Source organism: Corynebacterium sp. HMSC066C02, assembly GCF_001814945.1.
GTDB lineage: Bacteria > Actinomycetota > Actinomycetes > Mycobacteriales > Mycobacteriaceae > Corynebacterium > Corynebacterium aurimucosum.
In genome coordinates this window covers 1-57,671 of sequence record NZ_KV818452.1, presented here as the reverse complement: position 1 = coordinate 57,671, position 57,671 = coordinate 1, and the positions used below count along the sequence as shown (strand labels likewise).

Below are 57,671 nucleotides of genomic sequence, written 5' to 3'. Positions count from 1 at the left end.
GTGGCCAAGCGGGGTTTCCGGGTTGATTGGTAGGCGCGGGCGACCTCACCTTGGGAGTAGATCTTGAGCTCGCTGCTGGCCTTGGTGGGGATATCCATGAAGACATCTGCTAGTTCGCGGCGGGTCGTTGCCTGCATCACCGCGTCGGTGCGCTCCTCAAACTCATCCATGGTGAGGCGACCTTCACCCAGTGCTTGGGCGAGGTCGTTGACGGCGTCGGTCCGTTCGGCGTCGGAAAGCCGCATGCTGAAAGGATTAGTCACATTGGCTATTTTAACAGCCTTAATCCTCTGCCTTTGCGGGTTCCTTTTCGCGCACAAGGCTGGAGAGGAACGGGAAGATTGCAACGGTGAGCGCGCCGCCGGCGATGAAGATCGAGGCGATCTCAGAATCGACGATGCCCGAATCCACCGCTAGCGTCATCACCGCCACGATAATGGGCAGGCCGGTCGCCGCGTAGAGGGCAACCTGGATGCGTTCGCGGGTGGTTTCGACGTTGGAGCCGGTTTGGTGAAGGTTTTCGCGTAGGAACACCGGCAGGCCACGGGTTACCAGGATGAGCAGCGGGATGCCGAGGACCTTGATGGGCTCGTCCATGATGACGTTCCAGTCAATCGCCATGCCGGAGACCACGAAGAAGACGGGAATGAGCATGGAATAAAAAACCACGTCGAGGCGGTTTTCCAAGCCTTTATGGAACTCATCGGGAATGATGCGGTTGAGGATGATGCCCGTTGCAAAGGCGCCCAGGACGATGTCGAGTTCGAATACCGCCGTCACTGCCATGAGGATGGCCAACATCAGGATGATGAGACGCATGATGGTTTGGTTGGTGGAGCCCGCCCCGGAGATGAAGGCGTCCTTGAACCACGGCATGAGGGTGGTAATGGCGAAGGGCATGACGGCCACGGTGACCGCGATTGCGATGAAGGCGAGAAGAATCAGCATCGTTGTCCACGTGGAGCGCGTTCCCAAGAGGAGCGCCATTGCAGTAATTGGCGCGACCTCACCGATCGCGCCGTGGATGACCACGGAATCGCCCACTCGAGTGCCCAGGAGTTTGTCCTGTTTGAGCATCGGTGTGATGGTGCCCAGAGCAGTCGAGGTCAAAGCGATGGCCATGACGATGGCGCTGGGGATGTCATCCATGAGGAAGTAGGCGCCGACGCCACACGCCACCACGCAGATGAGCCACGTGGATAGCCCTGTGGCGGCTTCCCTCGATTTCAGGGCGGCGAGGTCAATTTCGAAACCCGCAAGGAGGAACAGCGCGCCCACGCCGAGCTCCTTGAGCATGCCAATGCCGGGGTCTTCGTGCGCCAAGCCCAACATCGAAGGGCCGATGAGCATGCCGAAGAAAATAAGCAGCGCCACGGCCGGCATCTTCTTGCCTAGGGCATGGGATACCAACGGTGCTAGCAGCGCTACCACCATGATCCATGCGAAGGACACCAGCGAGTCGGTGTAATTGCTTTCGCCCGAGGCGAGGACGTAGGTCACGTCAGTGTGCATGGAGTAGAGCGTACCTGTGGGGTATCAGGCACGCCTACCTTGCGCGGCGTTGATGTGGCCGACGTCGCACTAGTCCTTGCTTTCCGACGCCCCTTCCTCCGGAGCCTGCGGCGCAGCCGGAGCCTTCGGCGGGGGAATCGGCGCGGACGGAGCGGCGGGTGCTGCTGGCGCAGTCGGAGCTTTCGGCACCGAAGGAGTATCCGCAGGTGCTTGCGGTGCCGCGGGCGCCGCCGGAGCTGCGGGTGCTTGCGGTGTGTTTGGCGTTGTTGCAGCCTTGGGCGCCGCCGGGGGAATTGCTGGCGCTGCCGGAGCGCCGGGAACGTTTGGTGTTGTCGTAGCTTTGGGCGCCGCCGGGGCAGTCGGTACAGCGGCCGCGTTTGGCGTCGATGGTGCACCGGGTGCCTGGGGTGCGGCAGGTGCTGCGGGGGCGTTCGCTGGTGCCTGGGGCGCGGCGGGTGTGTTCACTGGTGCCTGCGGTACAGCGGTTGCGTTCGGTGCCGGAGTGTTTGCAGATGGAGCCCCGGGCGCGTTCGGTGCGGGCGGTGCTGCAGGTGCTTTGGTAGCACTTGGTGCCGTAGGAGCAGTTGGAGCTCCTGCCACCTGAGGCGTAGTTGGGGCCTGCGGGGCACTGGGAGCCGTTGGCGAAGCCGCGCTGGGTGCAGTCGGCGTTGATGGCGCCTGCGGTGCGCTCGGCGCGGCGGGTGCTTGCGGTGCGCTCGGCACGGCGGGTGCTTGCGGTGCGCTCGGCGCGGCGGGTGCTTGCGGTGCGCTCGGCGTGCTGGGGGCAGATGGCGCTGCGGGCGTGCTCGGCGCGTTGGGCGCGGATGATGACGCGGGCGTGCTTGGCGCTGCGGGTGCTTGCGGCGCGGTGGACGGGATGCTGGAAGCCTCCTCCGAGGCGGGCTTTTCTGGGACGGGTTCGCGGCGGGGAGTATCGAGGAAGGCCTTCTCGCGCGCGGCGGGAAGTTCGCCAGTGGGGGCAATGGCGTCGCGCAGCATGAGCGCCACATCGCTGACCTGTGTCTGCGGCGCGATGGACTTCACGCCACCGGTGAGCATGACATTGCAGAACGGGCAGCCCGTCGCAATCTGCTCCGCGCCCGTCGCCACGGCCTGCTCCGAGCGGAACTCATTAACCCGATTTCCCAAGTTTTCTTCCATGAACATGCGCGCGCCACCGGCACCGCAGCAGAAGGCCGCATCGCGGTTGTGGTCCATCTCCGCAAGCGATGCACCGGTCGCCTCCACGAGCTCACGCGGCGGGTCGAAGACCTTGTTGTGGCGGCCCAGGAAGCACGGGTCGTGATACGTGACGGGTCGGCGGTTCTCCGGCGACCGCGGCACGGGCACGAGCAGCTTCTCCCGCACCAAACGGTTGAGCAGCTGCGTGTGGTGCAGCACATCGAAATGGCCGTCGAAGTCCGGGTACTCGTTGCGAATCGTGTTGAAGCAGTGCGGGCACGTCGTGATGATTTTGCGCTGGCCCTTCGGGACGCCGGCGAAGGCGTCGTTAAGCGTGGCAACGTTCTGCTCCGCCATCACCTGGAACAGGAACTCATTGCCGGCACGGCGCGCCGGGTCACCGGTACAGGCCTCGCCCGTGGCCAGCACACCGAACTTCACGCCGGCGGTGTGCAGCATGTCCACCACCGCGCGCGTCGTGGCGCGGCCCTTGTCGTCGTAAGCACCCGCGCAACCGACCCAGAACAGGTACTCCAGGTCCGAAAAGTCGGCGGCGTCCTCGCCGATGATCGGCACCTCGATGCCGTCGGCACGCGCCTCATCAATCCACGCGCGGCGCTCCGAAGCGTTGCGGCCCCACGGGTTGCCCTTCGTCTCCATGTTCTTAAACAGCCCGGTCAGCTCCGACGGGAAGTCGGATTCCGCCAGCACCTTGAAGCGACGCAGGTCCGCCACGTGGTCGATGTGCTCGATATCCACCGGGCACTGGTCCACGCACGCACCGCAGTTGGTACAGGACCACAGGACGTCATCATCAATCGTGCCCGCCATCGCCAGCACGTTGAGCCCCTCGTGTGGGTTGTAGTTATCCAGCGCGCTCTGGCGCAGGTCCATCATGAGCTTCTTCGGGCTCAGCGGTTTGTCGGTGTTCCATGCGGGGCACAGGTCCTGGCAGCGGCCGCATTCGGTGCAGGAGGAGGCGTCGAGAAGCATCTTCCAGCTCCCTGGCTCGAGGTCCTCCAAGTCCGGCGTGGGGAGAGCGCCCAGCGCCTTCTCGCCGTCGGCGTTGCGTTGGAAGAAGATGTTGAAGAACGCCATGAAGCGGTGCCACATCACGCCCCATTGGAAGTAGTGGGCGATGCACGCGATGAACACCAGGCCCGTCAGCAGCTTCACCAGGGCAAAGAATTGCACCATGCTTGGCGACGCCTGCATAACCCCCGCCACACGCATCGTCAAGAAATCAGCCCACGGGGAGCCACCGCCGTACGTGGCGATGGCGGCGGCCTTGACGGCGAGCATGCCGAGGCCTTCGAGGAAGACGATGGCCTCCACCAGGCGTGCGGGGAAGACTTGCGAGTTGTAGAAGCGGCTGCCGCGATCGGTGTGGCCGAGCTTTAGGCGCACGCCGATGAGGAAACAGATACCGAGCACGGTGCCGATGGCGAGGACCTCTTCGATGAAGTGGTACACCGGCCAGTCGCTGAGCCACGGCCAGCCTTTATCGGGCGCGAAGGTTTGGATATAGGCCTCGAACCACACGATGGCGCCGAAGAGGAATCCCACCATCACGAGCCAGTGCGCGGCGTTGACCAGCGGCCGGCCTTTGAAGTGGGTATGGCCGAAGACTTCGATGAGCACGCGGCCGAGGCGCGCCATGGGGCGGTCGGTACGGTTCAGCTGTGTGGGCCCGCCGGAGCGGATGAACCGAAACAGCACCGTGAGGCGGTAGAAAAAGTACAGCCACACCGGGACCGATGCGGCGATGGCAATCCAGCCGAACATGAGCGCTCCTTTGATTGCTGCTGTGCGTGCCTCCTACCTTAAATCCTCGCCGTCTAAATCAGTGAGTCAGGATTCAGCTATCATCTTGAGGGCTAAGAATTCAGGAGGCGTTGTGGGCAGAATCAATGTTCCGAAGGCCGCAGTGGGCCTCGTTGCGGGCTTCGCAGCATTCGGAGTGGCCGGAGTTGCGGTTGCGCAGGGCGGTCTGACGGCGAATCTGGCGCTCTCGGGTACGTTCTTCAACGTCAACATTCGTCACTTGGAAGGCGATGGCTTTTCCTTGTTTGTGGATAGCGACAAGAAGGGCGAGGAGGATGTTCCCACCGCGCGGCTAAAGATGGAACACGCCGTGGCCTCGGATTTGTGTCTTTATGTCACCACTGACCTGCCTGCGGTGGGGGAGTCCACGCTCGCGCTCAAGGCGAAGGGCGATAACAGTGTGGAGGCCACTGGTCTCCTCGTTGGTGCGTCGAATATCGAGGGCTCGCTGGTCATGCAGGACGCGAACGTGGGCATCGACGCCAGCCAGCTGTCCCAGTCCGCCGACCCGGGGACGTGGGGCCTCTATGCCAAGCAGGTTTCGCTGACTGCCGACGACGTCCGTGCCACCTCCCTCGGCGCGAAGACGCTATCCGCAAAGAACGTGGGCGTCTCTGTGGAGCGGGGCCGCGACAATGTCTGCTGATCACGCTAGGGATTCCGACGCAGCACTGCATGGAGCAGAAGCGCCGGATTCTCTCGATGTCGACCAGGCTGTAGCTCCCGCGGCAGCCACAGGCGGGGTGTGGGCGCGGTTTAAGGCGTGGCGTGGCCGGCGGCCGTTCTTTCCGGGGTTGCTGCTCATTCTTTCTGGCGTTGTCATTGCCTTTCCCGCCTATTTCACGGTGCAGATTTCAGACCTGCTCGTCATGATTTCTACCGTGTCGGGTGTGTCCACGCTGCTCATCGGGGCGCTGTTGGCCATGTTTGGCCTCGGCGCGTGGTTCCGCCCGGCCACCTCAACGTACCTGGGAGTGCTCGGCATCATCGTGGCGGTCATCGCGCTGCCCACCTCTAACCTGGGTGGCTTCCTTATCGGCTCAGTACTCGGCATCGTTGGCGGCGCGCTGACCTTGGCCTGGGAGTCTAGCGATGGTTAATTGCCGTCGTTTGCGTTGGCATCAGAGCGTGGTTCGCCTTACGCGCGTGAAGGCCGGGGTAGCCGTGCTCAGCGCGCTAATCCTGGGGAGTAGTGCGGGACTAGTTGGGGCGCAAGTTGCGCCCGCACAACCTTATTTCTCCACCGTGACGGCTGATGAGGTGACGCTGACGGGGAACGTGAAAGCCTCGCTGGGCACGATGCCCACCCGCGACGGGGAGGTGCGCGTCCTCGAGCTCACCGGGGACCGCCTCGTTGTGCGCGATTTGGCTATCACGCTGCCGGGCAACGCCGGCGATGGCCTGCTCACTACGGACGACGCCTTGACCGAAGTGGAGGGTTCAGTGCGTATCGTGGCGACGTCCCTGACCTCCACGCCCACCGTCGAAGGCGTGCGCACCGTGCCCGTCACGGCGGATCTCACCAGCGACGATATCAATGCCGTCCTCGATCAGCTCGGGATTCCGCAACGGAATCCCGTCCCTGATACTGAGCTTCCCGACGCCCTCATGGAGCACCTTTCCTTAAGCGACGTCACCCTTGAGCTGGCGAACCTCACGGGTGACACGTTCTCGGCCCCGACGATGTCTGTGACCGTCGACTAGCGCTAGTCCTCGCGGAACTGGGACTGGTGGAGGCGCCAGTAGGCGCCGTGGGCGTCGAGAAGCTCGGCGTGGGTGCCCTGTTCGACGATGCGGCCTTCTTCCATGACGATGATGAGGTTGGCGTCGCGAATCGTGGAGAGGCGGTGCGCGATGATGAAGGAGGTGCGGTCCGCGCGCAGCGCGTTCATGGCTTGCTGAACGAGCACCTCGGTGCGGGTATCCACGGATGAGGTGGCCTCATCGAGGATGAGCAGCGCCGGCTGCGCCAGGAAGGCGCGGGCGATGGTGATGAGCTGACGTTCGCCGGCGGAAATCGCGCCGCCATCCTGGTCAATCTTGGTGTCATAGCCGTCGGGGAGGGAGTGGACGAAGCGGTCCACGTAGGTGGCCTTCGCGGCGGCGATGACCTCCTCGTCGGTGGCGTCGAGGCGGCCGTAGCGGATGTTGTCCATGATGGTGCCCTCGAAAACCACGGCGTCCTGCAGCACCATGCCCACCTGGGAGCGCAGCTCGTGGCGGGATATCTGCGCGGTGTCGACGCCGTCGAGGCGGATGGTGCCCGAATCGATGTCGTAGAAACGCATGATGAGGTTGACCAGCGTGGTCTTGCCAGCACCCGTGGGGCCGACGATCGCCGCGGTCTGTCCCGGCTCCACGCGCAGGCTGAGGTCCTGGATCAGCGGCTTGTCGGGGTCATAAGCGAAGTCGACGTCTTCGAATTCCACGAGCCCCTTCGCACGCCCACCCAAGCGGGAGGTGGGCTCCTCGGCGGGCTCTTCTTCGGCGTCGAGGAACTCGAAGACGCGCTCCGCCGACGCTACGCCCGATTGCACCTGCTGCATCATGCCGCCGAGCTGGCCCAGCGGCTGGTTGAACTCGCGGGAGTACTGGATGAAGGCCTGCGCGCCACCCAATGTCAGCGAGCCGGAGGCCACCTTGAGCGCGCCCAGCACCGCGATGACCACGTACGACAGGTAGGAGATGAACTGCATGATCGGCATCATCATTCCGGCCAGGAACTGCGCCAGCGACGCGGAGCGGAACAGCTCCTCGTTGCGCTTATCAAACTCCTTCGTCATAGAATCGATGCGCCCGAAGACAGTCGCTAGGTCGTGGCCGGAGAAGGCTTCCTCGACCTGTCCGTTGAGGTCACCGGTGGCCTTCCACTGCGCCTTGAATTGCTTCTGCGCGCGCGAGCCAATGACCGCAATCACCACCGCGGTCAGCGGCAGCGCCAGCAGCGCGACGAGGGCTAGCTGCCAAGACACGGTGAACATCATGACCGTGATGCCCACGACCATGAGCAGGTTGTAGAACAGCTGCGAGATGGCCTGTTGGAGGGCGGACTGGATGTTATCGGTGTCGTTGGTGGTGCGCGAGAGAAGGTCACCGCGCGACTGCGTGTCGAAGTAATTGAGCGGCAAGCGGTTGAGCTTGGCCTCGATGTTCTCGCGTAGGTCGAAGACCACCTTCATCACCAGAGAGTTGAGCAAAAAGCCCTGCCACCACTGGAAGAGAGAGGACACCACGTACATCGCAATCACGATGCCAATAATCGTGCCCAGCTTGGAAAAATCAATGCCGAAGCCGGGGTGCAAGTCCATTGCTGAGGCCATGTCGGCGAACTTATCCTGCCCACCCGCGCGCAGCGCCGCGATCGCCTGGTCCTTGGTTACACCAGCGGGCAGCTGGCGGGAAATGACGCCGGAAAAAATAACGTCGGTGGCCATGCCCATGACCTTCGGCGCGGCCACGGCGAGGAACACGCAGATGATATTCATCGCCGCAATTGCCCAAAGCTGCGCCTTGAACGGCGCGAGGAGACCAAAGAGGCGCTTGGCGGAGGGCCAGAAGTTCTTGGCTTTGCGCGGGGCGTTCTCGCCGGTCTTCTCCTCGATCTCGGCAGTGGTGTCTTCACTCAACGTAGCGTTGTCCTGCTCAGTCATTTATGCCACCTCCGAGGTCTTCTGGGATTCCACAATTTCGCGGTACGTCTCGGAGGACTCGAGCAACTCCCCGTGCGTGCCGCGGGCGACGACGCGTCCGGCGTCCATGACCAGAATCTGATCTGCATCCACAATCGAGCTCACGCGCTGCGCCACGATGATGGTTGTGGCTTCGGCGGTGTACTCGCGCATTCCGGAGCGCACGGCGGCATCCGTGAGCACGTCCAGCGCGGAGAAGGAATCATCAAAGAGATACACCAACGGGCGGGCGACGAGCATGCGGGCGATGGACAGGCGTTGGCGCTGGCCGCCGGAGACGTTGGTGCCGCCCTGGGAGATGTGCATGTCGAGGTCCTCAACAAAGTCCGCTTGGGCCACGCGCAGCGCGTTCCACAGCTCCTCATCGGTGGCCTCCGGCGCACCCAGGCGCAGGTTGGAGGCCACGGTGCCGCTGAACAGGTAAGGCTTCTGCGGCACGAGGCCCACACGCTTGACGACGTCTTTACGAGCCATCTCGGCGATATCGGTGCCGTCGAGAAGCACGCGGCCCTTCGTCGGGAGATAGAGGCGCGGGATGAGGGAGAGCGCGGTGGTCTTGCCGGAACCGGTTGCGCCGATGAGCGCGGTGGTGGTGCCGGGGGTGGCGGTGAAGGAGACGTCGTGAAGCACGGGCGTTTCGGCGCCGGCGTATTGGAAGGAGACGTTGTCGAATTCGACGACGCCCTCGGAGTGCTCCGGGGTACGGGGCTGAGCCGGCTCGGTGATGGAGGGTTCGTGTTCGAGGACATCGGTGATGCGGCGCGCGCAAATGATGGCGCGGGGGAGGATCATCGCCATGAAGGTGCCCATCATGACCGCGGCGAGGATCTGCAGCAGGTACTGCAGGAAAGCGGTCAGCGAGCCGACCTCCACGAGGCCTTCGTCCACGCGGTGGCCGCCGAACCACAGGACCGCGCCGGTGGCCACGTTGAGGATGACGGTGATGATGGGGAACATGAGAATGAACAGTTGGCCGACCTTGAGGGAGAGGTTGGTCAGGTCGCGGTTGGCGGTGCGGAAGCGCTCGGCTTCGTGCTCCTCGCGAGTGAAGGCGCGGACGACGCGGATGCCGGCGATTTGCTCGCGCAGGGTGCCGTTCATGACGTCGAGCTTGCCCTGCCAGGCGCGAAAGAGCGGCATGAGGCGGACGATGATGAGGGAGATGGCGGCCAGCAGCACGATGACGGAGACCGCGACGAGCCAGGACATTCCAGCGTCTTCGCGGATGGCCATGATGATGCCGCCGATGGACATGATGGGGGCGGTGACCATGAAGTTGAGGATCATCATGTAGACCATCTGGATCTGTTGGACATCATTGGTGCCGCGGGTGATGAGGGTGGCGGTGCCGAAGTTGCTCATGTCTTCGGCGGAATAACGGGTGACGCGGCGGAAGATATCGGAGCGCAGGTCGCGGCCGAGGCCCATGGCGGTGCGGGAACCAAACCAGATGGCGGCGATGGCGGCGAGAACTTGGACGAAGGCCACGATGAGCATGATGCCGCCGGTGTGCCAGATGTAGTCGATGTCTACTTGGGCCACGCCTCTGTCGATGATCTTCGCGTTGAGCGAAGGAAGGTAAAGCGTTGCTGCGGTGGATAGCGCCTGGAGGAGCAGCACCGCGATGACGTAGCCGGTATACGGCTTCGAACGGGATAGGAGGATACGTAGGAGTTCCATGTGCCAGCGTTTCGTGCATGTTGGCGGCCGCGCGGTTGCTGCGCTGGGCCGCTGAAGGGCATTGACCGCAAAAGTCTATCCGTTATGGTTGCGCGGGCGCTAGCCCGCGCGTCTAGCGAGTGCGGTGGTGCGAGGACTGGCGGCAGGCTTCCCCGTATCAACGCGCGAGCGCCTAGCTCGCGCGCTCGCGCGCTAGAAGCACACCGGTGCGCGCTGGGCCTGTTCCGTGACGGTGGCCCAATCTTCTACGTCGGCGGTGGGGTGGCAGAGGCCCTCCCATGTCGTGATGGCCACGCCGCGGGCCATGAGTTCCAGTAAAACCAAGTGGCGGTCGCCGGAGGCGGAAAGCTGGTTGAGATCCGAATGGTTGATGTCCGCGTCCGGGCCATTACCCACGCGCACGTTGCCGATAAGCCGCAGGCGCGGCGTGGTCCCCTTCGGGCATGGCGCGGCGATAGATTCTGCGCCGGAGAGCCCAGCGAAGCGTCGCAGCAAACCGAAGGGCGCAGGGCGCTGGCAGTACAGGTCCACGCACAGCCCGGCCCCGATGAGTCGCTCGGCGGTGGAGAGCGCTGCGGGGCCGTCCCCGACGATGGCTACACGCTGCATAAGAACCCCTTCAGTTCGGTAAAAATAGACTGTCTAGTCTGTAAATCTAGTCCGCTCGGTTCAGTCTGGCTAATTTTTATTCTCCCTACTACCCAAGCTCACAGCCCTCGCGCCCCTTAGTGGGGCTGCACACAAGCACAGCTGCCTTTAATGTGAGGAGTCATGACCGAACCGATTAACCTGCTGGACCGCGGCGACTACCGCGACCCCAGCATTAGCCCCGAAGGCACCCGCGACACCGCGCCGCTCGAGCCTGCCGTGGCCCAGCGCAACCAGGATCTCGTCGACAAGTGGGCCGATAAGCTCCACGATGCCTCCGCCGAAACGATTACCGCGTGGGCCGCCGAACACGCGCCGGGCCGGCTCGCCGTCACGATGTCCATGGAAAACACCGTGCTGGCCGAGCTCGCGCACCGCGCCCACTTAGACGCCGACCTGCTCTTCATCGACACCGGCTGGCACTTTCCGGAGACGCTCAAGGTAGCGGGGGACGTCGCCAAGCGCTATGCGGACCTGCCGCTGGTGACCGTGCGCCCACTGTTGAGCCCAGAGGAACAGGACAAGATTTATGGCCCGCGTCTCTATGCGCGCGACGTTGCGGCCTATAACCGCATGCGCAAGGTGGAGCCGCTCAACATGGCCATGGACCCCTACGTCGGGTGGGTCACCGGCCTGCGCCGCGCCGATTCCGAGCACCGCGCCACCGCCCCGGCGCTGAGCCTGGACCGCACGGGACGGCTGAAGATTTCTCCGATTATTACCTGGGACCTCGATAACACCGACGCCTACATCAAGGAACACGATCTCATCATTCACCCCCTCACCCTGCAGGGCTACCGTTCCATCGGCTGCGCGCCGTTGACCTTCCCGGTAGGCGAGGGCGAGGATGCACGCTCCGGGCGTATTTTCGCTGACGGCAAGACAGAATGCGGGTTACACGAATAATGACTCTTTCACCACACCTTAAAGATTTAGAGAACGAATCCCTCCACATCCTGCGCGAAGTCGCCGGGCAATTCGACAAGGTAGGCCTGCTCTTTTCCGGCGGCAAGGATTCCGTCGTCGTCTTCGAGCTCGCCCGCCGCGCCTTTGCGCCGGCCACAGTGCCCTTCGAGCTCATCCACGTGGATACCGGCCACAACTTCCCGGAGGTCATTGACTTCCGCGATCAGCTCGTCGCCGAGACCGGCGCCCGCCTGCACGTGGCGCTGGTCCAAGACTGGATCGACCGCGGCGACCTCCAGGAGCGCCCCGACGGTACCCGCAACCCGCTGCAGTCCGTGCCGCTGGTGGAGACCATCGCGGAGCGCGGCTATGACGCTGTCCTGGGTGGTGCGCGCCGCGACGAAGAACGCGCCCGCGCCAAAGAGCGCATCTTCTCCATCCGCGATTCCTTCGGTGGCTGGGACCCGCGCCGCCAGCGCCCGGAGCTGTGGGACCTGTACAACGGCGGCAAGATGGCCGGCGAAAACGTCCGCGTCTTCCCCATTTCCAACTGGACTGAGTCCGATATTTGGGAATACATCGGCGCGCGCAACCTGCAGCTTCCCTCCATCTATTATTCGCACCAGCGTGAGGTGTTTAACCGCAACGGCATGTGGCTGACACCAGGCGAGTGGGGCGGACCGCGCGAGGATGAACCGTTGGAGACCCGCACCGTGCGCTACCGCACCGTGGGGGATATGTCCTGCACCGGTGCCGTGGAATCCACCGCCGCCTCGCCGGATGAAGTGCTCGCGGAAATCTCCATTTCCACCCTGTCCGAGCGCGGAGCCACCCGCGCCGATGACAAATTGTCCGAGTCCGCCATGGAGGACCGCAAGAAGGAAGGCTACTTCTGATGACGACTACCCTCGCGCCGAATGTCGGCGCCCTCAAACAGCGCGATACTCTGCGTCTGTGCACCGCCGGCTCCGTCGATGACGGCAAGTCCACCTTCGTGGGCCGTCTGCTTTATGACACCAAGTCCGTGCTCGCGGACCAGGTGGAGTCCATGGAGCGTTCCTCCGCCGACCGCGGTTTTGACGGCATGGATCTCTCTTTGCTGGTGGACGGCCTGCGTGCCGAGCGCGAGCAGGGCATCACCATCGACGTGGCCTACCGTTACTTCGCCACCGAGAAGCGCACCTTCATTCTCGCCGATACCCCGGGCCACGTGCAGTACACGCGCAATACGGTGACCGGCATGTCCACGTCCCAGGTGGTGGTGCTGCTTGTCGACGCCCGCAATGGCGTCGTCGAACAAACCCGCCGCCACCTCAACGTCGCAGCACTCTTGGGCGTGCGCCACGTCATCCTGGGCGTGAACAAGATCGATCTGGTGGACTATGACGAAGCAACCTTCCGCGATATCGAGTCCGAGTTCAACGAGGTTGCAGCGCGCTTGGGTATCACCGATTCGGTGGCCATCCCGATTTCTGCGCTCAAGGGCGATAACGTGGTGGAGCGCTCCACCACCATGGATTGGTACGAGGGGCCGACGGTCCTTGAAACGCTAGAGACCGTCCCCGTGGCCACCGGCCGCGCCGATGACCTGGACTTCCGTTTCCCTATCCAGTACGTCATTCGCGAACACGCCTCTGACTACCGCGGATATGCCGGCCGCGTGAAGGCCGGGCACGTGGCGGTGGGGGATGAGGTAACGCTCCCGGGCGGGCGCACCTCGACCGTCACCGCGATTGACACCACCGATGGCTCGCTTGCTGAAGACGAGGCGGCGCGCGCCGGCGACTCCGTGGTTCTGCGGCTGGCCGATGACATCGATTTGGCTCGCGGCGACCTCATCGCCGGCACGCAGCGCCCGGAGGAGGTGCGCGAATTCGCCGCCACCGCGGTGGTCCTCACGGACAAGGAGCTGCGCGCGGGACAGATGGTGAAGCTGCGCTATGGTGCGGCGCTGGTCAAGGCCCGCGTGGCGTCGGTGGAGCGCATCCTCGACCTCGATGGCGTGGCCGATGTTGAGGCGCCGGAATCAGCAGCCCTCAATGACATTGCGTTCATCACCGTCCAAACCCAGGCGGAGCTTCCCGTGGAGGATTATGCCGCTCGCGGCGCGGTGGGCAATTTCTTGCTCATTGATCAGTCCAGCGGCAACACCCTTGCCGCCGGCTTTGTAGGCCAGCGCCTGCGCTAGTCCCCCCTTAACCCGCGGCTTTATGGCCGCGGGTTTCGGCGTTTTAGGCGGTCTTTTCGGCCTGCTTGCGGCCCAAGGTCTTGCGCAGGGACCAGATGAATTCCGCAATCATCAGGTAGACCGGGGTACCGCCGGCGACCATAAAGAAGAAGGCGCCGGCGGAGCTAGCCTCGTCGACGTAGTCATCAGCGCCGTACAGAAGCTCGATACTGCTGGCGTTGCCGACCTCCGCGAGGGCGCCGAGGCCGCGAATGGTGGAAATGATCCACATGAAGGCCAGCAGACCCCACACGATGCACCACTGAATCGACTGGGCACGCTGACGGGAGGGCTCCACGGGGAAGGAGAAATCAACGTTGAAGCTGGAGGAGCCGGAAGCCTGGGCGCTCGAAGGCTGCGGCATGAGCTGCACGCCCGAGCCGGAGTTGGCGATCTCACGGATGCGGGCGACGTCCACCTCGGGGCCAAAGGGATCCGCGAGTGCTCGGTCATACTGCTCGCGGCGGTCCTGGCGGGAAAAGATGCTGTGGGCGGTGGAGAGTTCGTCGTAAAGCGCGGCGTTGGAAGGATCCGTCGTGGCGAGGCGGTGCTCGAGTTCCGAGGCCAATGCCGCGGAATCAGCGGAAGGGTCCAAGTTGAGGGAGTTATAGAGGTTGTAGTGTGCCACGAGGCGAAAAATCCTTTCGAGGGGTTAGCAGGGATCGCTGAAATCTGCATTGTTGTTGAGCGAACGGGCGTTGCCACCGTACCGCGCCTTGAGTTTACAGACCTCATCCACGCTGTGGCCGGCGTCGTAGTAAATGGCAAAGACCTCCTTACCATCGACTTCAGAGCGCAAGGAATTGCAGGCCAGTCCCGGCATCGACTTAGCACCAGGATGCTGGGCGAGTGCCTGGTCGACGTACGGTGTTCTGAGTTCGCCGTAGGGCACAAGCACACTGTCAACAATGAGGATGTAGCTTCCGTCACAGAGGTCGCCCAAGTAGCCTGGTTTTAGCTCTTTCTCTTGGTCAGCTGCGGCCAACTCTTCAGAGGAGCAGAGGGGAACGTCATCGACATATTGCTCTGGAAGGCCATCCTCAATCAATTCCTTTCGGTCATAGCAGTCCATGTGTGAGTCTGAAAATTCGCCGTCGGCCTCGTGCGGGATCCATGAGTTGCCTGCCCAGGAATGGAGGTAATACAGCGAGCTGTTTTCTTGGGCGAGGAGCAGCCAGTCATCGTCGCAGAAGACGGTCATTGGGTTATCAATCTTGTCCCGGAAAGCGTCAGCCATTTCGCCACATTTTTGTTCTCGGGTGTATTCGGGGTCGTCGACGAACGTGTAATTCTTTTTGGTGGTTTCAGTAGTTTCCTCCGAACTCGGTATCTGTTCGCTTGGGGCAGCTTCGGGTGAAGACGCCGCGGCCGAGTCGGAGGAAGGGGTCGAGTTGGTGTTTGCGGCTATAGCCCACGTGATGCCCGCAGTCAGCGCAATGATGCCGACAATTGCGGCGATGATGACAGCGATGCGCTTCGGGGCGGTCGCCGGTGAGGGCGAGGAAGGGGGAGCGCCCCAGCTGTTGTTGTCAGTCATGTGATGGACTCCTTTGCATCTGGAAGAGAGAAAGCCTTGAGAGGAAACTGCAAGGTTACATTGAGAAACTGTGTCATACTATATCCGTACGGCTGTCAGAAATAGCTGCAGAAAGCAGGTAAGACAGGGTAGGGGTAGGGATCAATTGTCATGCTTAATCCAAACGCGGTATATAAGTTGCTACTATTTGAAGTAATTCACTGTGGATGGACCTCACGTGAGGGGTCGTGGAGGTATCGATTAGTCTTTCGGCGCCCCGCAGGCAACCAATGCAGAACCGGCTGTGCCTGGCTTAGTCCCACGCGTGACTCAGTGCGATTCCCCTGAACGGGGGAGAAGGGATAGAAGACTTGGTGCTTGATCGCCCCCTCAATGCAGCGGAACTGTATGCCACGCACAACCGAGTGAGCGTCTCACCAGATGTGGTGAGGAGGTTAGGCACTGCGTTGGGTTATGAGGCCATCGAGGCGTTTGGTGAGAACACCACCAAACGGCTCGCCACTGTCTTCGACCTCGGGGACATCATTGATCTGCTGCTATTGGGTCAGCTTCCCGATCTAGAGGTAGCCCCGGCTATGGAACAGCAAGTGGAGGCGGACGTAGCCCGGAAGTTGGTGCGCCGCATCAGCGCGGGTGACTACCTCACCCGGCAACAGGTGCATGACCTTCTCCCGCGCGAGACTGTGACGCTTTTTCGCATGGGGCATCCCCGGCTATGGGCTTTTGCAGTGCGCCAGCGCCTGCCGAGAAACGCCGAGAAAGCCATTCCAGAGTCCTTCCACCGCGACATCACAGGCCCCTACACCACTCCGGAGGAGGCCTGGTTGGGCATGTACGTGGCCGATGCCACGCACTTAGGAGAGCTGGACGCGCGAGTGGAGGGGGCAGGGCTTGACGAAGACAGGCAGCAGCGCCTCCGCCTAGGCATGAGCCTGGCTGATACCTACCGTCAAGTGTGGAGCTCCGCCCGCGGGCATTGGCGGGTCAGCCCCAGCACCACCTATATCGTGCCCTCCCGCCTCGGATATTGTCCCTACGTTTTCCGTGTGGCGGAGGGCGGTTGGCGCTGCGATTCCTTCGACGGCGGACAGGATAGGTACATGGCCACCGAGGGCTATTGGATCGATGTGGAGCGCGAGCGCCTCATTCACCTCGGTGCGCCGGACCCGGAGGATAGTTGGCTACCCACGGTGAGCGTTGCCGCAGAGCCGCCCAGTGAGACCGACCTGCAAGTAGCCCGGGCGTTGTCCGGGAAGCTGATCGCCCTCGGGGCGGCGCAAAAGAACATTACGATCCGGCTGCGGCAGAAGAACCGGACGCTGAGTTTTGACTAGTAAGTGCTGGGAGGGACATCACCGCTCATGATCACCTTTTGCTGGCCTTCGTCCCAGCGGAAGCCTGCGTGCGTCTCGCCGGTGCGGCCAGCGGTGGTTTCGCCCTCGCGCGCCCAGTGGTAGGTTACAGCGATCTCGGCGTCATTCACGCGCTCGATGGTGGGGAAGAAACCATAAGGCTCGGCGGTCGCGGTGCCGAGATATTCGCCCTTGTGGAAGAGCATGATGTGGTGCGGTGAGGAGGCCGTAGCACCCTCGATGGCGATGATTAGCCAGCTCAAATCCGCGCAGGGTTCAAACTCTGAGGAAGAAGGCCGCCCCCAACCGAAGCCATTCCACGGTGCGATGGTGCCAATGCCTGATTGATAGGCCTCTTCAGCGTCAATATCCTCGCAGGACTCTGGTTCTTCGGTCTTCGGGGCAGGTGCCTGGTTGCTCGTTGGCTCCGGGCTTGCGGCCTCTTCCGTGGGGCTTGCGGCAGCAACACTCGCCGGGCTGTTGCGGACCGCGCTAAACATTGGGGTGTCTGAATCGGCTTGCTCGGCCTGGGAACAGGCGGCGAGAGGGAGACACATGAGTACAGCGCCCGCGAAGGCAGAAGCAGACCGGAGCATGGGGGTTCCTTCCATAGAATGTGCGCCTCACCTTGAGGCGCACGGTTTATCTTAGCTAGGCGGAACGTCGCCGCTCATGATGACTTTGTTCTGGGCTTCATCCCAGCGGAAGTTGGCCTTTGACGTACCCGTCGGTGCGGCATTGGCGTCGCCATCTTGTGGCCAGTGGTAGGTCACGGAAATCTCGTTGTGATTGACCTGCTCGACGTCGGGGAAGAAACCATAAGGCTCAGCAGTGGCGGTGCCGAGGTACTCGCCATAGTGGAAGAGCATGATGTGGTGCGGCGAGGAGGCCGTGGCTCCCTTGATAGAGATGGTCTGCCAGCTTAAGGCCGCGCAAGGATCGAAGTGGGAAGAATCAACCAGCGCCCACTCGTGGCCATGCCATTGAGGAACGTGGGCAACGTTGTCATCGAAAGCCGCCTGGGGGTTGCCGGCCTCGCAGACTACGGGGCTGGCCTGGGCTTCTTCAGGGATGGCGCAGGCGATGAGCGGCATGCACAGGAGTGCGGCGCCGGCGAAAACTCGTGGTGTGAACATGGTGTTCTCCTTTCTGAGGTCTCGGTGTGGTTCCGAACCCTACAAGCGGCCGCTCCGCTCAGAACAGAGTTGTGGAGAGCATTCCTCGAGACAGCGGGTAGTCTCGCAGGCATGGAGAATCTGTCTGGTCGTACACTGTTCGTCGCCGCCGTGGATGCTGAAGCCACACACGTTCCCGAAGGAGCGCCGCTGCTCATCACCGGTATTGGTACGGTTCCCGCCGCCATCGAGCTGACCACGGTGCTGGCCTCGGCACAGCAACTGCCGGAGCGGGTTATCAACATCGGTACTGCGGGCGCGCTTCGCGACGATCTTTCAGGCGTCTTCGAGGTCTCCCACGTGCGCAAGCACGACTTCCACCTAGAGGTGCTCAGCGATGTTTCCCGCTATCTCCTTCCCGAGGTGATCGAGCTTGAAACCTCCGGAAAGCTTCCCACCGCGGCCCTTGCGACGGGCGACTCTTTTATTTCGGATACCCCCACCCGCACGCGTCTGGCCCAGGATTCCGAGCTGTGTGACATGGAGGGCTACGCCATCGCCGCGGTCTGTCGAAAGTTCGGCGTGCCGTGCACGCTGCTCAAGCAGGTTTCGGATACCGCTAATGAGGAATCCTATGGCTCGTGGGCCACGGTGCTCGACCGCGCAGCGGAGGAGCTGGCTGTAGCCTTCGACACGGTGTCCGCGGATTAGACCCCACATACGGAAAGTGCCCTAGTTGCCAAAACCATCGCTCCCGCCGCGGGTGGTGGGGGAGAAGTTTGGCAACTAGGGCAGTTGCACGGCCAGGGCTAGAGCCATGCACCGGTTGTGTGGCTAGCGGGCGCCGCTGGCCTCTAGGTTCTCGTAGAGCTCCATGACGTCCTCATGGCCCTCCGCCGTGGAAATCTTAATGTTTTTAGCTTCGATTTCGCCGGCACGCAGGCTGGCCATCTCCTGGTGGTAGCGGAAGACCACGGCAATGGTGGCAGCCACCGGCACAGCCAGGAAGGCGCCGATGATGCCGGCCAAGGCGGAGCCGACCGTGACGGAGAGCAGCACCATGGCGGCGTGCAGGCCCATGGCCTTGGATTGCAGCATCGGCTGGAGGACGTTGCCCTCCACCTGCTGGACGATGATGATGAGAGCCAAGGCGAGCAAGGCCTTCGTCAGCCCATCGGAGACCAGCGCGATGATGACGGCCAAAGCGCCCGCAGTGACAGCGCCAATGACCGGGATGAAGCTGGCGAAGAACGTAACTACGCCGATGACAAGGGCCAGCGGTACCTGGAGAACCCAGAGGCCGAGGCCGATGAGGATGCCGTCGACGGCCGCGACGGCTGCTTGCGCCTGAATGAAGCCAGATAACGTGTTCCACACGCGAGTCAGCAGCTCGGTGGCGTGCCAGCCGGCGGAGTAGCCGGTGTAGGTGCGCAGCCACGGCAGGAACTTATCGCCGTCCTTGAGGATGAAGAAGGCTACGAAGAGCATGATGGCGAGCGCCATGGCGATGGAGCTGGCCATCGATACACCGGAAATCACCCCGGTGGCGATGTTGGAAGCTTGGCCCTTGATGAAGGTCATGGCGTCATCAAGTACTTCCTGGACTTTCGCGGCATCAATATCGAAAGGTAGGTCCTTGGCCATATCGACGAGCTTGTTCAAGCCGCCTTCAGCCTGATTGACCAAGGACGCGCCCTGAGAGGAGACGACCGGGGCCATCGCCGCGAAGACGCCGCCGATGATGGCCAAAAAGCCCAGCAGCGTGGTGATGGAGGCCAGCGCGCGGGGGAATTTGTGCGCGCGCAACCAGTTGGTCACGGGGAAGAGCACCGTGCACACCAAAATGGCCAGGATGACCGGCAGCAGGCCCACCCAGATGAACTTCAGCAGGTAGCCGGCCAGGCCGACGCCCGCCACCACGATGATGAAGATCAAGCACACCTTGGCCAAGGAGATGGCATCGCGCCCGAGGACGCGAGACTTGTCATCGGTCTTCGACACCGGGAGGGTAGCTTCTTCATTAATGGGCTCCGCGGCGGCAGAAGCCGCCGCGTCAGAGGCCGTGGAGGACGTGCCCGAGCGGGCACCGTCATCATTGTTGTTTGTCATGCGCTCCATCTTCTCATATGAGCGCAGAAAACGAACTATGCGCGGATGCTGCTTACCTGGCGGATGATGCCGAAGCGGTGCATCGTTACCGAGACTGCCTGCTCGAGGAGGAAGGGCAGCAGCTCGCGGCGGCCATCAGCCAGCACCGGCTGATCCAGGACCACGGAGTTGGATTCCACCGCCGCCTCAAAGACGCCCGGCTCGACAGAGCCCACTGCACGCACGCGGCCGGACTCTAGACGAGCGACCTCGCGGGCAAAGGTTTCTGCCTCCACGGCATCGACATCAAAGCCCAGCTCGCGCAGCTCCGCGGCCTTTTCCGGGGCGGCGCTGAAGCGCACCGGGGAGTCGGTGCGGGTGGCGGCGAGGGCGAGACGGGAGACGTCGCGAAGCTCGGCATCGGAACCAATGCGTACCTGCAGCGGCGTGAGTACCGGGCGGTAGCGGAAGACGTTGGCCTCGCTGACCAGACCTGCGCGGTCGTGCTGGCGGCCGAACTCCTGCTGCCAAGCCAACTCGTCGAGCTCTGCTGCGCGCCACAGCCAAGCGGTATCCTCCTCCGAGAAGCCCAGCTCGCCGAAGGCACGCAGCTGGGCCGCCACCGGCTGGGAGATATCCACGTCGAAGGGGCGCAGCGGCCCCTCGGACCAGGTGCCGAACTGGGCCACGTAGTTCGGGCCACCGGCCTTGGCGCCCGGGCCCATGACGGACTGCTTCCAGCCGCCGAAGGACTGCCGCTGCACAATCGCGCCGGTAATGCCGCGGTTGACGTAGGCGTTGCCCACTTCGACGCGCTCGAGCCAGTAGTCGATCTCCTCATTATCCAGCGTGTGGATGCCGCCGGTCAGGCCATAACCGGTGGAGTTCTGCCACTCGATGGCCTCCTCCAGGGTCTCCGCATGCATGATGCCGAGCACTGGGCCGAAGCACTCGTTGACGTGGAACCAGGAACCGGGGCGCACGTTATCGCGGATACCCGGCGACCACAGGGTGCCTTCCTCGTTGAGCTTCTCCGGCTTCACCAGCCACTTTTCACCCGGCTCCAGCTGGGTCAGGCCGCGCAGCAGCTTCTCGCTGGGGGCTTCGGCGAGACCGTTCATCGTTGTGGTGATGTCGTAGCCGGGGCCAGGGATGAGGGTCTTGACGGCGTCGACAAGCTGGGAGCGCAGGCGCTGCGACTCGCCGGCCGCACCGACGAAGATAACTAGGGAGGACGCCGAGCACTTCTGTCCAGAGTGGCCGAAGGCGGAGAGGTAGAGGTCCTGGATGGCCAGGTCCGGGTCCGCGGACGGGGTGATGATGAGCGCGTTCTTGCCGGAGGTCTCCGCCATGATATTGAGCTCCGGCTTCCAGGAGCGGAAGAGCTTGCCGGTATCGGAGGCACCGGTGAGGATGACGGCGTCGACGTCGGCGTGGGAGATCAGCGCGCGGCCGGCGTCGCCCTCGTCGGTGAAGACGAGCTGGACCAGATCCGGGTCGAGGCCCTGTGCCTCGAGGCCGGCGCGGAAGGCTTCCACGACGAGCTTCGCGCAGTGCACGACCTGCGGCGCGGGCTTGATGATGACGGCGGAACCCGCAGCGAGAGCCGCCGCAATGCCGCCGGTGGGGATGGCCACCGGGAAGTTCCACGGCGGGGTCACCACGGTCACGCGGTAGGGCGTGAACTCGGCGGCGTAGCTCTCCAGCAGGCGTGCGGACTGGGCATAGTAGGTGCAGAAGTCGATGGCCTCGGAGATTTCCGGGTCAGTCTGCGTGACGGTCTTGTTGGCCTCGTAGGCGGCGACGGAGATGAACTCGCCGCGGCGGTTGGCCAGCTCATCGGCCACGGCCTCGAGCGCGCGGGCGCGGTCCTCGGCAGGGCGCGCACCCCACTCGGCACCGAGCTCGGCGGCGCGGGCCACGTGCTTGTCGACGACCCCAGTCTCCGTCACTTCCTCCACCCCGTGCTCACCCGGGTCGGTGGCCAGAGCCTTAAGCGCCCACTCGCGGTTGGCTTCCAGAGCTGGGTCGGTGTCCGGCTCGTTAGCGAAGCGCCCGGTGCGCGGTGCCTGGCGGCCGGCTGCCTGCTCGGCCTCCTCCAAGCGGTTCTGGGTGCGGCGCGGGCCGGCGAAGGTATCCCAGCGCTGCTCGACGGCCTCGCGGAAGACCTCCTCTTGGTCCTTCAGCGCCTGCTCCTCCGGGGCGAAGAGAGCGTAGAGGAAGTTTTGCGGCGCAGAGTTCTCCTCCAAACGGCGCACCAGGTAGGAGACCGCGACATCGAAGTCCTCCATGTGCACCACCGGGGTGTAGAGGATTTGGCGGCCCTCGAAGGCCTTGCGTACCGCGGTCTGCTGGGCCGGGGACATGCCCTGGAGCATCTCGGAATCCATCATGCGCATGACGCCGCGCTTGGTGCCCAGCTTGTAGGCAAAGGCCGCGGTGTAGAGGTTGTGTGTGGCCACGCCGATGCGCACGCAGTCAGCGAACTCGGGGCGCAGGATGTAATCGAGCAGGCGGTAGTAGTTGGCGTCCACCTCATCCTTGGTGGCATAGGGCGCTGCCGGCCAGCCGTGGATTTCACCCTGGACGTGCTCCATGGACAGGTTCGCGCCTTTGACGATGCGAATCTTGATGTGGGAGCCGCCCTCGGCCACGCGCTGTTTGGCGAATTCGGCGAGGTGCGCCAAGGCGTCGAAGGTATCCGGCAGGTAGGCCTGCAGGACGATGCCGGCCTCGAGGTTGGTGAACTCCGGCTCGCTGAGAAGCTCGGTGAACAGGCGCACCGTGAGGTGGAGGTCGTGGTATTCCTCCATGTCGAGGTTGATGAAGACCTTATCGGGGCGGCGCGCGGCGGCATCATAGAGCGGGCGCAGGCGCTCCTTGAGGCGGACCAGGGAGCCCTCGATATCCCACGGGTTGAGCTGGGCCACCATGGAGGAGGCCTTAACGGAGACGTAGGTCACGCGCGGGTTCTTGATGAGCTTGAGGGTGCGCTCGGCGCGGGAGCGCGCTTCGTCGTCGCCCAGCACGGCCTCACCGAGGAGGTTGAGGTTGAGCTGCTCGCCGGACTCCGCCGCCTTGTCCAAGGTCTTGTCAAGGGCATCGCTTTCGGCGTCGAGGACCAGGTGGCCCACCATCTGGCGCATGCGCATGCGTGCCAGTGGCATGACCAGGTTGGGCAGGATGGGCCCGAAGAACCCACCCAGGCCTACGAGGGAACCGTTGATGAGGCCGAGGAAGGAGGCGTCATAGGTGGTGGTAACGGACTTCAGTGCGTGGGCGGCTACCTTGTCATCTTCGGGGCGCATGACGCGGTCGACGAAGTCCATGGTGAAGGCTACTCCGTCCGGGTTGCGCAATAAGTCGGCGAGTTGTTCGGTGGCTGGGTCCTGCTCGTCGGCGGTGGAGGCGAGCCAGGAGTGGGCCTGGGCCGCGGCGGCGTCGATCAGCGCGGCGTCGATGTCGGTGGATTCGGGCACGGGGGTGTGAGCATCGTTAGTCATGGATTACAACCTTTATGGGTCTTAAGGCGCACTGATGCGGCCTTGCGGAAAGCAGAAATTGCAGACTTTCTAGTCCAACACGAGCGCACACTCTGCGCCGTGCCGGTCAGTCTGTGTGAAAAAGAGGTGCTTATTTAACGCTGGCGTACACAACCGGTGGCCGGTCGGAAGAACGACGCTGCCTAATGAAGTGAGCATTCATGTGCGACCACCCTTCTTGTATGTGGGGAGCAGCCAGGCAGCGGCCTGGCCTGATTAGCGAGAAATCGGTGACCGTGATATGGCCCGCCGCACAAAAATCGTAGACGTGTAACCCATCTCGCTTACATGAAAGCTAGCCCCTTAAGTTGGGGTGAGTCAATCCCACAGGTGTTGTTTTGAGGGGAGGTCGCTACCCCCGTGTTAGTGGCTGAGATACTCCGCGAGATCAGCAGCGATCTTCTGTGCGCCCAGAGGTCCTAAGCCGAGAGCCCACGTGTCATCACTGACCTCGATGGCATGGCCATCTTTGACCGCTGGAAGCTGCTGGAAAGCTTCAGTGGCAATGGCAGTGTCTTGGCCGGTGGCGGAAGGATCGCCGTAGCTGCAGTAGAAGATGTAGTCAGCGTCCGCTTGGTCAATGTTCTCCGGTGAGATTTCCGTAGCGAGCTCTTCGATGTCTTGGTTGGCGGGGCGGGCGAGGCCGGCGTCATCAAGCACCGTTCCAATGAGCGAAAGGCGCCCGTAAAGGCGTACCTTGCCTGGCATGAAGCGCAGAATGGTGACGGTGGTGTCTTCGCTAGCCGGCCCGTCCTTAATGGCCTTCTTTACTTCTTCGATTTTCTTGTCATAGTCGGCCATGACTTGTTCGGTGCGCACTTCTTCTCCGAGGGCTTCGCCGATGAGTCGGAAGTTTTCTTTCCAGGTGTATCCAGGGCGAATCGAGAAAACGGTAGGTGCGATGGAATTGAACTGGTCATAATACTTATCCATGCGCAGCTGCGAGCCGATGATGAGGTCGGGGTTGAGTGAAGCAATCTTTTCCATATTGACTTCGTTGATCGTGCCTACCGTTTCGATGTCACTTGCTTTGTCGGCCATGTAATCGGGGACGGGGTTCTGACCCTTGGACGTGGTCATGCCGACTGGCTTCATGCCGAGTGCTAGGACGGAATCGAGTTCACCGCTTTCGAGAACGACCACCCGCTGCGGCTTTTCTTTGAGTTCGGTCGTTCCACGTGCATGCGTGACCGTGCGTGGGAATTGACCAGGGGCTGCATCGCTGCCAAAGGTTTGGCTTTTCTGTCCTGCTCCAGCAAAACCTTCGCCTCCGGTGGCCACGGAGTCATTTCCCGAGGCTGAATTGGAGTTTCCTGATTTTTTCTCTGACGGTGAGGATGCAGAGTTGGAAGCGTCAGCGTTTGAGTTGGTGTTTTCGAGGCTGGCGCAGCCGGTGAGAGCTATCGCTGCGGTAAGACCAACAGCGGTGAGTCGGAGAAGTGGGGTGCGCGGTACGATTTTCTTTCGAATATACATAAAAGGTAGCCTAACCTAAATTGGGTCGAGCTAAGGAAACGTGAGCATATGAAGGTATTTGGGTGGTGTTGGTGATTGAGCAGGGGGTGTACGCCGGCAAAGGAAGTGCCCGGCGTCTTGGTTGGCTAGTGGTTGCTGGCATTGCCATTCTCGGTATCGGTGTTGCGCTGTCGCTCGCGTTGGGGGCGCGTAGCATTCCTTTCAGTGACGTGTTGGCTGCCCTTCGAGGGCAGCCTGGTATCGCTTCCTCGATCGTGTGGGAGAGGCGGCTTCCCCGTACTCTCGTTGCCGTGTGTGCGGGCTGTGCTTTGGCTCTCGCTGGCGCAGTCCTGCAGATTATGACTCGCAATCCGTTGGCAGATACCGGAGTCTTCGGCATCAACGTTGGCGCTAGCTTGGCCGCGGCCATTGCTCTGGGCTGGTGGGGGTGGCAATCACCTTTTGCTTTTTCGCTCGCAGCCATCATCGGTGCGGCAGTGACCATGTTGGTGGTCACCGCGGTAGGGCGTGGCAGAGCGGGCGATGTTGATCCGCTGAGACTGATTCTTGCAGGTGTAGCCATCGGGGCGGTATGTGAGGGCCTGTCCTCCGCGCTGATCCTGATAGATCCTCACTCTTTCGCACGTATCCGCGCTTGGGTGACGGGCTCTGTTGACGTGGCCTCGTGGACACCGGTGGCGATTACGTCCGGTGGGTTAGCAGTTGGTGTGGTGCTGCTGATTGTCTTTGCGCGTCACTTGCCGCCCCTTGCTTTGGGGGATGAAGCCGCGGCGAGTCTTGGGATCAACCTCAAGATGACGCGCTTGGGACTTATCGCAGCGGTAACGGTCTTGGCGGCTACGGCCACAGCGGCAGCGGGGGTGATTGTATTTGTTGGCTTGGTTATTCCGCATGTGGTCAGGCTGTGCGGAATTTATGAAGAGCGGGCGCAACTCGCTGCCTCTGCCGTGGTCGGGCCTCTGTTCTTGTTGGGTGCTGACATTGTTGGTCGCTTTCTTATCGCGGCCGAGTTGCCGGCTGGCGTCGCGGTATCGCTCATTGGTGCCCCAGTATTGATTGCGTTGTCCCATCGCGCTGGAAGGAGGTTGTGATTGTGAGCGTGAGAAGTGTTTTGTCCTTTGCAGGTATTGTGATCGTCGCGCTAGCTATTGCTGCCTATTCGCTCTTCTCGCCTGGTGCCGGGCAGGATAGCGCAGCGTTGTGGTCCGTGGCTACGAATCCCAATAGCACTGACTTTGCGGCCACCGTCGTGTGGCAATGGCGTGCTCCGCGGGTGGTTGCCGCGATTGTCGTAGGAATGTGTTTGGGCATAGCGGGCGCCATCTTTCAGATCCTCACCCACAATCCTCTGGGCTCGCCCGACATCATCGGGTTTAATACCGGTGCCTATACCGGTGTCATCGCGGTATCCTTGGCGGGCTTTAGTTCCGCATTTAATATTGCGCTAGGCGCGTTGGTGGGTGGGACTGTTACTGCGTTACTCATCATGGGGCTTTCATTTGCCGGAAGGCTCACGGGAGCAAGGCTGATTGTGGTGGGGATTGGAGTGACGTTCTTTCTTTCAGCAATAAACAAGTGGCTGATTCTAAGTGGCGAGTTGGAGCAATCCTTAGGTGCGGCGACTTGGGCGGCTGGAACATTGAATGCTGTGTCCTGGGGCTACGTTATCCCCTTGGGGGTGCTGGGAGGCGTGGCGTGCGTCGCTGGGTTGCTGCTGCGTGGCTGGTGCGACGCGCTTGCCCTGGGGGATAGCACGGCGAGTTCGTTGGGGCTGAACGTGAATCGTGCACGTGTGGTGATGGTTCTGGTTGGCACAGTTCTTGTCGCTGTATCGACGGCGATAGCGGGCCCAATCTCATTTATCGCCCTCGCGGCCCCTCATATGGCTCGCCTGCTCTCGCGTCCAGGCAGGACACCGGTGTTGGCTTCAGGAGTGCTCGGCGCTCTTTTCTTGCTCGCTGCTGACTTAGCGGGGCAGCGCCTATTTTTCCCTATTACTTTGCCCGCCGGCCTTGTAACTGTCTGTGCTGGTGGCATCTACCTTGCGGGTCTGCTGTTGTGGCAATCCCGATTTGCGCGCGTGAAAGGCCGGTAAAAATGAACGAACAAAAAGTGTGTGACGGTGCGCCGGGCGTGAGGGCTGAAAGGCTGAGCATGTCCTATGGCAGAACTGCCCCGTTAATTCTCGACTCGGTGGATGTGTCTTTCCCCGCGGGCAAATTCTCAGCCATCATCGGCCCGAATGGTTGTGGAAAGTCCACCCTGGTGAAGGTGCTTGCGCGGTTAGAAACACCGAGCGCAGGTGCGGTGCATATTGGCCAAGAAGACGCAGCTTTACTCTCGCGGCGAAAATATGCCCAGCGCGTTGCTGTGATGTCGCAGCAATCCGTAGCCCCTGAGGGGATTAATGTCCGAGAATTGGTTGCGCGAGGGCGCTTCGCTCACCAAGGATTTATGGGGTGGAGGAGCCAGGAAGACGAGCGTGCTGTTAGTCGTGCGCTAGCGGAGGTAGGCCTTGAGGAATTGGAAGAGGCCGAGGTGGCGGCGTTGTCAGGTGGTCAGCGTCAACGTGCTTGGCTGGCCATGGCTCTCGCACAGGAAACGCCTGTACTTTTCTTGGATGAGCCAACGAGTGCCTTGGATATTGGGTATCAGCATTCCTTCATGAAGTTGATGAAAGAGCTGGCGGGTAGCAAGACCCTCGTTGCGGTAATTCATGACTTGGCGCATGTGTTGCGTTATGCCGATTATGTCGTGGCGATGAAAGATGGAACGGTGTGGGATGCGGGCGCGCCGCGCGATGTCATTAACCCTGCCCTGATCGAGGATCTTTACGGCTTGGCAGTCCGCGTTGTGAATGCGGACGGAGAGCCAGCAATCGTCCCAGTGGGGTGAGCCGCCAATTGAGCAGCTTCATTTCCCCAGCGTGCTGGCAATAAATAAAAAGTTGAGTCGATCGGGAACAACTTTGAGTTTGTCCGCGTTGTGTAGATTGAGTGACCGGCGCTCAGGTTTGGATGACTTTGAGTGCTGCTTCTGTTAGAGTCGCTGACTGGACGCGGCAGAAGTTGAGTCGCGCATTATCAACTTAAGAACAAACCCAACCAAGCAAGGAGAAAAGATCATGGGACGCGCAGTAGGAATTGACCTCGGTACCACCAACTCGGTCGTATCCGTACTGGAAGGTGGCGAAGCCACCGTTATCGCTAACTCCGAGGGCTCTCGCACCACCCCGTCCGTCGTGGCTTTCGCTAAGAACGGCGAAATCCTCGTCGGCCAGTCCGCGAAGAACCAGGCGGTCACCAACGTTGACCGCACCATCCGCTCCGTCAAGCGCCACATCGGCACCGACTGGACCATCGATATCGATGACAAGAAGTACACCCCGCAGGAGATTTCGGCCCGCACGCTCATGAAGCTGAAGCGCGACGCCGAGGCTTACCTGGGTGAGGACGTTACCGACGCCGTTATTACCGTCCCGGCTTACTTCGAGGACTCCCAGCGTCAGGCCACCAAGGAGGCCGGCCAGATTGCAGGCCTCAACGTCCTGCGTATCGTGAACGAGCCGACTGCCGCCGCGCTTGCTTACGGCCTGGAGAAGGGTGAGCAGGAGCAGACCATCCTGGTCTTCGACCTGGGTGGTGGTACCTTCGACGTCTCCCTGCTGGAGATCGGTGACGGCGTGGTCGAGGTTATGGCTACCGCTGGTGATAACGCGCTGGGTGGCGATGACTGGGATCAGCGCATCGTCGACTGGCTCGTAGATAAGTTCAAGGCTTCCCAGGGCGTTGACCTGACCAAGGATAAGCGCGCTGTCCAGCGTCTGCGTGAGGCTGCTGAGAAGGCCAAGATTGAGCTGTCCTCCTCCCAGTCCGCCAACATCAACCTGCCGTACATCACGGTGGACTCTGAGAAGAACCCGCTCTTCCTGGATGAGACCCTGTCTCGCACCGAGTTCCAGAAGATCACCCAGGACCTGCTGGACCGCACCAAGACCCCGTTCAACCAGGTCATCAAGGATGCTGGCCTGTCCCTGTCCGAGGTTGACCACGTGGTGCTCGTCGGTGGTTCCACCCGTATGCCGGCCGTGTCCGACCTGGTCAAGGAAATGACCGGCAAGGACCCGAACAAGGGCGTTAACCCGGATGAGGTCGTGGCAGTCGGCGCTGCTCTGCAGGCAGGTGTGCTGCGCGGTGAGGTCAAGGACGTGCTGCTTCTCGACGTCACCCCGCTCTCCCTCGGCATCGAGACCAAGGGTGGCGTGATGACCAAGCTCATCGAGCGCAACACCACCATCCCGACCAAGAAGTCGGAGACCTTCACCACGGCTGATGACAACCAGCCTTCCGTGCAGATTCAGGTCTACCAGGGCGAGCGCGAGATGGCTTCCGCCAACAAGCTGCTCGGTTCCTTCGAGCTCGGTGGCATTGCTCCGGCACCGCGCGGTGTACCGCAGATTGAGGTCACCTTCGACATCGACGCCAACGGCATCGTCTCCGTCTCCGCTAAGGACAAGGCCACCGGCAAGGAAAACACCATCAAGATTCAGGATGGTTCCGGCCTCTCCCAGGAGGAGATCGACCGCATGGTCAAGGACGCCGAGGCACACGCCGAAGAGGACAAGAAGCGCCGCGAGGAGCAGGAGACCCGCAACCAGGCGGAATCCACCTCCTACCAGACCCGCAAGTTCATGGACGAGAACTCCGACAAGCTGCCGGAGGACCTCAAGACCCGCGTGACTGAGGCCGCCGATGCCGTCGACGAGGCGCTGAAGGGCGATGACATTGAGGCAATTAAGTCGGCCGTCGAAAAGCTTGGCACCGAGTCCCAGGAGCTGGGCAAGGCCCTGTACGAGGCCCAGGCTGCTGAGGCAGGCGCCGAGGGTGCCGCTGCTGGCGAGACCGCTGGTGACCCCAACGTCGTCGACGCCGAGGTTGTCGACGAGGACGACGAGAACAAGGAGAAGTAAACCATGACCTCCCCTCAGGACCCGGGCAACCCGGCCAACACCGACCCCGAGGCAACCTCCGCTGAGGCTGCGGAGGCTGCCGCCGCAGAGGCTGCTTCGGCCGACGGCGCCGTGGATGAGGCTGCTGAGGCACAGGCTGATGCTGCCACCGCGGGCACCGCTGAGGCAGAGGCTGCGGTTGAGGATGCCGCTCGCGACATCGCTGATGACGACGCCAGCGCTGAGAACTCCCTGGAGGCTCAGCTGGCTGAGCGCACCGAGGATCTGCAGCGTCTCAACGCGGAGTACACCAACTACCGCCGTCGCACTGAGCGTGACCGTCAGGCCGTGATCGAGACCACCAAGGCCAAGGTCCTGGCAGATTTCCTGCCTATCCTTGATGACCTGGAGCTCGCACGCCAACACGGTGACCTCAACGAGGGGCCGCTCAAGGCCATTGCGGACAAGCTCACGGGCGTGCTGACTAATAACCAGCTGACCCCCTTCGGCGCCGAGGGCGATGCCTTCGACCCCGAGGTGCACGAAGCAGTCCAGGACCTCTCGACTGGTGACGAGCAGGTCATCGGCACGGTCTTGCGCCGTGGCTACACGGTGGGCGAGCGCGTCGTGCGCACCGCCATGGTGATTATCGCCGACCCTGCCGAGTCAGTCGATACCGCTGATAGTCCGGATAGCTCGGATAGCGCAGAATAGGTATCGCAGGTGGCGTCAGGGCTCAGTGTTCCTTGGCGCCACTCTTCTTTTCACTACTTAATTAGCATTTTTACTTAGCAAAAAATCTTAAAACCTAACCGTTTATCGACTCTCCTGAAAGGAGGAGATGCCCAGTGAACGCTAAGCCAGAATGGGCAGACAAGGATTATTACGCGGATCTGGGGGTCTCCTCGTCCGCAACCGCCGAAGAGATTAAGCAGGCTTATCGCAAGCTGGCCCGCCAGAACCACCCCGACGCCAACCCGGATAACCCCGCGGCGGCGGAAAAATTCAAGCAGGTGGCGGAGGCCTATGATGTGCTCTCTGATAAAGCTACCCGCAAGGACTATGACGAGTTCAAGGCCATGATGCGCGGCGGTGGCTTTGGACGGAGAGGAGGCGCCGGGTTTCCCGGCGGGTTTCGATCCACGCACATGGGTGGACCGGGTGCGCAAGAATTCGACCTCTCCGACATCTTCGGAGGATCCGCTCGAGGAGCGTCTCAAGGCGGCGGTCTTGGGGATATCTTCGGTAGCGTTTTCAACCGCGGCGGTGGTGCTGGCCACACAGCTCGGCCGTCGCGGGGGGCCGACGTCGAAACGCAAATAACCCTCGACTTCCGCGAGGCAGCGAAGGGAACCACCATTCCCTTGCAGCTCAGTGGCGAAGCTCCCTGCACCACGTGCCACGGTTCCGGCTCGAAGAGCGGAAAGCTGACGACGTGCTCGACGTGCGACGGCACCGGTTTTACCTCTGAGCAGCGCGGTACCTTCGGCTTCTCGGCGCCGTGCGCTGACTGCGATGGCACTGGTCAGCGCGCTGAGGATCCCTGCCCGGATTGCTCCGGTTCCGGAACGGTGCATCGCACCCGCTCGATTACGGTGCGTATCCCCGCTGGAGTGATTGATGGCCAGAAGGTGCGCCTCGCTGGTCAGGGTGAAGCTGGTCCGAACGGCACGCCTTCCGGTGACCTCTTTGTGGCGGTCACGGTAAAGCCTGACAAGGTATTCACCAGGGAAGGCGATGATCTGCACGTCACCGTCCCGGTGTCCTTTGCGGAGCTGGCCTTGGGAGACACCATTACGGTGCCGACCCTCGATTCGCCCGTGCGCGTGAAGGTGCCGGCGGGCACACCCGATGGCCGCACGTTGCGCGTGAAGGGCCGCGGCGTGGCCAAGCGCGGGGGCAAGGCCGGTGACCTCATGGTGACCGTGCAGGTCACCGTGCCCTCCACGTTGGATGCGGCGGCCTCCTCGGCGCTGCGCAGCTACGCGCAAGCGGAGAAGGACTCCGGCTTCGATCCGCGTGCCGGTTGGGCCGGTAATACGGTAGCGCGCTAAAGGAGGTGTGAGATGAGCAAGGACAGAACAAGCCGAAGTGATGCGGCGCAGCCCAAGGCGATGTATGTCATCTCCGTGGCTGCAGAACTGTCCGGCATGCATGCTCAAACCCTGCGCACGTATGACCGGATGGGGCTGGTTTCCCCAGCCCGCACCTCCGGGGGCGGGCGCCGTTATTCCGAAAGCGACATTGAGCTCTTGCGGAAGATTCAGGCGCTCTCGCAGGACGATGGCGTGAATCTGGCCGGTATTAAATCCATCATCGAGCTGACTGCGGAGCGTGACCGCCTCGCCGCCGAGCGCGATGAACTGCAGGCAGAAGTTGAGCGCCTGCGCAGCCAGGCCCGCCCATCGCGCGGTGAGCTGGTCCATGTGCCGCGTTCGACCTCCGTGGTGATGTGGACGCCGCGACGTAATCGACGCCGCGACAGCTAGAAGTTTCCCCCTCCTTCGCGGAGGGGGTTCTTCCGTTTTGGGCCCATCTACAGCCCGCTCAGCCGGAAACTCTGCGCTCGTTGCTTAACACGTGCCCTTGTTGCCAAAGTTCTTGTTCAAAATTGCTCTGGACCGTGAAACTTTGGCAACGAGGGCAGTTTGGGTAGCAACTCTCCTGGGGAGGATAGCTTTCGAAAACGTGAGTTTTGCAAAACTTAACACTACACTCGCACTCAACGTTGTGCGACCTATCACATTCCTAGGTGAATGTGTCTGAGACATCTTAGGTGAAGGCCCGACGGAGACCTATAAGACAACAAGAAAGGTGCGATGACCATGACTTTCTATGCGAACCCCGGAACCCCTGATGCCATCGTGAACTTCCGTGAGCGCTATGACAACTACATCGGCGGCGAGTGGGTACCACCGGTTGATGGTGAGTACATGGACAACATCACCCCGGTTACCGGAGAGGTTTTCTGCCAGGTCGCACGCGGCAAGGAAGCAGACATTAATCTGGCCATCGACGCCGCAGAGAAGGCCTTCGAAACCTTCGGTAAGAGCACCCCGGCCGAGCGTGCGCTCCTGTTGCACCGCATTGCGGATCGCATCGAGGAGAACCTGGAAAAGATCGCCGTCGCGGAAACCTGGGAGAACGGCAAGGCCGTGCGTGAGACCCTCGCTGCTGATATCCCGCTGGCCGTCGATCACTTCCGCTACTTCGCCGGCGCGATTCGTGCTCAGGAGGGCCGCCTGTCCCAGATTGACCAGGACACCGTGGCATACCACTTCCACGAGCCGCTGGGTGTGGTGGGGCAGATCATCCCGTGGAACTTCCCGCTGCTCATGGCGGCGTGGAAGATTGCCCCAGCGCTGGCCGCGGGCAACACCATTGTGATGAAGCCGGCTGAGCAAACCCCGGCCTCCATCCTGCTGCTTATTGAAATTATTGAGGACCTCCTGCCGAAGGGCGTCCTCAACATCGTCAACGGTGTCGGTGAGGAAGCGGGGGTGGCTTTGTCTACCTCGGATCGCATTGCCAAGATTGCCTTCACTGGCTCCACCCCGGTGGGCAAGATCATCAACAAGGCCGCTGCAGACAAGGTCATTCCTGTCACGCTGGAGCTCGGCGGCAAGTCGCCGTCCATCTTCTTCGCGGACATCATGGACAAGGACGATGCCTACCTGGAGAAGTGCGTCGAAGGCTTCGTCATGTTCGCGCTCAACCAGGGTGAGGTCTGCACCTGCCCATCGCGCGCGCTGATCCACGAGGACATCGCGGACAAGTTCCTGGAGCTGGCCGTGGAGCGCGTGAAGAAGATCAAGATCGGCCACCCGCTCGACACCGAAACGATGATGGGTGCGCAGGCTTCCCAGGAGCAGATGGACAAGATCATCGAATACCTCGAGATCGGCCCGAAGGAAGGTGCGGAGACCCTCATCGGTGGCCATGTGAACAAGGTGGAGGGCCTAGAGAACGGCTACTACATTGAGCCGACCGTCTTCCGTGGCACCAATGACATGCGCATCTTCCGCGAGGAAATCTTCGGCCCGGTGCTCTCCGTGGCCACGTTCAAGGACTTCGAGGAAGCCATCCAGATTGCTAACGACACCAACTTCGGCCTGGGTGCCGGCGTGTGGTCGCGCCACCAGAACACCTGTTACCGCGCCGGGCGCGAAATCCAGGCCGGCCGCGTGTGGGTCAACCACTATCACGTGTACCCCGCGCACAGCGCCTTCGGCGGATACAAGGAGTCCGGCATCGGCCGCGAGAACCACCTCATGATGCTCGCTCACTACCAGGAGACGAAGAACATGCTGGTGTCCTACTCCGAGGAGCAGGCTGGTCTCTTCTAAAAGCGTTGCGCGATGATGCCCAGACCCCGCAGAAATGCGGGGTCTTTCCAATAGGAACCATGATCCCCCGGCAGGCCGTTGGCGCCGGGCAGAGGGGCGGCGCCAAAAGCGGGGGAGGAGGGATCAGGGCCGTGGATTCCGCCGCGCGGTCCGGTGGCAATCGCGATGGGGTCCTCGGTATTCCGCGCGCTCCACACCCGGCCGTGTAGCTGCGAGGCACTAGCCACGGAAGCGCCCGGGCTGCCGACGAGCACGATGTCATCCGCAGCATAGTCCTGCTGCGCCGCCTTGCCCACCACCACAGAGCCATAGGAGTAGCCCAGGAGGATATGCTGTGCGTGCGGAAAGCGCTGCCGCAAAGCGCGCTGGAAGCGGCCCAGCTCAGCAGCTCCGCGGCGCGCCGGGTCCTCGTGTGCAGCGCGGGGCAGCGAGGCCGGGGCGGAATAACCAATCCACGCCACCGTGGGCCCATTGGTGGCGCGCGCGATGGCGCGGGCGCGCTCCACGGCGGTGGGCCAGCTCGCTGTCTTGGAAGAACCTACCCCACCCACAAAGGTGCTTACCTGGGCGGCGTGGGTCCCGATGCCTTCGGGGTCCACGAGTGCCACCAACCGCCCGGGGCCGGCCTCCAGCACGGTGATATCCGGGTTAGCCGCGGCCAGGGAACGAACCTCCTCGCTAGCCATGGTCAGCTGGACCTGGTGCAGCTCAGTGAGAGTCAGGTCGCTGAAATCCTCCAAGCGGCTCGGTGGCTGGGTCATCTCCGGAGTGCATAAGGCGTTTAATTGGCGGGCGCAGGCCCAATCGAGGACGTCGGCCAACGCATCTAACTGCCCAAGCGCCACGCTGGCGGGCTCGGCAAATGCAGGGATCGCGGCGAGCTGCAGGGCGCGTGCGCGCAGCTGTTCAATTCTCTCCTGTAGGGGCGCATAGAGGCTCAGGATCCGCGCGGCCAGGCGCATCTGTTGCGCGGGTTCTAACAGCGTATCGGTGGCGCGCTGCAATGCGCGCCGCGCGGCATCGGCAGCAGCTCCTGATATCGCTAGGCCTGCCCAACGATGGTGTGAGTCAGTGACATAAAGTTCGAGTTCAGAAGCAGAATTTACCATCCAGTCAGCCTCCGTGCGTAGTTCTTTCGCCGCGCTCATTCGCTTCCCTCCAGGCGTGCGGAAAGGTTCACATCAAGACTCTGGGTCACACCCACGAAGCGCTCCAGCTCTCCTAGGCGCGCCCGTCGATCCCCTTCGCTGGCTCTTCGCACCTCCTCCCACCGCGCGCCGAGAAGAGCTAGCGCGCGAGCCGTACGGGGAGGCTCTTTCAAAGAAGGTGTGGCGGCGGGCGAGACGTGGCCGAAGAGGGAACGGATCTGCTGAAGGACAGCATGGTCGATGTCGAGGTGGTTCATAGCATCGAGACTGCGCCAACTGTCCTATCGCCGTAAAGAGCAACAACCGCGAATCCACGAAATCTGTGGATAACTAATCCGGGCTCGTCTACCGTGGGCCGCATGAAGGTAGCAGCAGTTCAATTGACCAGTACCGGAAACGTTGAGGAGAACCTCGCAGCAGCGCTCGACAAGATCCGGGAAGCCGCGGCCAACGGCGCGCAGCTCATCGTCCTGCCGGAAGCTACCACCCAGAGCTTCGACTCCGGGCGCCTCGATACACACGCAGAAGGGCTTGATGGCCCCACCGCCACTGCCGTGCGCGCGCTGGCAGAAGAACTCGGCGTGTATGTGGTGCTGGGAATGTTTGCCCCAGCGGATACCGTCCAGCGTGGGGAGAAGACCATTAATCGTGTGGCCAACGTTGCGCTCATCGCCGGGCCTGGTGTTCTCGGCGGCTACGAAAAAATCCACACTTACGATGCTTTCAAGTACAAGGAATCCGATACCGTCCGGCCGGGCGAGTCACTCGTTGCCTTCGATGCCGGTGACCTCACCGTGGGTGTCGCCACCTGCTATGACATCCGCTTCCCTGAACAATTCAAGGAGCTCGCCCGCCAGGGTGCTCAGCTCATCGTCGTGCCCACCAGCTGGGCAGATGGCCCGGGCAAGCTGGAGCAATGGCGCCTACTCAGCGCGGCGCGCGCGCTTGATTCCACGACCTATATTTTGGCCGCAGGGCAAGCGCGCCCCGGTGGTAAGGCTAAGGCGGGGCAGACTTCCGGGCCCACCGGCATTGGGCACTCCGTTCTCGTGGCGCCGGATGGCACACGTCTTGCCGAAGCCAGCTATGAGCCGGAAATCCTCTACGGCGAGGTGGAGCCAGACTCCGTGGCGAAGGTCCGCGAATCCCTCCCCGTCCTAGACGCCTAAGCCCCGATTGCACGCCTAAGCTCCGTTTGTACGCCTAGGCGCTCAGCGCGCCTAGGCCCACTGGGATTTCTTCCACGCCGCCCAGGCTTCCCAGTCATCGCCCCAGCCGTCGAGCTCCGCGGCGGAGGCCGCCCACTCGTGGCCACGCTGCCAGCTATCCATGGTGATAGCCTTTTCCGCGACGCCACCCGCGAGCAAGGCCGCGCGCGCTAATTCCACGCGGTCGGCCGGACCGATGAGTACAAAGCGGCGGTCAGTCCCTTCGGCGAGCACCGGTTCCATCGGCTCCTTGGCCACCACAGGCTTAAACCCGTGGGCAGCCGGCTGCGCCCCCAGCAACCACGGGTCCTGTCCCTCCCGCACGATGTGGCGCAGCTTCAGCTCCGGAAGCAAGGCCTGCAGGTTAGCCTGAAATTCCGTGTCATAGTGCTCGCCCGGCGAAGGTGCTACAGCATAGACCTGGAGACCGGAGGGGAGGGTGTTCTCTAGGGCGTCGAGAAGCAGCGCCCGGGCACCCGCCCATCCCGTACCGAAGGAAATGAGGGTGGTTCCGGAATCGAGTTGCGGCGGCTCACCGGCGGGCATGCCCAACGTCCACCAATCACCCGGCTGCGCCTTGGCCAGCATGGAGGAAGCCTCACCGGCCAGCGCGAGGTGGAATATCAGTTGCCCGGAATCACCAGCAGGCGCTGCCGGGGTCAACGGACGCCAGGTTCCCGGCGTGAGCTGCGAGGTCACCGGCACGTGCTGGCCCGCGCGGTAGTCCAGCGCCATACCGGACTCCAACCGGACCACAGCGGTGTTCCGGTTGGGCTTTTCCACCGCCACCACCTGGGCGCTATGAGCGGGAGGAAGACCGGCGACATCCGCCTCCTGTGCGGCGGTACGCATGATGGAGCACACCTGGGAAATGGTGCGCGTGGCGACGTCATGCTGGTACGGCGTGAGCCCCAGAACCCCCAGCCCGTGAACAAGTGATGCCTCAAATTTCGGATAGACCTCAGGCGGGAAACCGAGGCGGCGATGATCACGGCCCATGCGTACCAGGCGCTGGGCCACATCCCCCTGTACCTCATCGCCCTCTACATTCTCCAGCACCCACGCCAGCGCCGGGGCCATGGAAGGGTGCGTTTCTTTCATCGACAGAGCAAAGACTTGGCGGGATTCAGCCACGGTGGCGAAAAAGTGCCTGTGTACTGCATCGCGATAGTCCTCCGCGTGCTTGCGTAGGTGTTCACCCAGTTCCCTCATGCCCGCCCATCCTAGCCCCTGGGGGTAGAGCCACATCACCCTCGGGTTATATGCCAGGGGTGGAAAAGCGGGAAGGGGGTTGTAGTGTAATCAACGGTTCATTTCCCGAAAGAGGGTGAGTCTCGTCTCAAGGACGCCGCCGAGTGCGGCATGGAAGGAAGTTTTCGCATGGAAGAATTCTCTGCGTTCACAATCATGACCGACGTGGGCTGGATTTCTTTGCTCATGGTTATCGGCAACGTTCTGCGCCACCAGATCAAGTTCGTGTTCCAGGACTTGCTCTTGCCTGCCCCCATCACGGCAGGCCTACTCGGCTTGCTCTTAGGCCCTAATGTCTTGGGCTGGATTGGTTTCTCCGACAACCTCGGCGATTACACCTCACTGCTCATCGCTGTGGTCTTCGCCTCCATGGCCTTCTCCATGGAGATGGGCGGCAATATGGGCAAAGGCGCCCGCAACATGTGGGGCTACTCCACCATGATGTTCACCGGCCAGTGGGGCCTGTTCATTGTTTTGGGTCTTCTCCTGTTCAAGCCAACCTTTGATACCCCAGACTGGTTCGGCATGATGCTGCCCGTTGGCTTCACGGGGGGCTTCGGTACCGCGGCGGCTGTCGGCAGTGCCTTGGAAGGTGTGGGTGCTGAGGCCGCGTCCTCCTTGGGCTTTACCTCCGCCACCGTGGGTACGCTGGCCGCCATCATTGGCGGTATCGTCGCCGGTAACTGGGGCATCCGTAAGGGCAAGGTTTCGCATGTGCCGAAGCAGCTTCCGGAGGAACTGCGCCGCGGCTACATCTCGCGCCTGGAGGATCGTCCTTCCCTGGGCCGCGCTACCACCAACCCGTCTGCCATCGAGCCCATCACCCTGCACGTTGGCTTTATCGCTTTGACCGTGATGACCGCTTATGGCATCAACAAGGGAATCTCCTCCATCTGGGAGAATGTTTCTATCCCGCTGTTCGCCATGTCCATGGTGGTGGGCCTGCTCTTCCGTGCGGTGATGAACATGGTGGGCGCCAAGGACTACCTGGATAAGGACACTGTGAGCTCGGTGTCCGGTGCGGCCACCGACTACCTCATTGCCTTCGGTGTGGCGGCCATCGTGCCGGCTGCCGTCGCGGCCTACTGGCAGGCTCTTCTCCTGCTCTTTGTCCTGGGTACCATCTACTGCATCTTCTTCCTCATGTGGTTCCCTGCCGAGTTCTTCGGCGAGCGCTGGATTGAGCGCGGCATCTTTGGCTGGGGCTGGGCGACGGCTACCGTGGCCACCGGTATTGCGATCCTCAAGATCGTCGATCCGAAGCTCAAGTCCGGCACCCTGTCGGAGTACGGCATGGCCTACATTGGCTTCGGACCCTTTGAGATTTCTTGGACCATCATCGCGCCGCTGGCCGTCATGTACGGCTTCACCGCCGGCTTCGGCTGGATCTCCCTGGGCATCGCGGTGGTCATTTACCTCGTCTTCAAGTTCACGGGAATGATGCCACCGCGCGGCACCATCTTCAAGGAAGGCATCGGACACGTCGGCTCAGAGAAGTAGACGCTGACCTTTCCCGCGTGAAACCCCCAGGCCACGGCCTGGGGGTTTCTTCGTTCACAGGGTGGCCCGCATTACGGGAGTCAGTGCCTAGTGAACACATTGCTCTTTAACCAAGAATGGGGATAAAATTCAGGAAGTTGTTAGCGTAGCGCTCTCCCATTCTTTCTTTTTATTCTTTCGTCGGCAGCGCAATCTTAGGAATCCATATGCATATTCTTTATGAAGGCTCACCTCGTGAGGTCATCCTCGAGTCTGCGCTTCATATCGGAGCAGCCGAGGGCGATGAGGCTATTACCGTGGAATCCGTGGCCAAGCTGGCGGAGCTTCCCGTCGCTGAGGTACGCGCGGAATTTCCTGATCGCGAGGCAATCGTGCACGCGCTTCCTGATTACGTAACTGAGCGGAAAGTTAAGTTCCTCGAGGAAACGCTCGACGCTGCTCCTGGTTACGCCGATCTTTTTACTAAGCTGACCACTTTTACTGAGGCCTACTACGAGTACGCCGAACGTGAGCCGGAGCTGTTCCGCTACCTCTTTGAGAAGAAGGCCTATGTCTCCGAGGGTGAATGGCGTGCTCTTTTGCAGGGAAACTTATCCCACAATCGCACCTTGGACCTGATCTATGAAAACATCTCGCTCATCGCGGCCGAGGAGAAACTTAAGGTAGGAAGCGATGTGTGCTTTCAAACGGTAGCGCGGCTGAGCGTGGCCACCTTGGCTACCGTCCACGGTATGGCGCACCTGAGTGTTTTGGGTGTGCTGCGGCACCAGCACTCGGTGGTGCGACGCTTCAACCTCCGTGAGGTATGTAAAGCACTCATTGGAACCCTGTTCAAGGCTGCAGAGTTCTTGGAGATGCCGGATGAGCGTAGCCCGATGCAGGAGTACCGCGCGTTGCTCGCCGGGTTTGTTCCGGACCGCGATATTTCGTTGGACATCTCCGCGATTAAGGACTTGCCGGAACTTTCCACAGAGCGGGCACGCATGGCTGTTAAGGAACGTGCCATCCAGCTGGCAGCGCGGGAAGGGCTGCAGTACGTGACCATTGAGAACGTGGCCGAGTATTTCGGTGTCTCCGATGTTGTCGTTGCTTCGCTGGTGGACAATGACTTCGTGTTGCGTGAATCCGTTGAGCGGGAAACCGACCGCGAGCTTGAAGCCCACAGTCTCTACCTGCTGGAGCGGCTGCCGGAGGGTGCATCGGCCGTCGACAAGCTCCTGTGCGTTGCGGTGGCCTATTTCCACTATGCGGTGACCTTCCCCGAACGCTATAGCGCCTGCATTGCTGCTGCCTCCGGCTCCGTGGTGCCGTTGAGTGAGGACGGTGAGGAGCAAACCCAGATGGGTGAGTCCTTCGCGCTGCTGATGCAGTTTGCCCGTGAGGCGCTGCGAGAGGCCGGCTATGCGCCCGAGGACCGCTTGGTCTACATCAAGAACCTCACCCTGTGGGCTGGCGCTGACGGCATGTGCCACTTGGCGTCGATGGGTGAGTTTCGAGATATCGACCTCGAACAGAAGTGGTCCCTCTATTACTTTGTCACGGCCGTGGTTCTCGCGTCCTTTTCCTACGACCTTCCAGAGGAGCAACCACAAGCCTCTCAGTCGGCTTAAGCATTTAAGGCGCCGGCCCCTCCGCACCGTTGCACCCAGCAGGGCGGTGGGGCTGGTTGTCTTATGCCTATGGCCTGCCAAGCGGGCAGAAGAAAAACTTGAGTGAAGCCCTATCAACCCGGTCGGGGGTGGTTGGTTTAAAAAACTTCTAGTTGAGTGGAACAGACTCAAGTTCTGTAGCGTTATAGACAGTGAAGCTTCCTTCCCTGCTGTAGCCGCAGGGAAGTTTGAATAAACGGTAGAAACGGAGAAACACAACAATGAGTTCTTTTAACCCCACCACTAAAACTCAGGAGGCCCTGCAGCAAGCACTGCAGACGGCTTCCGCCAACGGTAACCCGGACATCCGCCCGGCACACCTCTTAGCAGCCATCCTTGAGCAGAAGGACGGCATTGCCGCCCCAGTGCTCAAGGCCACCGGTGTGGATCCGGAGACGGTGCTCAAGGAGGCACGCCAGCTTATCGGCGCCCTCCCGAAGGCCGAGGGCGCCAACATGGCGAACCCGAACTTTAACCGCGACGCCCTCAACGTCCTCACCCGCGCCCAGGAGCTGGCCGGCGAGCTTGGTGATGAGTACGTCTCCACCGAGGTTTTGCTTGCAGCTATTGCGGGCTCGAAGACGGATGCCGCGGAGCTGCTGACCTCCCGGGGTGCCACTTACGACGCGCTCAAGGGTGCTTTCCCCTCCGTGCGTGGCGCAGCCAAGGTGACTTCGGAGAACCCCGAGGAGCAGTTCCAGGCTCTGGAGAAGTACGCCACGGACCTCACCGCCCGTGCCCGCGAAGGCAAGATTGACCCGGTCATCGGCCGTGATCAGGAGATCCGCCGCGTGGTCCAGGTTCTTAGCCGCCGCACGAAGAATAACCCGGTGCTCATCGGTGAGCCCGGCGTGGGTAAGACCGCCATCGTGGAGGGCCTGGCCCGCCGCATCGTGGCGGGTGACGTACCGGAATCCCTCAAGGGCAAGACGCTGCTGAGCCTGGATCTCGGTTCCATGGTCGCCGGCGCGAAGTACCGCGGCGAGTTCGAGGAGCGCCTCAAGGCCGTGCTCGATGAGATCAAGGCTTCCGATGGACAGATCATCACCTTCATCGATGAGCTGCACACCATCGTGGGCGCCGGTGCCACCGGTGAGGGTTCCATGGATGCCGGCAACATGATTAAGCCCATGCTGGCCCGCGGCGAGCTCCGTCTGGTGGGTGCCACCACCCTCGATGAATACCGCAAGTACATCGAGAAGGATGCCGCCCTGGAGCGCCGCTTCCAGCAGGTCTACGCCGCTGAGCCCTCCGTGGAGGACACCATCGGTATCCTCCGTGGCCTCAAGGAGCGCTACGAGGTGCACCACGGTGTGCGTATCCAGGACTCGGCCTTGGTCTCTGCCGCTGAGCTCTCGCACCGCTACATCACCAACCGCTTCCTGCCGGATAAGGCCATCGACTTGGTCGATGAGGCAGGCTCTCGCCTGCGCATGGAGATTGACTCCTCCCCACAGGAGATTGATGAGCTGGAGCGCATCGTGCGCCGCCTCGAGATTGAGGAGCTGGCTCTGAAGAAGGAATCGGACGCCGCCTCGAAGGACCGCCTGACTGCCCTTCAGCAGGAGCTGGCTGATGAGCGCGAGAAGCTCGGTGAGCTCAAGGCCCGCTGGGCCAATGAGAAGAAGGCCATCGATGATGTGCAGACCATCAAGGAACAACTGGAGGATCTGCGCCGCCAGGCAGAGATTGCGGAGCGCGATGGTGACCTAGCACTGGCCTCCGAGATCAACTACGGCAAGATGCCGCCGCTGGAGAAGGACCTGGCTGCCGCCGAGGAGAAGGCTCAGCAGCAGCACAACACCATGCTCAGCGAGGAGGTTACTCCGGATACCATCGCGGAGGTTGTCTCCGCCTGGACCGGCATCCCGGCCGGCAAGATGCTGCAGGGAGAGACCGAGAAGCTGCTCAACATGGAATCCGTGCTGGGACAGCGCGTGGTGGGCCAGAAGGAGGCCGTCACCGCGGTCTCTGATGCCGTCCGCCGCGCGCGTGCCGGTGTGGCTGACCCGAATCGCCCGACCGGTTCCTTCCTCTTCCTGGGCCCGACCGGCGTGGGTAAGACGGAGCTGGCGAAGGCTTTGGCGGACTTCCTCTTTGACGATGAATCCGCCATGGTTCGCATCGATATGTCCGAGTTCGGTGAGAAACACTCCGTCGCCCGCCTCGTCGGTGCCCCTCCGGGATACGTGGGCTATGACGCCGGTGGCCAGCTCACGGAGGCGGTGCGTCGCCGCCCCTACACGCTGGTGCTTTTCGACGAAGTCGAGAAGGCCCACCCGGATGTCTTTGACGTGCTGCTCCAGGTTCTCGATGAAGGCCGTCTGACCGATGGCCAGGGCCGCACCGTGGACTTCCGTAACACGGTCATCATCCTGACCTCGAACCTGGGTGCCGGCGGCACCAAGGAGGAGGTCATGGAGGCGGTCAAGCGCAGCTTCAAGCCGGAGTTTATCAACCGTCTTGATGATGTCGTGATGTTTGAGCCGCTGACTTCGGATCTGCTCTCCGGCATCGTGGACATCCAGCTCAAGGGCTTGGCCGAGCGCCTGTCCGGCCGCCGCCTGACGCTGCAGGTCTCCGACGCGGCCAAGCTGTGGCTGGCGGAGCGCGGTTATGACCCGGCCTATGGTGCCCGCCCGTTGCGCCGCCTGATTCAGCAGGCCATCGGTGACCAGCTGGCCAAGAAGCTCCTGGCCGGTGACATCGTGGACGGCGATACCGTGCACGTTGACGTCGCCGACGGTGGCGAGCGCCTGGAGCTAGCTGCCCGCACCGCCTAAGGCACCGACTAAACCGGTGAGCGCGATTAGCGCTCACCGCGCTCACCGCGTTCATCGGTCGCCACTCTTCGCTCATGCCCCTATGATCTAGGGACATGAGCATTTTGATCTCCCCTCACGAGTTGAGTGAGAAGATTTACCGCGGTGATAAGACGACCATCCTCGCTTCCCTCTGGGCACCAGGGGAAGGCGAGGCCTTCAATCAGTTTTCCTCCCTCCATATTCCGACTGCCCAGTACGCCGACGCCGCTTCAGCCTTCGTGGGCCTGCCCGGCTCCAAGGTAGGGCGCAACCCACTCCCGCAGACCGAGAAGATTCAAGAGTGGATCGACCTCTGGGGTCTAGAGGAGGACAGCGAAGTCGTTGTCTACGACGAAGGCCGCGGACTCTTCGCTGGCCGTGCGTGGTGGACCCTGCGCTGGGCCGGCATCCGCAACGTCCGCATCCTCGACGGCGGCCTGTCCAACTGGCGTGCCCAGTCCCTGCCCACCCTTACCGGCCCGGGTAACTTGGGCATGCCCTCGGACTTTGAAGTGACCACGGGGTCGATGCCCACGGCCACCATCGATGAGGTCAAGGAGCATAAGGGCCTGCTTCTCGACGTTCGCACGCGCAACCGCTTCGCCGGCCGCCGCGAGAACCTCGACTTGAAGGCCGGCCACATCCCGGGTGCAGTCAACCTTCCGGAGCGCCTCTTTCACACGCAGGACGTCACCGTGTGGAAGTCCAAGGAAGAAATCCTGGAGATCCTCGACGACCACGGCGTGACCAAGGACAACGTGGACGGCGCCATCATCTACTCCGGCTCCGGTAACCACTCCGCGCTTACCATCGCCGTGCTGGAACACGTGGGCTTTACCGGCTTGCGCCACTTCGTGGGTGGATGGTCGCAGTGGTCAGCCAACCCGAAGAATCCGGTGGAGCGTGGCGACCGCGAGCACGTCTAGAATCCGCGCGTGACCAGCGCGTCAGCGCAGATCGAGCGCGCCGGGCGATTAGAGTCAGGCAGTGATGCCTTTCGTACTCTTATCCCTCGCCGCCGTCGCACTCGTGGCTGGTCTCATCGTGCTCTGGCTGGACCAGCGCCAGCGCGCCGCGCTCTCCGCCGACGAAACCACCACAGCGGCCGATACCGCTGCGCCTGAACTCACCCCTGACTCCCCCTCAGAGCCCGCGCTCGCCGAGGAACCTGAGCCTGCTCCAGAGCCCGACATCATTACCGAGCCGGAGCCAGAACCCGTGGCTGAGCCAGACCCCGTGGCTGAGCCGGCAACCGAGCCAACTGCGGATGCCGCTGAAGAACCGGCCGCCGCTGAGCCCAGTGAGGAACCGGCCGCCGAACCGCAGGCTGCCGCACCCAGCTTTGCGGAGCGCGCAGAGCGCGCCAAGTACCTCGTGCCGGGCAGTGCCCGCCGTGAGCGCAAGGCCTTTGGCCAGCAGCGCGGCTGGGAATACCTCAAGCATGATTCCTACCTGGCGGATGAGTGGACCCGCGGCGCTGCCGCCCGCGGCCACGAACCCCGCGACATCGTCGCCGGAACTGTCCGGGGGCACGAGACGCTGCTCTTCGATATGGGTGCTATCCCCGTCATGGCTATGCGCACCGGCGCGGCCTCCGATATCGTGGTGGATTTCCGCCGAGCAGGCGAGGAGATCGAAAACCTCTCCGAGGATCTGTTGTACGTGCGTGAGGAGGAAGGTTTCGAGGTTTTCTCCTCCGATGCTGGCGTGGGCCAGCGCTTCATCGATACCCGAGTGAGTACGGCGTTGAATCATCTACCCGCCGCGGTGACTGCCGTGTGGCTGGAAGGGGAGTGGGTGCTGGCCCAAACTACCCGGCAGGCCCGCAGCGCTGAGTGGGAAGAGCAGCTCGAACCGCTGTCGCTGCTCGCCGATGCTGCTCGCGTTCTTCCACCGCGCTCCGAAGCCGCTCAGGTCCTGCGCGTCGATGAGCTGGACCCCAGCCGCGACATCCCGGAACCTCCGCAGCCGGAACCCACCGGGCCCACGGCGGTTCCGGACCGCGATGATTCCCTCGACGCCCCCACCATCCAGCGCCCCACCGAGCCGGTGGTCATGCCGAGCCGCACCACCAGCGAGGCCCGCGGCACCATTGACCACTCCAGCCTGGGTGCGGATGAAGTCGACGCGATTGCCGATGGCCACGAGCGCCCCACCCACGAAAACAATCAGGCCCGCCTGCCGCGCCGCTTCGATGGCGGCTCCTCCATCTTCGACTAGACCCGCCAGCCTGCCGCCGCGGCGAGGCGCCGCAGCCAGGTGTCACAGCCGAGCACCAGCACTAGTCGCGGGCAACCGTGCGGGAAGAGGGTAAACTACAGAGCGGATTTTTCACGGCCGAACAGCCACAGACTTTAAGGAGCGAGCGATGAGCCTGGATCAGCAGAAGAAGCAACGCCTAGCAGAACTGGTGAAGGAGCTGGCCGTCGTCCACGGCAAGGTCACGCTGTCCTCTGGCAAGGAGGCTGACTACTACGTGGACCTGCGCCGCGCCACCCTGCAACACGAGGCCTCGCGCCTTATCGGCTCGCTGCTGCGTGAGCTCACCGCTGACTGGGATTATGCTGCCGCCGGTGGCCTGACCATGGGCGCGGACCCGGTCGCGCTGTCCATCATGCATGCCGATGGCCGCGATATCGACGCCTTCGTTGTTCGCAAGGAAGCCAAGAAGCACGGCATGCAGCGTCAGATTGAGGGCTTCAACGTCGAGGGCCAGAAGGTGCTCGTTGTCGAGGACACCACCACGACCGGCAACTCGCCGCTGACCGCCGTGAAGGCTCTTCGTAAGGCAGGCGCCGAGGTCGTCGGAGTGGCCACCGTGGTGGACCGCAACACCGATGCCGGCGCAGCCATTGCCGCCGAGGGCCTGGAATACCGCTACCTGCTGGGCCTTGAGGATCTTGACCTTGCCTAAGCCCGAGGAAGAGGCGGCAGCCAAAGGCCCCACCGAGTGGAACGAGGGCCGCCACGGTGTTGGCCCGTGGGAAGGCCCGCTGCCCGAAGGCCCCGAAGCGGAGAAATACGATCCCGAACTGCTCGCGGAGGGGGATCGCCGCAATGTCGTCGATGCCTACCGTTACTGGACACGCGAGGCGATCCGGGAGGATATCGATAAGCGCCGGCATGCGCTGCACATCGCCATCGAGAACTTCGAAAACGATTCCAACATCGGCACCGTGGTGCGCACTGCCAACGCCTTTGCCGTCGACACCGTCCACATTGTGGGACGCCGCCGCTGGAACCGGCGCGGCGCCATGGTCACCGACAGGTACCAGCACCTCATGCACCACGCGGATGTTACTGAGCTGATGGCCTGGGCGGCGGACCAGGAACTGACCGTCGTGGCCATCGATAACACCCCCGGGTGTGTCCCCCTAGAAACCGCTGAGCTGCCTGAGCGCTGTCTGCTCCTCTTCGGACAGGAAGGCCCAGGCGTCAGCCCGGAAGCCCAGGGCGCAGCAGTAATGACCTGCTCAATCGCGCAATTTGGTTCTACTCGCTCCATCAACGCGGGCGTGGCCGCAGGCATTGCCATGCATGCATGGATTCGGCAGCACGCCGATTTATCAAAAGCTTGGTGAGATCCCGCGCACTGTGTTTACATCTAGGTAACGAATTCACATTGTGAGAATGATGAGACAAAAGTGTTAGAGAAATGGTCCCACCGCGCCGACCTTGCGGAAACAGCCATCAATGAGCGCCACGCGCAGGCCGTGTGGGGCTTGCCCCGTACCAACCTTGCCGTGGTGAGTTGGCCACCCACCACCAAGGAATCACTCTTTGTGCATTGGCATTATTGGTGGCAGGCGCATTATCTGGACTGTCTCGTTGATGCGGCCCTGCGCAAAAACACCAAAGCCCGCCGCGCGCGCATCGCTGACACCATCCGCGGCATCCATGTGCGCAATCTCCGTGCGCTGACGAAGAACCGCTACTACGACGACAAAGCATGGCTCGCCCTAGCCATCGCCCGGGCCGGTGAGCTCAAGAAGCAGCGCCCCTACAAGAAGTTGGGCACCCTGCAGCACAACATCCGCGATGGCATCGACACCCAGGTCGGCGTGCTGCCCTGGCGCGAAGGCGAGACCTTCCTCAACGTCCCCTCGAACGGGCCGGGCGCCATCATGCTGGCCCGCATGGGGCGCGTGGACGAGGCCCGCCACATCGTGGACTGGATCTACGATCACTTGATTGACGACGATGGCTTCGTCATGGACGGCATCCGCATGCGTATGGATGGGCAGGAGATCGTCCGCAACATCCACCCCTACTGCCAAGGCGTGGTGCTCGGTGCCTGCTTGGAAATCGTGCTGGCGCTGCGGGAGAAGACCGGCCTGCGCTCCGTGGAGGATATCGACTCTGTCCACGAGGCCGAACTCGCCGCGGACATGATGGACTACACCACCCGCATCCGCGGCCTGGTCCAAGCGGTGGCCACGGGCATGGCGACGTACACGGGCGTCATCGATTGGCAGACTGGCGACGGCGACGGCGGCCTCTTCAAGGGCATCCTTGCTCGCTACCTGGCGGACGTAGCGGTGCGCCTGCCGGGCGATTCCCCGGCCAACCGCGCAACCAAGAAGCTGGCCGCTCGCCTCGTGACGGCCTCGGCGGAATCCGTGTGGGAACACCGCCTAGAGGTAGACGGCTTGCCCATCTTCGGTTCCGATTGGACCGCGGATGCGAAGCTTCCCCATAACTACGGTTTCGGCCCCTCGTCATTGAGCCAGAAGATGGGCATTATCCGCGTGGCTGAGCGCGATTTGTCCGTTCAGTTGTCCGGTTGGATGTTGTTGGAGGCCTGTACCCGGATTGTGAAGTACAAGTCAGAATCCAAGAAATAGCAGCGTTTCCCCAGGTGGTCGGGGGGATTCCTGCCCATGCGGAGTGGTGTTTAAGTGAGGTCACATCGCATCTCGCGGCGGAAAACCACAATAACAGGCATACTTGGGTGTTGGAACGTGTTGTTTCGCTGGTTTGTGAGACGGCACGGCTTACTGCACAGCAACTCCAAAGGATGGAATTTCATGCCTATTGCAACCCCTGAGGTTTATAACCAGATGCTGGATACCGCCAAGAAGGGCGGCTTCGCATTCCCGGCAATCAACTGCACCTCCTCCGAAACCATCAACGCCGCTCTCCGCGGCTTCGCCGAGGCTGAGTCCGACGGCATCATCCAGTTCTCCACCGGCGGCGCGGAGTTCGGTTCCGGCCTGTCCGTGAAGAACAAGGTTGCCGGCGCTAAGGCACTGGCTGCCTTCGCTCACGAGGCTGCTCAGCACTACGGCATTAACGTTGCGCTGCACACTGACCACTGCCAGAAGGAAGTTCTGGATGAGTACGTGCGTCCGCTGATCGCCTTCTCCCAGGAGCGCGTTGACCGCGGCGAGCTTCCGCTCTTCCAGTCCCACATGTGGGATGGCTCCGCTATCCCGATCGATGAGAACCTCGTGATCGCTCAGGAGCTCCTCGAGAAGGCCCACAACGCCAACATCATCCTTGAGGTTGAGATCGGCGTCGTTGGCGGCGAAGAGGACGGCGTTGAGGCCAAGGCCGGCGCTAACCTCTACACCTCCCCGGAGGACTTTGAGAAGACCGTCGACGCCCTCGGTACCGGTGAGAAGGGCCGCTACCTGCTGGCCGCTACCTTCGGTAACGTCCACGGCGTGTACAAGCCGGGCAACGTGAAGCTGCGCCCGGAGGTCCTCGACGAGGGCCAGAAGGTTGCTGTCAAGAAGCTCGGCCTGGAGGAAGGCTCCCAGCCCTTCGACTTCGTCTTCCACGGTGGCTCCGGCTCCGAGAAGGAGAAGATCGAGGAGGCCCTGCGTTACGGCGTCATCAAGATGAACGTTGACACCGATACCCAGTACGCCTTCACCAACCCGGTTGCACGCCACATGTTCGCTAACTACGACGGCGTCTTCAAGATCGACGGCGAGGTGGGCAACAAGAAGGTCTACGACCCGCGCTCCTACCTCAAGAAGGCTGAGCAGGGCATGGCTGACCGCGTGGTTGAGGCCTGCCAGGACCTGCACTCCGTGGGCAAGACCGTTTCTAAGTAAACCCACACCAACTGGATGACGCTGCTGAGCAGCCGCCGGCGCTGAGCGGCGTCATCACATGCCAACAAGCCATCCCTCACCCACGAGGGGTGGCTTTGTTCATCCAAACCCGCCGCCAGAACGCGTAAAATACCGGAGTCATGGAAGCGCAAGAGTCATCGTCGAGTTCGTCAAGTACCGTCAAGCGCGTTCGCAAAACTACCCGCGAGCAGCTGCGGTTGGTGGATAAATCCCTCAAGGCGCGTCTCACGCGTATCCGCAACCGGCTCGTGTTTATGCTTCAGTGCACCCTCGGTGCGGGCTTGGCCTTTTACGTGGCACACGACTTCTTCGGCCACGATCAGCCTTTCTTTGCCCCGATGGCAGTCATTATCATTCTTGGGCTATCCGGCAGCGATCGCCTCAAGCGCGCGGTGGACATGTCCATCGGCGGCATCGTGGGTGTTTTGGTGGGCACGTTGCTTGTCGACGCCCTCGGCACCGGCCCCATCCACATGACCATCATCATCGGGTTGGCCCTGATTATCGGCTCCTTTGTCACCAGCTCGCAGCTGGTGAGCAACCAGATCGTCATTGCCGCCATCCTTATCGCCACCATCCTTCCCCCGGAAGAAATGGGCGGCATCTCCCGTGCCATTGACGCCATCATCGGCGCGGTCATTGGCCTCACAATGATTGTGCTGATTCCCTCCTCGCCCTTGCGCGCGGGCCGCTCGGAAGTCTCGAAGGTCTTAGGCATTACCTCCCTGGTCCTTTCCGACGTTGCCAAGGGGCTGGAAGAAAATGATCCCGAAACCATCACTGAGGCCCGCGACGCCGTGCGCGGCACGCAGGATGACATCAACAACATGCTCAACGCCACCAAGGGCGGCGCGGAAACCGCACGTTTGTCGCCCTTCCTGTGGAGCACGCAGCGCACCGTGCGCTCCCTGGAGCGCATCCTCACTCCTGTTGACAACATGGTCCGCGGCACCCGCGTGCTCTCCCGCCGTGCGCTTGTTCTCGCCGAGGACGGTGACCAAGCCACCGCCGAGCAAGTTGAGATCATCGACGAACTTGCTGAAATCACGATGGAGCTCTCTGACCTCTATACCCACCAAACAGCGCATGAGCGCCGCGTGGATGAAGCCCAAGCAATTCCGGAAATAGTCAACCGCTTACGCCAGCTGGGCGCCCGCTGCTCGATGGACATCGCCGGCGAGGAAGCAGTGCTCTCCGCCTATGCCGTACTGGCCCAGACGCGCTCCATCATCGTGGACCTGCTCATGGTGTGCGGCATGTCCCGCGAGTCAGCCGTGGCGCAGCTCGTGCCCACCTCCAAGCACCCGGCCTATCCGCCGGAGGTGTGGGAAGAGAACTAGGGCTAAAACTAAGGCTCAGACGTGCCGTCTAGGGCCGCACTATCTGTAGGTCTCGCAGGTGACGGTAAAACGTCACTCGCTTGACCGGCCGCTTGGCGCGGACTCCATCGACGCTGACGCTTAGCGACGGCCCCCCGGCCTGCACCGCCCTGCCCTGCACGACACTAGCTGGGTCGAGCTGCCCCGGCTGGGCAGGCTTGCGCAGTCGGGCGAAGAGCCCGCGGCGCGGCGCTGCGTCCGCCTCAAAACTCGTCACCGCCTTCGCCGCCACGATGCCCGGCGCATCCACCATCGGCACGAGCTTTGCCCCGAAAACATCGTTGTCGCGGTCTGTGCGCAGCAGAACGGCATCGTCGACGATAATTTCCCCGGTGATCTCCTCATTCGACCATTCCGCAATCGTTGCCGAACCAGCCACGGCAAGGCCCGCATCGTTGCGGATAAGCGGCACCGGCTTGACCGGTGCGGTCATGGCAAAGGAGAGGGCCTCCTCGACAACCGCGACCTGGTCGGAGAGACTCTGGCCGGTTTCGTGTGTTTTCAGGCCCCAGTTCATCGCCGCGGTGGAGTTATCCCCGGTGGGTACGTAGCCCACCTCGGCCCATAAGTAATCCGCCCGCATCATGCGGGCCAGCACGGCGCTAAGCGCGGCATCGTTACCGATGACCACGATGCGCAGCGACTCGTGCAGGAATGGGGCTTGCGGTGCTGGCCCCGGTGCGCCGAGGTGGCTCACGTCCGGTTGCGCGGCAATCTCATCCAGCGATGGGGTGGGGTCCTCCGGCAGGATTTCCTTGGCCAGTGCATCAATAGCCTTCAGCTCTTGCCGGCTGGGAACCTCCGCGACGCGGAAGTACTCGATACGTACTCCGTGCCGGGCAGTCTCAGTGAGTGCAGTGGTATGAGCGTCGGTGAGGTGGCCACCGCAGTCTAAAAGCGCACAGATCATACAAGAAGCATAGAAGCGTTGGAAGGGCTTGGCTAAAAAGCTCCTTCAGCGACGTACAAGCAGCGGAGCTTTCCCCAGAAAAGTAGTGCACGTCACATTTTGCCAGTAGGCTCCAAGGCAACGCCAAACTTCTTAATGCTCAACTCTTCCACTCAATTCTTCTTTGTCTAACAGCTGGAGGTAATCACCATGTCCGCCCGTATGGCAACCCTTGCGCTTGTCCCCGCCGCTGGCCTTTTGATGAGCTCGTGCAGCTTCATCGGCGGTTCCCTGACGGAAGCTGAGGAGCCCGGATTCACCGAGGCTGCCGCCGAGTCCGTGACGAGTTCTGCGGCGACTACTTCTTCGACGGCCACCTCCACATCCAGCAGCGCAACCTCCTCAAGCGCCAATGCTGACTGCGACGAGAAGAAGGAGCTCGAGGACACCGAACTCAGTAAGGTCCTAGAGAATGAAGAAGCCTATGTGAAGGGATCCACTGAGAAATTTGAAGACGTGAGCGTCGGTGAGGATGAATATGATCCCTGTAAGTTCCTCAGCTATGTGGTGTTGGAAGGCGAGTTTGATGGGAAGGATGTCAAGGTTCCCGTCTTCTTTTCCAAGGGCGATCTCAGGGACGAGGATGCCCTCTACATCACGTCCTCTTCTTTAGAGGTGGAAGAGGACGGTGAAGGCTATACCTATGAGTCCGAGACCGATGGCGACATCGTCGGTGTCGAGGGCAAAGTAAACAAGCGCCCGGGCACCGAAGCCACGTCCATGGAAAATTCCTTCGATGGCGTGAACTCGGATATCTTCTACATTGATGTGAATTCAGAACCCACCGACTCCGCGGAGCTAGCCCAGGATGAGGAGGATCTCCGCGGCGAAACGCTCTTCGATATTTCCGCTGATGGCTGGAACTTGGTGTGCGGTATTGATGCGTCTGAAAAGTCCATTGACTGTGCACATGGCGATGGCGGAGCCTGGGCCGTCAAAAGCGATAAGACTAACCTGCCGGAAGATATGGAATTCGATGTGGTGAGTCTCCGTCCGCTGGAGGGAGAAACCAGTTTCAACCAGGGCGGTGTCGACAACCTCCCAACTGATGGCAAGAAGATCGAAAGCAACGGTCTCTACCGAATCGGCGTCGATGACATCGAAGCCCAAATTGCCGTTGTTGACGATGGCGTCATTATCAGCACCCCAAACAATTCGAGACTGATGTTCACCAATGACACTATCTTCATCGAAGAGAAAGACAAGGGCGACGGTGCTAATTCAAACACCGAAACCGCTTAGGAGGGCTTAAAGGAGATTCGAGACGAACCTCTCCCCGGCGTGACGGCGCATCATTTCCTGACGAGCTTGTCACAAACTCAACACTGCTCCACCATGGCGGGTAAAGTAGGTGCGTATTTGACTTCAATAAATAGGAAGTGACACCAACATGGCAGCGATCGTCATCGTCGGCGCCCAGTGGGGCGATGAAGGCAAAGGCAAGGCTACTGACATCCTCGGCGGCAAAGTCGATTACGTAGTTAAGCCCAACGGCGGTAACAATGCCGGCCACACCGTCGTGGTCGGCGGCGAGAAGTACGAGCTGAAGCTCCTTCCCGCCGGCATTCTTTCTGAAAACGCCACCCCGGTCCTGGGTAACGGCGTGGTGATTAACCTGGAGGCCCTTTTCGATGAAATCGATGGTCTCGAAGCCCGCGGCGCTAACGCTTCGCGCCTGAAGATTTCCGCCAACGCGCACCTCGTGGCGCCCTACCACCAGACCTTGGACCGCGTGCAGGAGCGCTTCCTGGGCAAGCGCGCCATCGGCACCACCGGCCGTGGTATTGGCCCGGCCTATGCCGATAAGGTCGCGCGCATCGGCATCCGCGTGCAGGACATCTTTGATGAGTCTATCCTGCGCCAGAAGGTTGAATCCGCCCTGGACATTAAGAACCAGATGCTGGTGAAGATGTACAACCGCAAGGCAATTGATCCGGAGCAGGTAGTGGAGTACTTCCTGAGCTACCGCGACCGCCTGCGCCCGATGGTTATTGAGGCTGAGCTGGAACTGAACCAGGCACTGGATGAAGGCAAGCACGTCCTCATGGAGGGCGGCCAAGCTACCATGCTGGACGTTGACCACGGCACCTACCCGTTCGTGACCTCCTCGAACCCGACTGCTGGCGGCGCTGCTGTGGGCTCCGGTATTGGCCCGACGCGCATTACTACCTCCCTGGGCATCATCAAGGCCTACACCACCCGTGTCGGCGCTGGTCCTTTCCCTACGGAGCTTTTCGACAAGTGGGGCGAGTACCTGCAGACCACCGGCGGCGAAATCGGCGTCAACACTGGCCGCAAGCGCCGCTGCGGCTGGTACGACTCTGTTATCGCCCGCTATGCCACCCGCGTCAACGGCTTCACGGATTACTTCCTGACCAAGTTGGATGTGCTCACCGGCATCGGTGAGATTCCTATCTGTGTGGCTTATGACGTTGATGGCAAGCGTTACGACGAGATGCCGCTGACCCAGTCTGAGTTCCACCACGCCGAGCCCATCTTTGAGACCATGCCGGCCTGGGACGAGGACATCACTGGCTGCCAGACCTTCGAGGAGCTCCCGCAGAAGGCTCAGGATTACGTCCTGCGCCTGGAGGAACTCTCGGGCTGCCGCATCTCCTACATCGGTGTTGGCCCCGGCCGCGACCAGACCATCGTGCGCCACGACGTCATGCAAGACCAGTAAGGCGCAGGCCGGTCCAAGATAAACCAACCTTAGGAACTGCCTAACGGCGACGGCGTTCCGTAGAAACAGTGCAACAACCACCGCCTCGTTTCTCCCACAGTATCGTGGACACAATTGTCGATATGCACGATACGGGGAGAGCGGGGCGGTTTGTGTTTCTGTGACAACATTTGTGCGCTCAATATGCCCTGCTTGGCGGCGCCTCCCGCAATCCCACCTGGCACAGCCTTGTATAAAACACCCCCGTTAGGAGTGCATTCCTGGGGCAAATGTTGCCAAAGTGACAATGTGATCTATTCAACAACTGCAGCCGCGTGTCGCAGTTGTTTGAAAAGAGCAGGTCAAACATGTGCTTTTTCTGGTCGACGACAGAAAGCTCCGTTCATGAAATTTTCAGGATGCCGTACGGTTTCTTTAATTCGTGAATGGGGCTAACATTGGAAGCGAGTTTGTTCATAGACCTTTGGGACCTCTGACCTTCTTCCAAGGTGTCTGAAATGAGCTGCTCTCGGTTGCGTAAGCCGGTTTTATCCCTTGCGCGGTCACGTCTCCCTAGCGTGATCACTCTTTCAAGACTTAAGGAAAGGACTTCTTGGTATGAACAAGAAGGAAATTAAGAGTACTGCTGTGCGCCGTCGCGGCACTACCATTGCTGCCGCTGCTCTCTCCGTGGCGCTGGTGGCGCCGTTTGTACACCCAGTTGTTTCCCCGCAGTCTGCAGCAGAAGCTCAGGCTCAGACTTCGGGCACGGTTGCTGCTACTCCGGTTACGGATCCGACCAAGATTATTGAAGCGGATGGTATCGCCAACGGTTACATCGGTAGTCGCTTTGATATGACCAACGCGCTGGCTACGCTCTCTGGTGTTGTCGGCCTGAAAGAAACGAGTGCGTCGAGTTCCCTCAAGGGGACTATGGGCATCAACGACGCCACCGTTTACATGCAGTTCAAGGATCGTGACGGCACGATTTCGCCGATTTTCTCCACGAAGTCTCACCAGCTTGGCAGCTCCAGCGGTAACTACGTGTTTGATCTTCGTGCGAAGGGCGAGGATGGCAACCTGCTTTCCCACCCGGACAGCGAGGTTCCGGGTGGTGAGTACTCTTTCGTCGATGCGAACGGCAAGCCGCACCTCTTCCGCGCACTCCGTGGTCAGGAATACCGCATTTGGGTCGATTCTCCGCTGAAGAACGAGGAAACCGGCAACGACCTGACTTACGTTCGCCAAGCTGGTGGCGGTGTGCCCGGTGCGTGGGCGCCGGTCACCCAGGGCACCGCAAACGGCGCGTTCTACTTTGAGAACTACAACATGCAGCGTACCGGTGTCTTCTTGGAAGAGCGCGCGCCGAGTGTTGACGAGAAGTCCTACATGGTGAGCCCGGACTTTTCCATGGATGAGGAAGGTTGGGCCCAGCCTTCCGGCACTAAGGCTCCGCGTTTCTCTTACTTTGGTCGCGTGTGGTCTGACGCTGAAGGCGGACCTGACCGTAATGAGACCGGTCCGCTCTACTGGTGGAAGGGCGATCAGCCGATCGAGGGTGCAAAGGTCTACGCCTCTGTGCTTTCCGACGAGGGTGTTGCCGAATTCGAGCGTCTAGCCATTGCCGATAAGCCATACCGTGAGCAGGCTGCCGCCACGAAGAGCATGATCGAAAACATGCGAGCTAACGGCAAGGAGCCGATCCTTAAGACCGTTGGTGCCGAAACCAATGCGGATGGCCGTTACACGATCCGCATGGGCGATGACATCGGACGTCGTATGAAGGATTACACGTACATCTGGGCTGAGAAGGACGGTAAGGTCCTCAACTCCTTCAGCGGCTTCCCCACGCCTGTCTTCCAAAGTGTAAATGCCAACTCGGGTGAGAACCCGAACTCCGACGGCGCAGTTGGCATTGCAAGTTTTACCAACCACCGTTGGTACAACATCAACTTCGCTGAGGTTCAGGCCGACATCGTTAATTTGGACATCGTTAATTACGATTCCTTCCTCAACCCGGCAGACCTTCCGGAAGGCATCAACAACCTTGAGCCGGCGAACATCAAGTTGACGGGCGCGCTGCCGTTCTCCGGTAACAACAAGATCCGCTGGATTGGTCCGGACGGTAAGCAGATTGGTGAAGACTGCGCGGTCGACACCCTAGCGGACGCAGCAAACTGCTCCCTGGCTCCCGAAGATTTCAATAACCCGGGCACCTATGTCGCACAGCTGGTGAATGCTTACGATGTCGTGGTTGGTCAGGATTCCTTCATTGCGGTGGATAAGGTTCGCCAGAACGGTGAATTTGAGCCGCAGTACGAGGACGCTACTGTTCCTGCCGGTAAGAAGACCACAGTGGATGCTCCGAAGGACAAGGACGGCCAGGAGATTCCGGAAGGAACCACCTTCGAGCCGGGCGGTCAGGTGACTGATCCGGAGGGCAACAAGGTCGACAAGCCGGAGTGGATCACGGTTAACCCGGATGGCTCGATCGAGGTCGAGCCGCCAAAGGATGCGAAGCCTGGCGACTACACGATTCCGGTCGTCGTGACCTACCCGGATGGTTCCCGCGAGACCATCGAGGCCAAGGTCACGGTTGAGAAGCCGGATGCTCCGGAATCCAAGAAGACCACCGTTGATGGTGATGTGAAGCCGGTCGATCCGTCGAATGATCCGCAGGACACTGGTGTCAAGGTCACCAACCCGGATGATGACACCAAGATCTCTGCTAAGGATGAGGATGGTAAGGACGTCCCGGTCGAGATTGACGAGGACGGCAAGGTCATCGTCACTCCGGGTACCGACGTTGACGGCCCGATCACGGTGACCATTACGGATCCGGATCTGCCGGACGGCAAGGTTGATGTTGAAGTTCCGGTTAACGGCCACGAAAAGGGCAAGGACGACAACGGTTCCGAAGAGACTCCGGCGCCAGATGCTTCTGTGGTGACGGATAAGGTCACTGT

At 61.6% G+C, this 57,671-nt stretch carries 47 protein-coding genes (1 of these 47 running past the window's edge); 30 read left to right on the top strand and 17 right to left on the bottom strand.

Features of this window, described 5'->3' with window-relative positions:
* From HMPREF2996_RS07110 to HMPREF2996_RS07100, 3 genes are all read right to left on the bottom strand, one after another.
* A protein-coding gene (locus HMPREF2996_RS07110) for a DUF1707 SHOCT-like domain-containing protein (RefSeq protein ID WP_236659372.1) crosses the window boundary here: on the bottom strand, positions 1-263 show its 5' portion. It extends 349 nt beyond the left edge of the window; 263 of the gene's 612 nt are visible here — the first part of the coding sequence; its start codon is at positions 261-263; its stop codon lies off the left edge, out of view.
* A gap of 19 nt (positions 264-282) precedes the next feature.
* Positions 283-1,512 carry a cation:proton antiporter gene (locus tag HMPREF2996_RS07105; RefSeq protein ID WP_070730749.1) on the bottom strand — a complete coding sequence of 410 codons (1,230 nt, stop codon included), beginning with the start codon at positions 1,510-1,512 and terminating at the stop codon, positions 283-285.
* A gap of 69 nt (positions 1,513-1,581) precedes the next feature.
* Positions 1,582-4,479, bottom strand: a complete 2,898-nt coding sequence (locus tag HMPREF2996_RS07100) for a (Fe-S)-binding protein (protein WP_070730747.1) — start codon at positions 4,477-4,479, stop codon at positions 1,582-1,584.
* Here HMPREF2996_RS07100 and HMPREF2996_RS07095 point away from each other — a divergent pair.
* From HMPREF2996_RS07095 to HMPREF2996_RS07085, 3 genes are read left to right on the top strand one after another with little or no spacing between them, the layout of a single operon-like run.
* Positions 4,478-5,164: a DUF6230 family protein gene (locus HMPREF2996_RS07095; protein WP_246823003.1), complete on the top strand. Its 687-nt coding sequence runs from the start codon at positions 4,478-4,480 to the stop codon at positions 5,162-5,164. The genes HMPREF2996_RS07100 and HMPREF2996_RS07095 overlap by 2 nt on opposite strands.
* The gene (locus HMPREF2996_RS07090; RefSeq protein ID WP_246823002.1) at positions 5,154-5,618 is read left to right on the top strand and encodes a DUF6114 domain-containing protein; all 465 of its coding nucleotides are present in this window, start codon (positions 5,154-5,156) and stop codon (positions 5,616-5,618) included. The genes HMPREF2996_RS07095 and HMPREF2996_RS07090 overlap by 11 nt, the downstream gene beginning before the upstream one ends.
* A gap of 28 nt (positions 5,619-5,646) precedes the next feature.
* Positions 5,647-6,222 (top strand): hypothetical protein, encoded by a 576-nt coding sequence (locus tag HMPREF2996_RS07085; RefSeq protein ID WP_070730745.1) that lies wholly within the window; start codon positions 5,647-5,649, stop codon positions 6,220-6,222.
* Between the two features lie 2 nt (positions 6,223-6,224).
* On the opposite strand, the gene HMPREF2996_RS07080 is transcribed toward HMPREF2996_RS07085, so the two are convergent.
* The 3 genes from HMPREF2996_RS07080 to HMPREF2996_RS07070 all read right to left on the bottom strand — a co-directional run bounded on the left by HMPREF2996_RS07080 (position 6,225) and on the right by HMPREF2996_RS07070 (position 10,496).
* On the bottom strand, positions 6,225-8,168 hold the full coding sequence (locus HMPREF2996_RS07080; RefSeq protein ID WP_070730744.1) for an ABC transporter ATP-binding protein: 1,944 nt from the start codon (positions 8,166-8,168) through the stop codon (positions 6,225-6,227).
* Positions 8,169-9,887, bottom strand: coding sequence for an ABC transporter ATP-binding protein (locus HMPREF2996_RS07075; RefSeq protein WP_070730742.1), 1,719 nt, complete (start codon positions 9,885-9,887; stop codon positions 8,169-8,171). It abuts the gene before it with no gap.
* Between the two features lie 192 nt (positions 9,888-10,079).
* Entirely contained in the window at positions 10,080-10,496 is a 417-nt protein-coding gene (locus HMPREF2996_RS07070) for a methylenetetrahydrofolate--tRNA-(uracil-5-)-methyltransferase (RefSeq protein ID WP_070711632.1), read from the bottom strand.
* 162 nt (positions 10,497-10,658) lie between these two features.
* Here HMPREF2996_RS07070 and HMPREF2996_RS07065 point away from each other — a divergent pair, with 162 nt between their 5' ends.
* Genes HMPREF2996_RS07065 through HMPREF2996_RS07055 form a run of 3 tightly spaced genes read left to right on the top strand, consistent with a single transcriptional unit; the run spans position 10,659 to position 13,629 of the window.
* The gene (locus HMPREF2996_RS07065; protein WP_070730740.1) at positions 10,659-11,441 is read left to right on the top strand and encodes a phosphoadenylyl-sulfate reductase; all 783 of its coding nucleotides are present in this window, start codon (positions 10,659-10,661) and stop codon (positions 11,439-11,441) included.
* Complete coding sequence (gene cysD / locus HMPREF2996_RS07060) at positions 11,441-12,337, top strand: sulfate adenylyltransferase subunit CysD (RefSeq protein ID WP_070564002.1); 897 nt, start codon at positions 11,441-11,443, stop codon at positions 12,335-12,337. Before HMPREF2996_RS07065 ends, cysD begins: the two co-directional genes overlap by 1 nt.
* Positions 12,337-13,629 (top strand): sulfate adenylyltransferase subunit 1, encoded by a 1,293-nt coding sequence (locus HMPREF2996_RS07055; protein WP_070730738.1) that lies wholly within the window; start codon positions 12,337-12,339, stop codon positions 13,627-13,629. Before cysD ends, HMPREF2996_RS07055 begins: the two co-directional genes overlap by 1 nt.
* Positions 13,630-13,672: 43 nt before the next feature.
* Here HMPREF2996_RS07055 and HMPREF2996_RS07050 read toward each other — a convergent pair whose 3' ends face one another.
* Positions 13,673-14,296: a hypothetical protein gene (locus HMPREF2996_RS07050; RefSeq protein ID WP_070730736.1), complete on the bottom strand. Its 624-nt coding sequence runs from the start codon at positions 14,294-14,296 to the stop codon at positions 13,673-13,675.
* A 24-nt stretch (positions 14,297-14,320) separates the two neighbouring features.
* Positions 14,321-15,205 (bottom strand): hypothetical protein, encoded by an 885-nt coding sequence (locus HMPREF2996_RS07045; protein WP_070730734.1) that lies wholly within the window; start codon positions 15,203-15,205, stop codon positions 14,321-14,323.
* A 353-nt stretch (positions 15,206-15,558) separates the two neighbouring features.
* Here HMPREF2996_RS07045 and HMPREF2996_RS07040 point away from each other — a divergent pair, with 353 nt between their 5' ends.
* Complete coding sequence (locus HMPREF2996_RS07040) at positions 15,559-16,539, top strand: hypothetical protein (RefSeq protein WP_246823001.1); 981 nt, start codon at positions 15,559-15,561, stop codon at positions 16,537-16,539.
* On the opposite strand, the gene HMPREF2996_RS07035 is transcribed toward HMPREF2996_RS07040, so the two are convergent.
* Positions 16,536-17,153 (bottom strand): LppP/LprE family lipoprotein, encoded by a 618-nt coding sequence (locus HMPREF2996_RS07035; protein WP_070730730.1) that lies wholly within the window; start codon positions 17,151-17,153, stop codon positions 16,536-16,538. The genes HMPREF2996_RS07040 and HMPREF2996_RS07035 overlap by 4 nt on opposite strands.
* A 51-nt stretch (positions 17,154-17,204) precedes the next feature.
* Positions 17,205-17,693, bottom strand: coding sequence for an LppP/LprE family lipoprotein (locus tag HMPREF2996_RS07030; RefSeq protein WP_070644537.1), 489 nt, complete (start codon positions 17,691-17,693; stop codon positions 17,205-17,207).
* A 111-nt stretch (positions 17,694-17,804) separates the two neighbouring features.
* On the opposite strand from HMPREF2996_RS07030, the gene HMPREF2996_RS07025 reads away from it, so the two are divergent.
* Entirely contained in the window at positions 17,805-18,383 is a 579-nt protein-coding gene (locus tag HMPREF2996_RS07025; protein WP_070730728.1) for a nucleosidase, read from the top strand.
* Positions 18,384-18,506: 123 nt separating this feature from the next.
* Here HMPREF2996_RS07025 and HMPREF2996_RS07020 read toward each other — a convergent pair whose 3' ends face one another.
* From HMPREF2996_RS07020 to HMPREF2996_RS07010, 3 genes are all read right to left on the bottom strand, one after another.
* A complete protein-coding gene (locus HMPREF2996_RS07020) occupies positions 18,507-19,781 on the bottom strand; it encodes an AI-2E family transporter (RefSeq protein WP_201829018.1) in 1,275 nt (424 codons plus the stop codon).
* A 35-nt stretch (positions 19,782-19,816) separates the two neighbouring features.
* Entirely contained in the window at positions 19,817-23,263 is a 3,447-nt protein-coding gene (locus HMPREF2996_RS07015) for a bifunctional proline dehydrogenase/L-glutamate gamma-semialdehyde dehydrogenase (protein ID WP_070730725.1), read from the bottom strand.
* Between the two features lie 402 nt (positions 23,264-23,665).
* Entirely contained in the window at positions 23,666-24,778 is a 1,113-nt protein-coding gene (locus tag HMPREF2996_RS07010; protein ID WP_070730722.1) for an ABC transporter substrate-binding protein, read from the bottom strand.
* 128 nt (positions 24,779-24,906) lie between these two features.
* Between HMPREF2996_RS07010 and HMPREF2996_RS07005 the strand changes: the two genes are divergently transcribed.
* The 8 genes from HMPREF2996_RS07005 (at position 24,907) to HMPREF2996_RS06970 (ending at position 34,072) form a co-directional block, all read left to right on the top strand.
* A complete protein-coding gene (locus HMPREF2996_RS07005; RefSeq protein WP_241760823.1) occupies positions 24,907-25,869 on the top strand; it encodes a FecCD family ABC transporter permease in 963 nt (320 codons plus the stop codon).
* Entirely contained in the window at positions 25,866-26,873 is a 1,008-nt protein-coding gene (locus HMPREF2996_RS07000; RefSeq protein WP_010188671.1) for a FecCD family ABC transporter permease, read from the top strand. The genes HMPREF2996_RS07005 and HMPREF2996_RS07000 overlap by 4 nt, the downstream gene beginning before the upstream one ends.
* Positions 26,874-26,875: 2 nt before the next feature.
* The gene (locus tag HMPREF2996_RS06995; RefSeq protein ID WP_070730720.1) at positions 26,876-27,673 is read left to right on the top strand and encodes an ABC transporter ATP-binding protein; all 798 of its coding nucleotides are present in this window, start codon (positions 26,876-26,878) and stop codon (positions 27,671-27,673) included.
* Between the two features lie 229 nt (positions 27,674-27,902).
* Complete coding sequence (gene dnaK, locus HMPREF2996_RS06990) at positions 27,903-29,747, top strand: molecular chaperone DnaK (RefSeq protein WP_070448082.1); 1,845 nt, start codon at positions 27,903-27,905, stop codon at positions 29,745-29,747.
* A 3-nt stretch (positions 29,748-29,750) separates the two neighbouring features.
* Positions 29,751-30,440, top strand: a complete 690-nt coding sequence (gene grpE / locus HMPREF2996_RS06985) for a nucleotide exchange factor GrpE (protein ID WP_070730718.1) — start codon at positions 29,751-29,753, stop codon at positions 30,438-30,440.
* Between the two features lie 134 nt (positions 30,441-30,574).
* Positions 30,575-31,780 carry a molecular chaperone DnaJ gene (gene dnaJ, locus HMPREF2996_RS06980; protein WP_070711614.1) on the top strand — a complete coding sequence of 402 codons (1,206 nt, stop codon included), beginning with the start codon at positions 30,575-30,577 and terminating at the stop codon, positions 31,778-31,780.
* Positions 31,781-31,792: 12 nt separating this feature from the next.
* On the top strand, positions 31,793-32,215 hold the full coding sequence (locus tag HMPREF2996_RS06975; RefSeq protein WP_070448076.1) for a heat shock protein transcriptional repressor HspR: 423 nt from the start codon (positions 31,793-31,795) through the stop codon (positions 32,213-32,215).
* Between the two features lie 336 nt (positions 32,216-32,551).
* Positions 32,552-34,072, top strand: coding sequence for an acetaldehyde dehydrogenase ExaC (locus HMPREF2996_RS06970; RefSeq protein WP_070730826.1), 1,521 nt, complete (start codon positions 32,552-32,554; stop codon positions 34,070-34,072).
* On the opposite strand, the gene HMPREF2996_RS06965 is transcribed toward HMPREF2996_RS06970, so the two are convergent.
* Both HMPREF2996_RS06965 and HMPREF2996_RS06960 read right to left on the bottom strand, forming a co-directional pair.
* Positions 34,069-35,181 carry an alpha/beta hydrolase gene (locus HMPREF2996_RS06965; protein ID WP_246823000.1) on the bottom strand — a complete coding sequence of 371 codons (1,113 nt, stop codon included), beginning with the start codon at positions 35,179-35,181 and terminating at the stop codon, positions 34,069-34,071. The genes HMPREF2996_RS06970 and HMPREF2996_RS06965 overlap by 4 nt on opposite strands.
* Before the next feature lie 35 nt (positions 35,182-35,216).
* Positions 35,217-35,477 carry a hypothetical protein gene (locus HMPREF2996_RS06960; protein WP_070730715.1) on the bottom strand — a complete coding sequence of 87 codons (261 nt, stop codon included), beginning with the start codon at positions 35,475-35,477 and terminating at the stop codon, positions 35,217-35,219.
* A gap of 102 nt (positions 35,478-35,579) precedes the next feature.
* On the opposite strand from HMPREF2996_RS06960, the gene HMPREF2996_RS06955 reads away from it, so the two are divergent.
* Complete coding sequence (locus tag HMPREF2996_RS06955; protein WP_070730713.1) at positions 35,580-36,389, top strand: carbon-nitrogen hydrolase family protein; 810 nt, start codon at positions 35,580-35,582, stop codon at positions 36,387-36,389.
* A 51-nt stretch (positions 36,390-36,440) separates the two neighbouring features.
* On the opposite strand, the gene HMPREF2996_RS06950 is transcribed toward HMPREF2996_RS06955, so the two are convergent.
* Positions 36,441-37,640, bottom strand: coding sequence for an FAD-binding oxidoreductase (locus HMPREF2996_RS06950; protein WP_070730711.1), 1,200 nt, complete (start codon positions 37,638-37,640; stop codon positions 36,441-36,443).
* Positions 37,641-37,808: 168 nt separating this feature from the next.
* Here HMPREF2996_RS06950 and HMPREF2996_RS06945 point away from each other — a divergent pair, with 168 nt between their 5' ends.
* From HMPREF2996_RS06945 to HMPREF2996_RS06900, 10 genes are all read left to right on the top strand, one after another.
* Positions 37,809-39,179 (top strand): sodium/glutamate symporter, encoded by a 1,371-nt coding sequence (locus tag HMPREF2996_RS06945; protein ID WP_070730709.1) that lies wholly within the window; start codon positions 37,809-37,811, stop codon positions 39,177-39,179.
* Positions 39,180-39,385: 206 nt separating this feature from the next.
* Positions 39,386-40,789, top strand: coding sequence for a TetR/AcrR family transcriptional regulator (locus HMPREF2996_RS06940; protein ID WP_070730708.1), 1,404 nt, complete (start codon positions 39,386-39,388; stop codon positions 40,787-40,789).
* Between the two features lie 260 nt (positions 40,790-41,049).
* On the top strand, positions 41,050-43,611 hold the full coding sequence (gene clpB, locus HMPREF2996_RS06935) for an ATP-dependent chaperone ClpB (protein WP_070644546.1): 2,562 nt from the start codon (positions 41,050-41,052) through the stop codon (positions 43,609-43,611).
* A gap of 95 nt (positions 43,612-43,706) precedes the next feature.
* Positions 43,707-44,558, top strand: coding sequence for a sulfurtransferase (locus HMPREF2996_RS06930; protein ID WP_070730706.1), 852 nt, complete (start codon positions 43,707-43,709; stop codon positions 44,556-44,558).
* 64 nt (positions 44,559-44,622) lie between these two features.
* A complete protein-coding gene (locus tag HMPREF2996_RS06925) occupies positions 44,623-45,852 on the top strand; it encodes a type III secretion system chaperone family protein (RefSeq protein ID WP_070730703.1) in 1,230 nt (409 codons plus the stop codon).
* Positions 45,853-46,000: 148 nt separating this feature from the next.
* Positions 46,001-46,546 (top strand): orotate phosphoribosyltransferase, encoded by a 546-nt coding sequence (gene pyrE / locus HMPREF2996_RS06920; RefSeq protein ID WP_010188690.1) that lies wholly within the window; start codon positions 46,001-46,003, stop codon positions 46,544-46,546.
* A complete protein-coding gene (locus HMPREF2996_RS06915; protein WP_371441125.1) occupies positions 46,533-47,213 on the top strand; it encodes a TrmH family RNA methyltransferase in 681 nt (226 codons plus the stop codon). The genes pyrE and HMPREF2996_RS06915 overlap by 14 nt, the downstream gene beginning before the upstream one ends.
* Before the next feature lie 63 nt (positions 47,214-47,276).
* The gene (locus tag HMPREF2996_RS06910; RefSeq protein WP_010188694.1) at positions 47,277-48,476 is read left to right on the top strand and encodes a glycoside hydrolase family 76 protein; all 1,200 of its coding nucleotides are present in this window, start codon (positions 47,277-47,279) and stop codon (positions 48,474-48,476) included.
* A 183-nt stretch (positions 48,477-48,659) separates the two neighbouring features.
* Positions 48,660-49,694, top strand: a complete 1,035-nt coding sequence (gene fbaA, locus HMPREF2996_RS06905; RefSeq protein WP_010188696.1) for a class II fructose-bisphosphate aldolase — start codon at positions 48,660-48,662, stop codon at positions 49,692-49,694.
* A gap of 140 nt (positions 49,695-49,834) precedes the next feature.
* Positions 49,835-51,055 (top strand): FUSC family protein, encoded by a 1,221-nt coding sequence (locus HMPREF2996_RS06900; protein ID WP_070644549.1) that lies wholly within the window; start codon positions 49,835-49,837, stop codon positions 51,053-51,055.
* Positions 51,056-51,083: 28 nt separating this feature from the next.
* On the opposite strand, the gene HMPREF2996_RS06895 is transcribed toward HMPREF2996_RS06900, so the two are convergent.
* Positions 51,084-52,004 carry a hypothetical protein gene (locus HMPREF2996_RS06895; RefSeq protein WP_070730700.1) on the bottom strand — a complete coding sequence of 307 codons (921 nt, stop codon included), beginning with the start codon at positions 52,002-52,004 and terminating at the stop codon, positions 51,084-51,086.
* 189 nt (positions 52,005-52,193) lie between these two features.
* On the opposite strand from HMPREF2996_RS06895, the gene HMPREF2996_RS06890 reads away from it, so the two are divergent.
* From HMPREF2996_RS06890 to HMPREF2996_RS06880, 3 genes are all read left to right on the top strand, one after another.
* Positions 52,194-53,285 (top strand): hypothetical protein, encoded by a 1,092-nt coding sequence (locus tag HMPREF2996_RS06890; RefSeq protein WP_070730698.1) that lies wholly within the window; start codon positions 52,194-52,196, stop codon positions 53,283-53,285.
* A gap of 148 nt (positions 53,286-53,433) precedes the next feature.
* Complete coding sequence (locus HMPREF2996_RS06885; protein WP_070730697.1) at positions 53,434-54,726, top strand: adenylosuccinate synthase; 1,293 nt, start codon at positions 53,434-53,436, stop codon at positions 54,724-54,726.
* Between the two features lie 597 nt (positions 54,727-55,323).
* A partial coding sequence (locus HMPREF2996_RS06880) for a Rib/alpha-like domain-containing protein (protein WP_210386001.1) occupies positions 55,324-57,671 on the top strand: 2,348 nt, incomplete at its 3' end.

Coding starts and splice junctions, on each gene's coding strand:
- HMPREF2996_RS06950 (WP_070730711.1), bottom strand. CDS start 37,640: ATGAGGGAACTGGGTGAACACCTACGCAAGCACGCGGAGGACTATCGC.
- HMPREF2996_RS06960 (WP_070730715.1), bottom strand. CDS start 35,477: ATGAACCACCTCGACATCGACCATGCTGTCCTTCAGCAGATCCGTTCC.
- HMPREF2996_RS06900 (WP_070644549.1), top strand. CDS start 49,835: ATGGAAGCGCAAGAGTCATCGTCGAGTTCGTCAAGTACCGTCAAGCGC.
- HMPREF2996_RS07010 (WP_070730722.1), bottom strand. CDS start 24,778: ATGTATATTCGAAAGAAAATCGTACCGCGCACCCCACTTCTCCGACTC.
- HMPREF2996_RS06955 (WP_070730713.1), top strand. CDS start 35,580: ATGAAGGTAGCAGCAGTTCAATTGACCAGTACCGGAAACGTTGAGGAG.
- HMPREF2996_RS06890 (WP_070730698.1), top strand. CDS start 52,194: ATGTCCGCCCGTATGGCAACCCTTGCGCTTGTCCCCGCCGCTGGCCTT.
- cysD (WP_070564002.1), top strand. CDS start 11,441: ATGACTCTTTCACCACACCTTAAAGATTTAGAGAACGAATCCCTCCAC.
- HMPREF2996_RS07065 (WP_070730740.1), top strand. CDS start 10,659: ATGACCGAACCGATTAACCTGCTGGACCGCGGCGACTACCGCGACCCC.
- HMPREF2996_RS06925 (WP_070730703.1), top strand. CDS start 44,623: ATGCCTTTCGTACTCTTATCCCTCGCCGCCGTCGCACTCGTGGCTGGT.
- HMPREF2996_RS07100 (WP_070730747.1), bottom strand. CDS start 4,479: ATGTTCGGCTGGATTGCCATCGCCGCATCGGTCCCGGTGTGGCTGTAC.
- HMPREF2996_RS07025 (WP_070730728.1), top strand. CDS start 17,805: ATGGAGAATCTGTCTGGTCGTACACTGTTCGTCGCCGCCGTGGATGCT.
- HMPREF2996_RS07045 (WP_070730734.1), bottom strand. CDS start 15,205: ATGACTGACAACAACAGCTGGGGCGCTCCCCCTTCCTCGCCCTCACCG.
- HMPREF2996_RS06970 (WP_070730826.1), top strand. CDS start 32,552: ATGACTTTCTATGCGAACCCCGGAACCCCTGATGCCATCGTGAACTTC.
- fbaA (WP_010188696.1), top strand. CDS start 48,660: ATGCCTATTGCAACCCCTGAGGTTTATAACCAGATGCTGGATACCGCC.
- HMPREF2996_RS07095 (WP_246823003.1), top strand. CDS start 4,478: ATGAGCGCTCCTTTGATTGCTGCTGTGCGTGCCTCCTACCTTAAATCC.
- HMPREF2996_RS06995 (WP_070730720.1), top strand. CDS start 26,876: ATGAACGAACAAAAAGTGTGTGACGGTGCGCCGGGCGTGAGGGCTGAA.
- HMPREF2996_RS06965 (WP_246823000.1), bottom strand. CDS start 35,181: ATGGTAAATTCTGCTTCTGAACTCGAACTTTATGTCACTGACTCACAC.
- HMPREF2996_RS06975 (WP_070448076.1), top strand. CDS start 31,793: ATGAGCAAGGACAGAACAAGCCGAAGTGATGCGGCGCAGCCCAAGGCG.
- HMPREF2996_RS06895 (WP_070730700.1), bottom strand. CDS start 52,004: ATGATCTGTGCGCTTTTAGACTGCGGTGGCCACCTCACCGACGCTCAT.
- pyrE (WP_010188690.1), top strand. CDS start 46,001: ATGAGCCTGGATCAGCAGAAGAAGCAACGCCTAGCAGAACTGGTGAAG.
- HMPREF2996_RS07090 (WP_246823002.1), top strand. CDS start 5,154: ATGTCTGCTGATCACGCTAGGGATTCCGACGCAGCACTGCATGGAGCA.
- HMPREF2996_RS06930 (WP_070730706.1), top strand. CDS start 43,707: ATGAGCATTTTGATCTCCCCTCACGAGTTGAGTGAGAAGATTTACCGC.
- HMPREF2996_RS07035 (WP_070730730.1), bottom strand. CDS start 17,153: ATGCTCCGGTCTGCTTCTGCCTTCGCGGGCGCTGTACTCATGTGTCTC.
- HMPREF2996_RS07080 (WP_070730744.1), bottom strand. CDS start 8,168: ATGACTGAGCAGGACAACGCTACGTTGAGTGAAGACACCACTGCCGAG.
- clpB (WP_070644546.1), top strand. CDS start 41,050: ATGAGTTCTTTTAACCCCACCACTAAAACTCAGGAGGCCCTGCAGCAA.
- HMPREF2996_RS07055 (WP_070730738.1), top strand. CDS start 12,337: ATGACGACTACCCTCGCGCCGAATGTCGGCGCCCTCAAACAGCGCGAT.
- HMPREF2996_RS06885 (WP_070730697.1), top strand. CDS start 53,434: ATGGCAGCGATCGTCATCGTCGGCGCCCAGTGGGGCGATGAAGGCAAA.
- HMPREF2996_RS06940 (WP_070730708.1), top strand. CDS start 39,386: ATGCATATTCTTTATGAAGGCTCACCTCGTGAGGTCATCCTCGAGTCT.
- HMPREF2996_RS07020 (WP_201829018.1), bottom strand. CDS start 19,781: ATGACAAACAACAATGATGACGGTGCCCGCTCGGGCACGTCCTCCACG.
- dnaK (WP_070448082.1), top strand. CDS start 27,903: ATGGGACGCGCAGTAGGAATTGACCTCGGTACCACCAACTCGGTCGTA.
- HMPREF2996_RS07015 (WP_070730725.1), bottom strand. CDS start 23,263: ATGACTAACGATGCTCACACCCCCGTGCCCGAATCCACCGACATCGAC.
- HMPREF2996_RS07070 (WP_070711632.1), bottom strand. CDS start 10,496: ATGCAGCGTGTAGCCATCGTCGGGGACGGCCCCGCAGCGCTCTCCACC.
- HMPREF2996_RS07075 (WP_070730742.1), bottom strand. CDS start 9,887: ATGGAACTCCTACGTATCCTCCTATCCCGTTCGAAGCCGTATACCGGC.
- HMPREF2996_RS06945 (WP_070730709.1), top strand. CDS start 37,809: ATGGAAGAATTCTCTGCGTTCACAATCATGACCGACGTGGGCTGGATT.
- grpE (WP_070730718.1), top strand. CDS start 29,751: ATGACCTCCCCTCAGGACCCGGGCAACCCGGCCAACACCGACCCCGAG.
- HMPREF2996_RS07105 (WP_070730749.1), bottom strand. CDS start 1,512: ATGCACACTGACGTGACCTACGTCCTCGCCTCGGGCGAAAGCAATTAC.
- HMPREF2996_RS07030 (WP_070644537.1), bottom strand. CDS start 17,693: ATGTTCACACCACGAGTTTTCGCCGGCGCCGCACTCCTGTGCATGCCG.